General features: G+C 71.2%; 48 protein-coding genes and 1 tRNA gene (2 of these 49 only partly in view). 19 read left to right on the top strand and 30 right to left on the bottom strand.

The window, feature by feature from the left end; genetic code table 11:
- Together C9J87_RS02445 and C9J87_RS02440 are read right to left on the bottom strand one after the other, a co-directional pair.
- A protein-coding gene (locus C9J87_RS02445; protein WP_107704633.1) for a uracil-DNA glycosylase crosses the window boundary here: on the bottom strand, nucleotides 1-517 show its 5' portion. Its footprint begins 314 nt before the window's first position; 517 of the gene's 831 nt are visible here — the first part of the coding sequence; the start codon lies at nucleotides 515-517; the stop codon falls past the left edge of the window.
- Entirely contained in the window at nucleotides 514-1428 is a 915-nt protein-coding gene (locus C9J87_RS02440; RefSeq protein WP_107704632.1) for a Ppx/GppA phosphatase family protein, read from the bottom strand. Before C9J87_RS02440 ends, C9J87_RS02445 begins: the two co-directional genes overlap by 4 nt.
- Nucleotides 1429-1856: 428 nt before the next feature.
- On the opposite strand from C9J87_RS02440, the gene C9J87_RS19580 reads away from it, so the two are divergent.
- On the top strand, nucleotides 1857-2141 hold the full coding sequence (locus C9J87_RS19580; RefSeq protein ID WP_157953097.1) for a hypothetical protein: 285 nt from the start codon (nucleotides 1857-1859) through the stop codon (nucleotides 2139-2141).
- Between the two features lie 52 nt (nucleotides 2142-2193).
- Here C9J87_RS19580 and C9J87_RS02430 read toward each other — a convergent pair whose 3' ends face one another.
- From C9J87_RS02430 to mfd, 6 genes are all read right to left on the bottom strand, one after another.
- Nucleotides 2194-2730 (bottom strand): DUF501 domain-containing protein, encoded by a 537-nt coding sequence (locus C9J87_RS02430; protein WP_107704630.1) that lies wholly within the window; start codon nucleotides 2728-2730, stop codon nucleotides 2194-2196.
- A complete protein-coding gene (locus tag C9J87_RS02425; protein WP_232819807.1) occupies nucleotides 2727-3377 on the bottom strand; it encodes an FtsB family cell division protein in 651 nt (216 codons plus the stop codon). The genes C9J87_RS02430 and C9J87_RS02425 overlap by 4 nt, the downstream gene beginning before the upstream one ends.
- Before the next feature lie 19 nt (nucleotides 3378-3396).
- On the bottom strand, nucleotides 3397-4674 hold the full coding sequence (gene eno / locus C9J87_RS02420) for a phosphopyruvate hydratase (protein ID WP_107704628.1): 1278 nt from the start codon (nucleotides 4672-4674) through the stop codon (nucleotides 3397-3399).
- 111 nt (nucleotides 4675-4785) lie between these two features.
- Nucleotides 4786-5394, bottom strand: coding sequence for a MazG family protein (locus C9J87_RS02415; RefSeq protein ID WP_107704627.1), 609 nt, complete (start codon nucleotides 5392-5394; stop codon nucleotides 4786-4788).
- A gap of 12 nt (nucleotides 5395-5406) precedes the next feature.
- Nucleotides 5407-6054 carry a hypothetical protein gene (locus tag C9J87_RS02410; RefSeq protein WP_107704626.1) on the bottom strand — a complete coding sequence of 216 codons (648 nt, stop codon included), beginning with the start codon at nucleotides 6052-6054 and terminating at the stop codon, nucleotides 5407-5409.
- Between the two features lie 78 nt (nucleotides 6055-6132).
- Nucleotides 6133-9612: a transcription-repair coupling factor gene (gene mfd / locus C9J87_RS02405; RefSeq protein ID WP_232819815.1), complete on the bottom strand. Its 3480-nt coding sequence runs from the start codon at nucleotides 9610-9612 to the stop codon at nucleotides 6133-6135.
- A gap of 278 nt (nucleotides 9613-9890) precedes the next feature.
- On the opposite strand from mfd, the gene C9J87_RS02400 reads away from it, so the two are divergent.
- Nucleotides 9891-10544, top strand: coding sequence for a hypothetical protein (locus C9J87_RS02400; RefSeq protein WP_010834004.1), 654 nt, complete (start codon nucleotides 9891-9893; stop codon nucleotides 10542-10544).
- Nucleotides 10545-10627: 83 nt separating this feature from the next.
- Nucleotides 10628-11563: a lytic transglycosylase domain-containing protein gene (locus C9J87_RS02395; protein WP_107704624.1), complete on the top strand. Its 936-nt coding sequence runs from the start codon at nucleotides 10628-10630 to the stop codon at nucleotides 11561-11563.
- 6 nt (nucleotides 11564-11569) lie between these two features.
- Here C9J87_RS02395 and C9J87_RS02390 read toward each other — a convergent pair whose 3' ends face one another.
- Both C9J87_RS02390 and C9J87_RS02385 read right to left on the bottom strand, forming a co-directional pair.
- Nucleotides 11570-12355, bottom strand: a complete 786-nt coding sequence (locus C9J87_RS02390) for a 3'(2'),5'-bisphosphate nucleotidase CysQ (RefSeq protein WP_198652232.1) — start codon at nucleotides 12353-12355, stop codon at nucleotides 11570-11572.
- Between the two features lie 57 nt (nucleotides 12356-12412).
- Nucleotides 12413-13126, bottom strand: a complete 714-nt coding sequence (locus tag C9J87_RS02385; RefSeq protein WP_157953096.1) for a helix-turn-helix transcriptional regulator — start codon at nucleotides 13124-13126, stop codon at nucleotides 12413-12415.
- A gap of 366 nt (nucleotides 13127-13492) precedes the next feature.
- Here C9J87_RS02385 and C9J87_RS02380 point away from each other — a divergent pair, with 366 nt between their 5' ends.
- The 3 genes from C9J87_RS02380 (at nucleotide 13493) to C9J87_RS02370 (ending at nucleotide 17173) form a co-directional block, all read left to right on the top strand.
- The gene (locus C9J87_RS02380; protein WP_010834008.1) at nucleotides 13493-14941 is read left to right on the top strand and encodes a sensor histidine kinase; all 1449 of its coding nucleotides are present in this window, start codon (nucleotides 13493-13495) and stop codon (nucleotides 14939-14941) included.
- Nucleotides 14925-15614 carry a response regulator transcription factor gene (locus tag C9J87_RS02375; RefSeq protein WP_010834009.1) on the top strand — a complete coding sequence of 230 codons (690 nt, stop codon included), beginning with the start codon at nucleotides 14925-14927 and terminating at the stop codon, nucleotides 15612-15614. Before C9J87_RS02380 ends, C9J87_RS02375 begins: the two co-directional genes overlap by 17 nt.
- Nucleotides 15615-15730: 116 nt before the next feature.
- On the top strand, nucleotides 15731-17173 hold the full coding sequence (locus tag C9J87_RS02370) for an exopolysaccharide biosynthesis polyprenyl glycosylphosphotransferase (protein WP_107704623.1): 1443 nt from the start codon (nucleotides 15731-15733) through the stop codon (nucleotides 17171-17173).
- 4 nt (nucleotides 17174-17177) lie between these two features.
- Here C9J87_RS02370 and C9J87_RS02365 read toward each other — a convergent pair whose 3' ends face one another.
- From C9J87_RS02365 to C9J87_RS02355, 3 genes are read right to left on the bottom strand one after another with little or no spacing between them, the layout of a single operon-like run.
- Complete coding sequence (locus tag C9J87_RS02365) at nucleotides 17178-18473, bottom strand: DUF4910 domain-containing protein (protein WP_198652230.1); 1296 nt, start codon at nucleotides 18471-18473, stop codon at nucleotides 17178-17180.
- A complete protein-coding gene (locus C9J87_RS02360) occupies nucleotides 18470-19489 on the bottom strand; it encodes an NAD-dependent epimerase/dehydratase family protein (RefSeq protein WP_107704622.1) in 1020 nt (339 codons plus the stop codon). The genes C9J87_RS02365 and C9J87_RS02360 overlap by 4 nt, the downstream gene beginning before the upstream one ends.
- Complete coding sequence (locus tag C9J87_RS02355; RefSeq protein WP_107704621.1) at nucleotides 19489-20148, bottom strand: PIG-L deacetylase family protein; 660 nt, start codon at nucleotides 20146-20148, stop codon at nucleotides 19489-19491. The genes C9J87_RS02360 and C9J87_RS02355 overlap by 1 nt, the downstream gene beginning before the upstream one ends.
- 230 nt (nucleotides 20149-20378) lie before the next feature.
- On the opposite strand from C9J87_RS02355, the gene C9J87_RS19880 reads away from it, so the two are divergent.
- Together C9J87_RS19880 and asnB are read left to right on the top strand one after the other, a co-directional pair.
- Complete coding sequence (locus tag C9J87_RS19880) at nucleotides 20379-22397, top strand: glycosyltransferase (RefSeq protein WP_198652228.1); 2019 nt, start codon at nucleotides 20379-20381, stop codon at nucleotides 22395-22397.
- On the top strand, nucleotides 22397-24241 hold the full coding sequence (gene asnB / locus C9J87_RS02345; RefSeq protein ID WP_107704619.1) for an asparagine synthase (glutamine-hydrolyzing): 1845 nt from the start codon (nucleotides 22397-22399) through the stop codon (nucleotides 24239-24241). The genes C9J87_RS19880 and asnB overlap by 1 nt, the downstream gene beginning before the upstream one ends.
- Here the strand turns inward: asnB and C9J87_RS02340 are convergent.
- The 8 genes from C9J87_RS02340 to C9J87_RS02305 form a co-directional block, all read right to left on the bottom strand.
- On the bottom strand, nucleotides 24238-25722 hold the full coding sequence (locus C9J87_RS02340) for an O-antigen ligase family protein (RefSeq protein ID WP_107704618.1): 1485 nt from the start codon (nucleotides 25720-25722) through the stop codon (nucleotides 24238-24240). The genes asnB and C9J87_RS02340 overlap by 4 nt on opposite strands.
- A complete protein-coding gene (locus C9J87_RS02335; protein ID WP_107704617.1) occupies nucleotides 25722-26549 on the bottom strand; it encodes a hypothetical protein in 828 nt (275 codons plus the stop codon). Before C9J87_RS02335 ends, C9J87_RS02340 begins: the two co-directional genes overlap by 1 nt.
- Nucleotides 26550-26637: 88 nt before the next feature.
- Complete coding sequence (locus C9J87_RS02330) at nucleotides 26638-27510, bottom strand: right-handed parallel beta-helix repeat-containing protein (RefSeq protein WP_107704616.1); 873 nt, start codon at nucleotides 27508-27510, stop codon at nucleotides 26638-26640.
- Nucleotides 27511-27594: 84 nt separating this feature from the next.
- Entirely contained in the window at nucleotides 27595-29166 is a 1572-nt protein-coding gene (locus C9J87_RS02325; protein ID WP_107704615.1) for a lipopolysaccharide biosynthesis protein, read from the bottom strand.
- Complete coding sequence (locus tag C9J87_RS02320; protein WP_107704614.1) at nucleotides 29163-30167, bottom strand: glycosyltransferase; 1005 nt, start codon at nucleotides 30165-30167, stop codon at nucleotides 29163-29165. The genes C9J87_RS02325 and C9J87_RS02320 overlap by 4 nt, the downstream gene beginning before the upstream one ends.
- A 3-nt stretch (nucleotides 30168-30170) precedes the next feature.
- Complete coding sequence (locus C9J87_RS02315) at nucleotides 30171-31004, bottom strand: sugar phosphate nucleotidyltransferase (RefSeq protein ID WP_198652226.1); 834 nt, start codon at nucleotides 31002-31004, stop codon at nucleotides 30171-30173.
- A gap of 26 nt (nucleotides 31005-31030) precedes the next feature.
- Nucleotides 31031-32260 (bottom strand): class I SAM-dependent methyltransferase, encoded by a 1230-nt coding sequence (locus C9J87_RS02310; protein ID WP_107704613.1) that lies wholly within the window; start codon nucleotides 32258-32260, stop codon nucleotides 31031-31033.
- Between the two features lie 121 nt (nucleotides 32261-32381).
- Nucleotides 32382-33215, bottom strand: coding sequence for a glycosyltransferase family 2 protein (locus tag C9J87_RS02305; protein ID WP_107704612.1), 834 nt, complete (start codon nucleotides 33213-33215; stop codon nucleotides 32382-32384).
- Between the two features lie 130 nt (nucleotides 33216-33345).
- Between C9J87_RS02305 and C9J87_RS02300 the strand changes: the two genes are divergently transcribed.
- Nucleotides 33346-34365 carry a hypothetical protein gene (locus C9J87_RS02300; RefSeq protein ID WP_157953095.1) on the top strand — a complete coding sequence of 340 codons (1020 nt, stop codon included), beginning with the start codon at nucleotides 33346-33348 and terminating at the stop codon, nucleotides 34363-34365.
- 16 nt (nucleotides 34366-34381) lie between these two features.
- Here C9J87_RS02300 and C9J87_RS02295 read toward each other — a convergent pair whose 3' ends face one another.
- Nucleotides 34382-35098, bottom strand: a complete 717-nt coding sequence (locus C9J87_RS02295) for a class I SAM-dependent DNA methyltransferase (protein ID WP_107704610.1) — start codon at nucleotides 35096-35098, stop codon at nucleotides 34382-34384.
- A 165-nt stretch (nucleotides 35099-35263) separates the two neighbouring features.
- Between C9J87_RS02295 and C9J87_RS02290 the strand changes: the two genes are divergently transcribed.
- The gene (locus C9J87_RS02290; RefSeq protein ID WP_107704609.1) at nucleotides 35264-36388 is read left to right on the top strand and encodes a glycosyltransferase family protein; all 1125 of its coding nucleotides are present in this window, start codon (nucleotides 35264-35266) and stop codon (nucleotides 36386-36388) included.
- 6 nt (nucleotides 36389-36394) lie between these two features.
- Here C9J87_RS02290 and pth read toward each other — a convergent pair whose 3' ends face one another.
- The 4 genes from pth to glmU form a co-directional block, all read right to left on the bottom strand.
- On the bottom strand, nucleotides 36395-36985 hold the full coding sequence (pth, locus tag C9J87_RS02285) for an aminoacyl-tRNA hydrolase (RefSeq protein ID WP_107704608.1): 591 nt from the start codon (nucleotides 36983-36985) through the stop codon (nucleotides 36395-36397).
- Between the two features lie 92 nt (nucleotides 36986-37077).
- Nucleotides 37078-37749 carry a 50S ribosomal protein L25/general stress protein Ctc gene (locus C9J87_RS02280; RefSeq protein ID WP_010834028.1) on the bottom strand — a complete coding sequence of 224 codons (672 nt, stop codon included), beginning with the start codon at nucleotides 37747-37749 and terminating at the stop codon, nucleotides 37078-37080.
- A 232-nt stretch (nucleotides 37750-37981) separates the two neighbouring features.
- On the bottom strand, nucleotides 37982-38998 hold the full coding sequence (locus C9J87_RS02275) for a ribose-phosphate diphosphokinase (RefSeq protein ID WP_010834029.1): 1017 nt from the start codon (nucleotides 38996-38998) through the stop codon (nucleotides 37982-37984).
- Between the two features lie 2 nt (nucleotides 38999-39000).
- Entirely contained in the window at nucleotides 39001-40479 is a 1479-nt protein-coding gene (glmU, locus tag C9J87_RS02270; protein ID WP_010834030.1) for a bifunctional UDP-N-acetylglucosamine diphosphorylase/glucosamine-1-phosphate N-acetyltransferase GlmU, read from the bottom strand.
- A 216-nt stretch (nucleotides 40480-40695) separates the two neighbouring features.
- Here glmU and C9J87_RS02265 point away from each other — a divergent pair, with 216 nt between their 5' ends.
- The 4 genes from C9J87_RS02265 (at nucleotide 40696) to C9J87_RS02250 (ending at nucleotide 45937) form a co-directional block, all read left to right on the top strand.
- On the top strand, nucleotides 40696-41373 hold the full coding sequence (locus C9J87_RS02265) for an esterase/lipase family protein (RefSeq protein ID WP_107704607.1): 678 nt from the start codon (nucleotides 40696-40698) through the stop codon (nucleotides 41371-41373).
- 100 nt (nucleotides 41374-41473) lie between these two features.
- A complete protein-coding gene (locus C9J87_RS02260) occupies nucleotides 41474-42577 on the top strand; it encodes an MBL fold metallo-hydrolase (RefSeq protein ID WP_107704606.1) in 1104 nt (367 codons plus the stop codon).
- A gap of 9 nt (nucleotides 42578-42586) precedes the next feature.
- Nucleotides 42587-43855: a helix-turn-helix domain-containing protein gene (locus C9J87_RS02255; protein ID WP_107704605.1), complete on the top strand. Its 1269-nt coding sequence runs from the start codon at nucleotides 42587-42589 to the stop codon at nucleotides 43853-43855.
- Nucleotides 43856-43933: 78 nt separating this feature from the next.
- Nucleotides 43934-45937, top strand: coding sequence for a fatty acid desaturase (locus C9J87_RS02250; RefSeq protein ID WP_107704604.1), 2004 nt, complete (start codon nucleotides 43934-43936; stop codon nucleotides 45935-45937).
- Nucleotides 45938-46062: 125 nt separating this feature from the next.
- On the opposite strand, the gene C9J87_RS02245 is transcribed toward C9J87_RS02250, so the two are convergent.
- Entirely contained in the window at nucleotides 46063-47466 is a 1404-nt protein-coding gene (locus tag C9J87_RS02245) for a calcium-binding protein (protein ID WP_198652224.1), read from the bottom strand.
- Between the two features lie 348 nt (nucleotides 47467-47814).
- Between C9J87_RS02245 and C9J87_RS02240 the strand changes: the two genes are divergently transcribed.
- Both C9J87_RS02240 and C9J87_RS19570 read left to right on the top strand, forming a co-directional pair.
- Nucleotides 47815-49251, top strand: coding sequence for a glycoside hydrolase family 16 protein (locus C9J87_RS02240; RefSeq protein WP_107704602.1), 1437 nt, complete (start codon nucleotides 47815-47817; stop codon nucleotides 49249-49251).
- Nucleotides 49252-49516: 265 nt separating this feature from the next.
- Nucleotides 49517-50533: a matrixin family metalloprotease gene (locus tag C9J87_RS19570; protein ID WP_157953094.1), complete on the top strand. Its 1017-nt coding sequence runs from the start codon at nucleotides 49517-49519 to the stop codon at nucleotides 50531-50533.
- 223 nt (nucleotides 50534-50756) lie between these two features.
- On the opposite strand, the gene C9J87_RS02230 is transcribed toward C9J87_RS19570, so the two are convergent.
- Nucleotides 50757-50835, bottom strand: a tRNA-Gln gene (locus C9J87_RS02230).
- A gap of 106 nt (nucleotides 50836-50941) precedes the next feature.
- Here C9J87_RS02230 and C9J87_RS02225 point away from each other — a divergent pair.
- The 3 genes from C9J87_RS02225 to C9J87_RS02215 are packed head-to-tail and all read left to right on the top strand — an operon-like array spanning nucleotide 50942 to nucleotide 55249.
- The gene (locus tag C9J87_RS02225; protein ID WP_198652222.1) at nucleotides 50942-52048 is read left to right on the top strand and encodes an ATP-dependent DNA ligase; all 1107 of its coding nucleotides are present in this window, start codon (nucleotides 50942-50944) and stop codon (nucleotides 52046-52048) included.
- Complete coding sequence (locus C9J87_RS02220) at nucleotides 52041-52601, top strand: hypothetical protein (RefSeq protein ID WP_051204233.1); 561 nt, start codon at nucleotides 52041-52043, stop codon at nucleotides 52599-52601. Before C9J87_RS02225 ends, C9J87_RS02220 begins: the two co-directional genes overlap by 8 nt.
- A 17-nt stretch (nucleotides 52602-52618) precedes the next feature.
- Nucleotides 52619-55249, top strand: coding sequence for a stealth conserved region 3 domain-containing protein (locus C9J87_RS02215; protein ID WP_107704600.1), 2631 nt, complete (start codon nucleotides 52619-52621; stop codon nucleotides 55247-55249).
- A 30-nt stretch (nucleotides 55250-55279) separates the two neighbouring features.
- On the opposite strand, the gene C9J87_RS02210 is transcribed toward C9J87_RS02215, so the two are convergent.
- Nucleotides 55280-56788 carry a DUF4082 domain-containing protein gene (locus tag C9J87_RS02210; protein WP_107704599.1) on the bottom strand — a complete coding sequence of 503 codons (1509 nt, stop codon included), beginning with the start codon at nucleotides 56786-56788 and terminating at the stop codon, nucleotides 55280-55282.
- Nucleotides 56789-57146: 358 nt separating this feature from the next.
- Nucleotides 57147-57671 carry the 3' portion of a sulfotransferase family protein gene (locus tag C9J87_RS02205; RefSeq protein ID WP_107704598.1) on the bottom strand. It continues 492 nt past the right edge of the window, so the window shows 525 of its 1017 coding nt (coding positions 493-1017); its start codon lies off the right edge, out of view; it ends in the stop codon at nucleotides 57147-57149.

Raw genomic sequence — 57671 nt, 5'->3', positions numbered from 1 at the left:
TGGTCGGCTTGTTCGCCGGTGGTGCGCACCTGACCGTGGCGACCATCCGGGCGCCGATGAGCTGCTGCCCGTCGCCCGCGTGCTCGCTGGTCGGCTGCGACGCGAGCCCGACGCGGTGCAGCGACGCGAAGAGCCAGTCGCCGCTCGAGTCGCCCGTGAAGACCCGACCTGTGCGGTTGCCGCCGTTGGCGGCCGGGGCCAGCCCGACGATCAGGATCCCCGGCTCCGGGTCGCCCCACCCGGCGATCGGTCGGCCCCAGTAGGGCTGGTCCGCGAAAGAGGCCCGCTTGTCGCGGGCGACGTCCTCACGCCAGCGCACGAGCCTCGGGCACGCCGCGCACACACTCACCCGGGCGTCGAGCTCGGCGAGCGGAGCAGCGCCGGCGAGGCGGCGTACACCTGCAGGCGTGCGCGCGACCGGCGTGTCCGGGGCTGCGGGGTCCTCGGGCCACCCCGTCCCGGGCCGCACGGGAGATCCGAACGGCTGGCCGGTGAGCGGGTGCGGCAGGTCGGTCATGGCCGCAGCGACCAGGCGATTCCCTCGAGGATGTCGGCCTCGCTGATGAGCATCGTGCCCACGCTCGTGCGCCGCAGCACCCTCGACGCGATCAGGGCCCCGGCGTCGATCACGTCGGCGCGGCCGGGGTGCATGTAGCCCAGGGCCAGCCGCTCGGAGACCGTCATCGCGACCAGCCGGTCGACATAGGTGTGGACGTCGTCGACCGGGTGCACCGAGAGATCGACCGCTGCGGGGTCGTACGCCGCCAGGTCGAGCACCCCGGCGCCGACCGTGGTCATGGTGCCCGCGATGCCGACGACCGTCGCAGCCGCCGCGAGGTCGACCCCGCACGCGTCGAGCTGGTCGTCGATGTCGCGGACGACGGCCTCGACCTCCTCGCGAGTCGCGGGATCGTGGCGGATGTGGCGCTCGTGCAGCCGCACCGAGCCGATGTCCATCGACCTGGCGGCCAGCACGCCGGTGTCGTCACCGAGCACCACCTCGGTGGAGCCGCCGCCGATGTCGACGACGAGGATCGGGCGCGCCACCTCGTCGCCCACGTTGCTCATCGCGCCGGCGAAGGCGACAGCCGCCTCCTCGTCACCGGACAGGACCTCAGGCTCCACCCCGATCCGGGCGAGCACGCCGGCGCGGAAGTCGGCGGCGTTGCTGGCGTCGCGGGTCGCGGAGGTCGCACAGAACCTGATCTGCTCGACGCCTTCCTCGGTGATGAGCTCGGCATACGCGTCGATCGCCGCGAAGGCGCGGACCAGCGCCTCCTCCGAGAGCCGGCCCGTCGCGTCGACGCCCTGCCCGAGGCGGACCATCCGGGACTCGCGCACACGCACGTCGAGACCCTCAGCGGTGTGGCTGCCGATCAGGAGCTTGATGGTGTTGGTGCCGCAGTCGATGGCTGCCACGCGCGTCATGTCGCCATTGTGGCCGGTCCCGAGGCTGTGGATGACGCGAGCGCGCTGCGTGGTCGGCGTGATGTGCTCGACCGATGCGCTTCGAGATGTCCCGAGCAGGCCCGTTCATGCGACACCGCAGTGTGCATCGCGGCGACATCGCCACGGACGGTGCGATCAGGCTGATGGCCAGGAACGGCACCGGGGGCGTGACCTTGCGGAGCCTGGCGGACGAGTTCAACTGCACACCCCAAGCTGTCCGCCAGTGGTTCGGCAGCACGGATGGCATGTGGCAGCAGATTGCGATGCGCTTCGGCCAACGGTGGTTCGTCTCTCTCACGGACGTCTTGCGCATCGACCCGGGTCGGTCGAGTCCATGGCCTCGGAGACCGCACCATCTGCTGCCGTTCGACGCCGAGGAGATCGCTGTCACCCGTGCCTGGCTTGCCATGACCCAGCTGGCACGAGACGACGAGTCCATCGGACGGATTCTCGCCGAGTGGGAGGCCAGGGAGGTCGAGGTCGTGACCGACTACGCCGAGCAGCTCGACCTGGCCCTCGATCCCATCAACGTCGACATGCTGGTCGCGGTCGTTCGGGGTCTCCGCCACGCCGTGTGCGCGATCGAGCGGCCGATGGCCCTGGCCCGGGCGCACGCCACCCTCGCCCACGCCCTCGCGCTGATGCCCCGGACTGCTTCTCCGCGGTCGGACGGCGATCTGACCCTCTTCTGAAGTTCATTTACGTAAATGAATTTCAGAGAGGCTCACGATCCAGGTGCCGGCCTCAGTCCGGGGCAGATCGAGGGGAGTCGCCGGGTGTCACGCACGGCCCGGAGGCCCACCAGTCACCGAGGAGGTCGAGGACCTCGTCGCCGAGCGGGTTGACACCGCGCCCCATCGCCAGCGACTGGCCGGCGAGCACGTGCAGGCACTTGACCCGGTCCGGCATGCCGCCGGCGGAGATGCCCTCGATCTCGGGGACGTCGTGCCCGGCCGACTGCGCCACGTCGCCGCGGAAGGCGAGATAGGCCTCGTGGGCGGTGCGGTAGGCGGAGGCCAGCTCGGGATCCTCGCCGAGCCGGTCCTGCATCTCCTTCATCAGCCCCGACCCCTCGAGGGTGCCGATGCGCGACGCCGCGCGCGGGCAGGTGAGGTAGAAGGTCGTCGGGAACGGCGTGCCGTTGGGCAGCCGCGGCTCGGTCGTCACCACGTCCGGGTTGCCGCAGGGGCAGCGGTGGCCGATGTCGTGGATGGCACGGGGTTCGCGGCCGAGCTGGGCGGCGATGGCCGCCTCGTCGGCGGGCTCGATCACGGGGCTCACCGGCCGGCCACGCCGTCGATCTCCGTAGCGGGACCGTCACCGAGCGCCGGCGGGTTGCCGGCCAGCTCGATCGAGGTCCACGCATCCGACCACCACGCCGTGGGGACGGTCTTGATCACGTCGTCGGGATCGCTGAGGGCGGTCTGGCTCTCCAGCGGCTCGCCGTTCTCGTCGAGCACGAGGAAGCCGGTCTCGCCCGGCATGAGGTAGCCGAACCGGGCCCGCGCCTGCGCCTTGACGAAGGCGGGGTCCTCCCACCGCTGCTTCTCCCGCTCGAGGGCGTTGATGCTGGCCTCGCGCTCGGCGATGGCGCCCTTGAGGTCGCCGATGTGGGCCCGCTGCTCGAGGTAGGCGCGCAGCGAGGAGGCATAGGACACGGTGAGTACGGCGAGCACCAGCACCAGCACGGCGGCGCGACCCGTGAACCGGGGTCGACGAGGCGCCGCCTTCGCCGACGCGCCCACCGCCGACATCGTGCCGGAGTCACCCAGGCGCGAGTCCCTGGGTCGCGACGGCGCCGGCCGAGCGCGCGAGGTGCCGCGCTCGGACCGGCTGGTGCGGGTGCCCGGCCGCGTGCTGCCGCCGGGTCCGCCCCGAGGGTTGCGACGCTGGGCAGCGCCGTTTCGAGGAGGGGGCGGGGAAGCCATGTGAAGCAGTCTGCCCCGATCAGCGCTTGAAACGAGGGAACGCGCCGACGCCGGCGTAGCGAGCCGCGTCACCCAGCTCGTCCTCGATGCGGAGGAGCTGGTTGTACTTCGCCACGCGGTCGGAGCGCGCCGGGGCACCGGTCTTGATCTGGCCACAGTTCGTCGCGACGGCGAGGTCGGCGATGGTGGTGTCCTCGGTCTCGCCGGAGCGGTGACTCATCATGTTGCGGAAACCGGCACGGTGGGCCAGGTCGACCGCGTCGAGGGTCTCGGTGAGCGAGCCGATCTGGTTGACCTTGACCAGCATCGCGTTGCCCTGGCCGCCGTCGATGCCGCGCTGGAGGCGCTCGACGTTGGTGACGAAGAGGTCGTCGCCCACGAGCTGGGTCTTGGCGCCGAGCAGGTCGGTCATCGCCTTCCAGCCGTCCCAGTCGTCCTCGTCCAGCGGGTCCTCGATCGACGCGATCGGGTAGGCCGACACGAGCTCGGCGTAGTAGTCGATCAGCTGGCCCGTCGTCTTCTTCGAGCCCTCGAAGGTGTACTTGCCCTTGTCGTGGAACTCGCTCGCCGCGACGTCCATGGCCAGCGCGAAGTCCTTGCCCAGCTTGAAGCCGGCGATCTTGATCGCCTCGGCGATGAGGTCGAGCGCGGCCCGGTTGCTGTCCAGGTTGGGCGCGAAGCCACCCTCGTCGCCCAGGCCCGTGGAGAGGCCCTTCTTCTTCAGCACCGACTTGAGCGCGTGGTAGACCTCGGCGCCCTGGCGCAGCGCCTCGGAGAACGTGGGCGCACCGATCGGCGCGATCATGAACTCCTGCACGTCGACGTTGGAGTCGGCGTGCGAGCCGCCGTTGAGGATGTTCATCATCGGCACCGGCAGCAGGTGGGCGTTGGGGCCACCGACGTAGCGGAACAGCGGCAGGCCGGCCGACTCGGCGGCGGCGCGGGCCGTCGCGAGCGAGGCGCCGAGGATCGCGTTGGCGCCGAGCTTGGCCTTGTTGGGGGTGCCGTCCAGGTCGAGCATCACCTGGTCGACGAGCCGCTGGTCGTCGGCCTCGAGGCCGACGATGGCGCCGGAGATGTCCTCGGCGACGGCCTTGACGGCCTTCTGCACGCCCTTGCCGAGGTAGCGCTTGCCACCGTCACGGAGCTCCACGGCCTCGAAGGCACCGGTGGACGCACCGCTGGGGACCGCAGCGCGACCGAACGCGCCGTCGTCGAGCAGGACCTCGACCTCGACGGTGGGGTTGCCGCGCGAGTCGAGGATTTCGCGGGCGCCGACGGCTGCGATGGATGCCATGGAGGGTGCTCCTGAAGGTCGAGAACGAGTGGGCTCACCCTAGCCCCGCTCGCCCGGGTGACTGTCAGCCCCCGACCTGCATGAGAATCGGCACAGGCGGACGCGACAGGCTCAGTCCTGTGCCGCGGCGATCTCTCGCCGTACGGCGTCGCGCAGCGCCTGCTCGGGATCGATGCCCTCGCTGCGCGCCTCCCGGACCAGGTCGAGCAGCCGCTCCCCCAGCTCGTCGGACTGGCCGCTCGGGCGTGCAAATGGACGCTCGAGCCGCGACAGGCGATCGAGGACCTTGTCGGCGTACAACAACGCCGGCAAGCCGGGCGGCAGCCCGTCGGTGACCGACGAGCGCTGCTTCTCGTCGGCCTTGGCCCGCTGCCACTGGTCGTTGACCTGCTCGGCCGTCAGGTCGGACGCCTCGTCCTCGAAGACGTGCGGGTTGCGACGCCGCATCTTCTCGGTCAGGCCGGCGGCCACGTCGTCGATGGTGAACTCGCCCGCCTCGCTGGCGATCGCCGCGTGGAAGTAGATCTGGAGCAGCAGGTCGCCCAGCTCCTCGCGGAGGTGGTCGGAGTCGCCGGTGTCGATCGCCTCGAGCGTCTCGTGGCTCTCCTCGAGGAGGTAGCGCGCCAAGGAGCGGTGTGTCTGCTCGGCCTTCCACGGGCACTCGGCCCGCAGCCTGCGCATGACCTCGACGAACTCGACGAGGTGCTGGCCCTCGGTCATGGCACGACCGGGTCAGCCGCCGCAGCGCTGGTTGCTGGGCAGCGAGCTGACGTAGGCGGCGTCGGGCTCGGCCGACATGCCCGCCCGCGACCCGTCGCTGAGCGCGAAGGAGAGGTTGGTGTCGGCCGGGGCGAGCTGGCCGTTGGTGAGCTCGACGCCGTACTTCGGGTCCACCTCGATCCCGTTGACGTCGGGCCAGACCTTGAAGACGTCGGCGCCGGCCTGGGTGACCTGGTCGACGGTCGGCTCCGTGAAGCCCTCGGCCGCGAGCTCGGCCCTGCCGACCTGCTCGAGGATGTCGTTGGCGAGGGCCTGGGTGCTCATGACCTCGATGTAGTCGGCGCGTGCCTCCTCGGGCATGACGGAGGCCGCGCGCTCGCGCTCGGCGACGTCGCGCTCGTAGTTGACCGACGGGGCGACGGCGTACTCATCGGCGATCTGCTCCGACTGCGAGCCGAGCGCCAGGAGCTGGACGACGCCCTGGCGGATGACGCCCATCGGCACGATGGTGCCCGAGCTCTTGAACTGAGCCGACAGGGCCGTGCACATGTTGGCGGTCGCCTCGTCCACGCGCGAGGCGCTGATCGTCTCGTCGCCGATCTTGGCCGCGACTCCGGGCGAGGCGCTGCCGGCACAGCCGCTGAGCAAGACGGAGGCCAAGACTCCACTGACAAGCGGGGCGAGGGCAGGCAGCAGACGGGGGTTGCTCACGATTTCACTCCAGGAGACATGACGGATTCACGACGTGGTCGGCGGATCGATGATGTCGTCGATCACATGCCGCGCCCATTCAAGCAGGGCGATCCCATCGATGGGCTTCCCCCCGATCACTGCGGTCTGCGGCCGCGGCACGAGGATCGTCTGCGTGGGTGCCTTGACGATGCTCTTGGGGTAGACCCGGCCGAGCCGGACCACCCGCGAGTCGGGCAGGTCGACCGGTGCGAACCGGACGAACTTGCCCGCGAGGGTGATCTCCTTGACCCCGGCCTGGCGGGCGCGAGCGCGGAAGCGGGCGACGATCAGCAGCGACTCCACCTCGATCGGCGGCTGGCCGTAGCGGTCGACCATCTCCTCACGCAGCTGGTCGACGTCCTCGTCGGCGCGGACCTCGGCGAGCCGCTTGTACATCTCGAGCCGCAGCCGTTCCGAGGAGATGTAGTCGTGGGGCAGGTGGGCATCGACCGGCAGCTCGATGCGGACCTCGCCGAGCTCCTCGGCGCCCTCGCCCTTGAAGTCGTTGACCGCCTCGCCGACGAGCCGGACGTACAGGTCGAAGCCGACGTCGGCGATGTGGCCGGACTGCTCGCCGCCGAGCAGGTTGCCCGCTCCGCGGATCTCGAGGTCCTTCATCGCGATCGCCATCCCGCCGCCGAGGTCGGAGTGCTGGGCCAGCGTCGCCAGGCGCTCGTGGGCGGTCTCGGTGAGCGGCTTCTCGGCCGGGTAGAGGAAGTAGGCGTAGGCGCGCTCGCGCGAGCGGCCGACGCGACCGCGCAGCTGGTGCAGCTGGGAGAGGCCGAGGGTGTCGGCGCGCTCGATGATCATGGTGTTGGCGTTGGAGACGTCGAGGCCGGACTCCACGATCGTCGTGCAGACCAGCACGTCGAAGCGCTTCTCCCAGAAGTCGAGCATCACCTGCTCGAGCTGGTGCTCGCCCATCTGCCCGTGCGCCGTCGCGACGCGCGCCTCGGGCACGAGCTCGCGGATGTGGGCCGCGGCCTTCTCGATCGAGTTGACCCGGTTGTGGATGAAGAAGACCTGTCCCTCGCGCAGCAGCTCGCGGCGTACGGCAGCGATGACCTGGCGGTCCTCGTAGGCCCCGACGTAGGTCAGCACGGGGTGCCGCTCCTCCGGCGGGGTGGTGATCGTGGACATCTCGCGGATGCCGGTGACGGCCATCTCGAGCGTGCGCGGGATCGGCGTGGCGCTCATGGAGAGCACGTCCACCGAGGTCCGCAGCCGCTTCATCTGCTCCTTGTGCTCGACGCCGAAGCGCTGTTCCTCGTCGACGATGATCAGCCCGAGGTCCTTCATCTTGATGTTCGGGCTGAGCAGCCGGTGGGTGCCGACGACGATGTCGATCGAGCCGTCCTCCAACCCGGCGACCACCTCGCGGGCCTCCTTGTCGGTCTGGAAGCGCGAGAGCCCCTTGAGCACGACCGGGAAGCCGCTCATCCGCTCGGTGAAGGTGGAGAGGTGCTGGGTCACGAGCAGCGTCGTCGGCACGAGCACGGCGACCTGCTTGCCGTCCTGCACGGCCTTGAACGCCGCCCGGACCGCGATCTCCGTCTTGCCGTAGCCGACGTCGCCGCACACGAGCCGGTCCATCGGGACGGTCCGGCGCATGTCGGCCTTGACCTCGTCGACGGTCGTCAGCTGGTCGGGGGTCTCGTGGAACGGGAACGCGTCCTCGAGCTCGCGCTGCCACGGGGTGTCGGGACCGAAGGCGTGTCCCTTCGTGGCCTGCCGCGCGGCGTACAGCTTGATCAGCTCGGCCGCGATCTCGCGGACGGCCTTGCGGGCGCGGTTCTTGCGCTTGGTCCAGTCGCCTCCCCCGAGGCGGTCGAGGCTGGGCTGCTCGCCGCCGACGTAGCGGGTGATCTGGTCGAGCGTGTCGGCCGGCACGAACAGCCGGTCGGCGGGGGCGCCGCGCTTGGAGGAGCCGTACTCGAGGACGAGGTATTCACGCGTCGCGCCCTGCATCTCGCGCTGCTGCATGGCCACGAACCGGCCGACCCCGTGCTGCTCGTGCACGACGTAGTCGCCGGCCTTGAGCTCGAGCGGGTCGATCTGCTTCTTGCGGCGCGCGGGCATCTTGCGCATGTCGCGCGTCGAGCCCTTCTGGCCCGAGATGTCCTCACCGGTGAGCACCGCGACCTTGGTCTCGGGGTCGATGAAGCCGCTGACCAGGCAGCCGGTGGTGACGGTGACGACGCTGGCGTCGGGCGACACGGCCCCGTCGATCAGGGCGGCCGGCACGTCGTGCTCCCCCAGCACCTCGACCATCCGCTCCGCAGGGCCGTGGCCCTGGTGCACGACGGTCACGCGATAGCCCTGCGCGAGCCAGCCGCGGATGTCGGCGATCGCCTTCTCGAGGTCTCCGCGGTAGGCCTCGGCACCCTGGACCGAGAGCGCCCGGGAGGGTACGGCGCCGGCGATCACCTCGACGTCGAGCTCCTGCGAGTCGATCCCGAAGGGGCTGACCGTCCACCAGCCGAGGCTGCGCTCGATGACGCCGCCGCGCACGTCGGCGACCTCGCGGTAGGACGCGGCACCGAGGTCGATCGGGGACTGGCCACCGCTCGCGGCCGCGGCCCAGCTCGCGCCCAGGAACTCCTCGCTGGTCGCGACCAGGTCGTGGGCGCGGGTGCGGGCGCGCTCGGGGTCGAGCACCAGCACGGTCGTGGTGTCGGGGAGCAGGTCGACGAGGAGCTCCATCTCGTCGACCAGCACGGGTGCGAGCGACTCCATGCCCTCGACCGCGATGCCTGCGGCGATCTTGTCCGTGAGCTCCAGCAGCTGCGGGTGGGCCTGTCCGAGGGCGGCCGCGCGGCGGCGTACGTCCTCGGTCAGCAGCAGCTCGCGGCACGGCGGCGCCCAGAGCCGGTCGAGGGTCTCGACGGTGCGCTGGTCGGCGACGGAGAAGGAACGGATCTCCTCGACCTCGTCGCCCCAGAACTCCACGCGCAGCGGGTGCTCCTCGGTCGGCGGGAAGACGTCGACGATGCCGCCTCGGACCGCGAACTCGCCGCGCTTCTCGACCATGTCGACCCGGGAGTAGGCCGCGTCGGCGAGGCCGCGGACGACGTCGTCGAGGGCAGCGGTCGAGCCCTTGGTGAGCTCGACCGGCTCGAGGTCGGCGAGGCCCTTGACCTGCGGCTGCAGGATCGAGCGGACGGGCGCGACGATGACGCGCAGCGGTCCGTTGCTGGCGTCGGTGCCGGGGTGCTTGAGGCGACGGAGCACGGCCAGCCGGCGACCGACGGTGTCGCTGCGCGGGCTCAGCCGCTCGTGCGGCAGCGTCTCCCAGGACGGGTAGTAGGCGATGGTCGCGGGGTCGAGCAGGTCGGCCAGCTCGACGACCAGGTCCTCGGCCTCGCGGGCCGTCGCGGTGACCGCGAGCACCGTGCGACCGGCGTCGGCCAGGCCCTTGACCACGAGCGGCCGGACGGCCGCCGGACCGGTGAGGTCGAGCGCGCGGACCTGGCTCGCCTCGGCCATCGCCTCGGCGAGCACCGGGCCCGCGAGCACGGCATCGGCCACCGCGGTCAGCGGAGTCTTGTGGTCCTGCACGACGACCTCCATCACAGCATCGACATCCGCGTGCACACGCGGAGAGACCCCCAGCCGGGTGCGGATGGGGGGTCGTGGCAAGTCTACGGACAACCTGTGGTTTGACCCCCCTGACGGCTGGGTAGCGTGCTCGCCAGCGGGTCGGCTGCCGGCCCCTGACACGACACAGCGGGTGCCACGCACCCATCGAGAGGGGACTCGGAGCTATGCGCTTCACACGAATCATCGCGGGGACGATCACGGCCGGTCTGGTCGGCCTGGTGCCGGTGGCGATCAGCTCGCCGGCCAGTGCGGCCACGACCTACACCACTGCGGTCACCATCACCGCGAGCGCGCCCGGCGTCGAGTACGGCGACGACATCACCATCAACGGCGCCGTGACCGACACCAGTGGCGGCAGCGTCTTCTACGGCACCGCGTCGCTGCAGGTCTACACGACCAAGACGCCGGTGTGGACCACGATCCAGACCGACGACACCGCGGGCAGCTTCTTCTTCTTCGACGTGAAGCCCGAGTCCAACGCGCAGTACAAGGTCGTCTACAGCGGCTTCAACGCCAGCAACGGCGACGTCTACACCCCGAGCGAGTCGGCTCCGGCGACCGTCGGCGTCCAGCGCACCGACACCCTCAAGACGAAGGGCCTGGTCATCCTCGGCAAGATCAAGCCCGACTTCGCCAACAAGAAGGTCGTCATCAAGCGCAAGAAGGGCAAGAAGTACGTCGCCTGGAAGAAGATCAAGACCAACAACAAGGGCGCCTTCCGCTTCAAGGCCCCCAACCAGCGCGGCTTCAAGTTCAGCGTCACGGTGCCGAGCGACACGCACTACTTCGGTTTCACGAAGAAGTACTACGTCTACTGATCACCAGCTGATCACCCGACCGACCCCCGGAGCCCGGCTCCGGGGGTCGTGCTCGTTCGCAAGGCAGTCCGTACGCTGGCCGGGTGACCCGTGCCGCAGGGCTCCTCGCCGTACTCCTCATGCTGGCCGGTGCGCCCGCGTGCGCGCAGGACCGTGCCCCTTCGTCGCCGGCCGATCCATCAGCGCGTACGCCGCTCGCCACCCCGACCACGGACCCGCTGGCCGACGGCCCCCGCCGCCCGACCGGTGCGGCCGACGCCGCCCGGCTGCTCGCGGCCGCCCTCGACGTGATCACCGACCCCGAGGCGACGCCTGACCGGGTCGAGGTCGCCGGGCACGCCGAGCAGCTGGCGGTCCGGGAGGTCAGCACTCACCCGCGCTGGACGGAGCGGGTGCTCGAGCGACTCCCCCGCCGGTTCCGCGCGCAGACCCGCACCAACCTCGAGGCCCGCCTGGCCTTCCGGTCGATGCATCCCACGACCGCCGCCGACCTCGCCGACGAGCTTCCTGCGTGGCGCATCGTGCGACCGGCCGCGGCGGCGGAGCTGAGGCGTCACTACCGCGACGCCGAGCGGCGCTACGGCGTCGAGTGGGAGTACCTCGCCGCGATCAACTTCGTGGAGACGGCGTTCGGCCGGATCCGCGGCACCTCGGTCGCGGGCGCGCAGGGGCCCATGCAGTTCCTGCCGAGCACCTGGGACATCTACGGCGAGGGTGGCGACATCCACGACCCGCGCGACGCGATCATGGCCGCCGCCCGGCTGCTGCAGGCCAACGGCTTCGGTCGTGACAAGGCGGGTGCCCTGCGGCGCTACAACAACTCAGCGGCGTACGTCCGGGGCGTGAGCCTGCACGCCCGCGTCATGCAGCAGAGGCCGCGCGCACTCGACGGCTATCACGCCTGGCAGGTCTACTACCTCACGGAGCGCGGCAGCGTGTGGCTCGAGGAGGGCTATGCCGCCCGTCGGCCGGTCCCGGTCGACGACTACCTGGAGCAGCACCCGGAGGCGCTGCCGTAGGTCAGCTCAGTCCGTGCCGTGGCGTTTGACGAAGTCGATGATCTGCTCGGCGAGCTCGGGCCGGCACACGATCAGGTCGGGCAGCGAGGTGTCGTCCTCGTTGTAGACGAGCGGGGAGCCGTCGACGCGCGAGCAGTGCAGGCCCGCCGCGCGAGCGACCGCCACCGGAGCAGCGTTGTCCCACTGGTACTGCCCGCCGGCGTGGACGTAGGCGTCGGCGAGGTCGCGCACGACGCTCATGACCTTCACGCCCGCCGATCCCATGGGGACGAGCTCGGCGTCGATCTCGGCGGCGAGCGCCTCGACGAAGGCGGGCGGGCGGGTGCGGGAGACGGCGATGCGCGGACGCGTGGACGTGCGGGCGGGTACGGCGCCGGGCGCACCGGTGTTGAAGGTCTCCCCCAGCGCGGGCTGGGCCACGGCGCCGGCGGTGAGGCCGTCGCCGCCGGCAGACGCCTCCCAGAGAGCGACGTGGACGGCCCAGTCGTCGCGCGGCGGCTCGGAGAACTCGCGGGTGCCGTCGAGGGGGTCGATGATCCAGACGCGGTCGGCACTCAGCCGCGCCTTGTCGTCGGTCGCCTCCTCGCTCAGCACGGCGTCGTCCGGGCGGTGCTCGGCGAGCAGCCGTGCCAACAGCTCCTGGGCCGCGGCGTCGCCGGCGTCCTTGAGCTCCTTGCCCTCGAGACCGCTCTCGGCGCGGACCCGGAGCAGGACCTCTCCGGCAGCCTCCGCCGCCCAGACTGCAAAGGCGTGGTCGTCGAGGGTGGTGGGGTCGGGAGTCGCGTCAATCACGGGGCCAGCCTAGGGGTTGACCGCCTCCGGGCTGCGCGCGCGGCCCGCGGTGGTCGGCTACGGTGCCGAGCGCCGGGGCCCGGGCAGGACGGGTCGGGGGCCGTCCATCGTCCGGACGCTGCCGCCCATCCGGTGCACCACCGCGACGGCCGCCAGCTGGGACCCCACGTGGAGCTTGCGGCGGATGGAGCGGATGTGGCTGCGCACCGTCGTCTCCGCGACCCCGAGCTCGACGACGATGTCGCTCACGCGGCGTCCCTCGGCCAGCAGGTCGAGGGTCTCGCGTTCGCGGGGCGAGAGGCTCGCCAGCCGGATGCGCAGGGCGTTGTCCTCGGCCAACCAGCGGAACCACTCACGCATCAGGCGCGTGCGGTGCACGTCGCCCAGGGGCGAGCCGCCGGCGCGCACGGACGCGAGCGCCGCGTTGACGTCGACCAGGGACGACCCGGTGGGCATCACCCCCGCCGCTCCGCTGGCGAGCACGGCTCCCCAGGCCGCACCTTCGGCGCGGTGGGTGAGCACCAGGAACTGGGCGGAGGACTGGCTGATCAGGGCCTGCGCGGCCAGCACCGCATCGCGATCCTCCAGGTCGTCGAACAACAGCACCACGTCGTCCTCGCCCAGCTCGGTCGTGGCGCGCTGGATCCCCTCGGCCCAGGACGCTGCCGCGGCCTCGATGCCGCGCCCCCGCAGCGCCGCACCGACCGCCTGCGAGATGAGCAGCAGCCGGGACAGGACCAGCACGACACCTGCTGGGGCCGTGGAACTCATCGGCTCTGCCTCCACCAGACTTGCGCGCATCTTCGCTCTCCCGCGGCACGAGGACGTGCCGTCACGCCCATGGCTGGCACGATGCACGAGCCGTTGCCCGCGCAAGGCCGGAGGTGCCCGACGTCCACCGATTTGGGGATGCGGGAGCGCTCGCGATCGAGGCGCCACGCCCGTCTAGCCCACCATTGCCCAGAATTGGGTATCAGTTGATCATCGAATGGGTCCTAGCAAGATGAGACCTACATTTCGTTGAGCGGCCCTCGGGGGAACGCACCGTTGACGGTGGTCCGGTGATCACCCGAAGAGGGAGTCTTGGCAAGGCGGGGAAGGCCTTGTCTCGGCACTAGGGGCATGGGGCGTGAATTCGTGCATGACAAGGGACAGACGAACAAGATCATCGAGAGCTGGCAGGAGGGGCTGCTGGCCGCGGGGCTCGCAGGAGCCCCCGTCGTCGTGGTGCTGTCGACCGCACGCGACTCGCAGCGGGTGCACTCAGCGGCACTCATCGCCTCCGTGGTGGCCGGAGTGCTGCTGCTGCTCGCGGCGCTGCTCCTCTACTTCCACTGGCTCACGACGCCGAGTCGGCGACACAGCTGGACGGTGACGGCCGCCGTGGTGATGTCGGTGCAGGTGCTCGTCTCGACGAGCCACGACCTGGCCGAGCCCATCTCGGGTTCGCGCAACCTCGCGATGAGCAGTGCGATCGACCTGCTGGCGGCGGTCCTGGTGCTCGTCCTCCTGCTCCTCGGCTGGCGGGCCGTTCGGAACCCTCAGCCGCTGCTGCTGGGGATCGGGCTGGCGATCGGGCTCATGTTCCTGCACGCACTCGTGCACGTCGAACCGCCGCTGGTCGTGTCGGCGACGCCCGCGTGGGGCCTGGCGGCCGCCATCGTGGCCGGCCACCTGGCCATCGCCGGACTGGTGCTGCACGACCACAACCAGATCGCCTGGGCCCGCCACCGCCTCGCGTCGACGGTGCTCCTGATCGGCATCGCCCACGCGGTCCGCTCCGGCGCCGTCGAGGGCTGGGCCACCGACCTGGCGGCGGCGACCGCCCTGGTCGGCGCGGCCGCGCTGTGGGCCAGCGCCAGCTTCTTCCTGCTCCGCGACGCGCTGGCCACCCAGCACCGACGCGCGATCGTGCTGGAGGGCTCGCTGCTGGAGATCGAGACCAACCTGCGCGGGAGCCGCGAGCAGCTCCACGAGATCCGCAGCACCGTCGCCGGTGCCGCCAGTGCCGCGCGGCTGCTCGACGACCGCGCGATCAGCCCCCTGACCCACGACCGGCTCGAGCGGGCCATCCGCACCGAGCTCGATCGGCTCGAGCGGCTGGTGGTGCCGCAGGCGCCACAGACACCGGGCCCGGTGGACCTCGACTCCACCCTCGACGTGCTCCTCCAGTCGCAGCGCGCCCAGGGCCGCACCGTCGAGTGGGAGCCCAGCGGAGGTACCGCCGTGCACGCGCGGCCCGACGACGTCGCCGAGGCCCTCGGCATCCTGCTCGACAACGCGGCCACGCACGGCGGCACCGCGAGCAGGGTCTCCGTGACCGCCGAGCAGGACCTCGTGGAGATCGCCGTCATCGACGCCGGCCCCGGCGTCCCGCTCGAGGCCCGCGACGGCATCTTCGACTGGGGGGTCCACCGCAGCGACTCCCCCGGTCAGGGCATCGGCCTCAGCGTGGCCCGCCGCCTGGTGAGCGAGCACGGCGGCACGTTGACCCTGGCCGAGCCCGATGAAGCGCCCGGGTCGTCCTTCATCATCCGCCTGCCCGCGGCCCGCCGTTCCGAGGAAGCCGATGTCCGCGGCGCTTGACACCAGGCCCAGCACGCGGGTCCTGATCATCGAGGACCACATGCTGTTCGCCGAGTCCCTGGAGCTTGCGCTCTCCCTGGAGGGATATGACGTACGTCGACTGGCCCTGCCCGAGGTCGGTGGCTCGATGGCCACGCTGCGATCGACGGCGCTGCGCAGCAACGCGCGGATCGTGCTGCTCGACCTCGACCTCGGCCGCTTCGGGGACGGGATGGGGCTGATCTCACCCTTGGCCCGGTCCGGTGCCAACGTCGTCGTGGTGACGGCGTCGACCGACCGGGGCCGCTGGGGAGCCTGCGTCCGCCAGGGTGCGCGCAAGATCCTCTCCAAGGGCCGCCCGCTGCAGGAGACCCTCGGCACCGTCCGTCGCCTCCACCAGGGCCTGCCGGTGATGACCTCCGACGAGCTCGAGCGACTGCTCGACGCCTGGCGCAGCGAGCGCATGGTCACCGAGGACATGCGGCGCCGGCTCGAGCTGCTGACGCCGCGCGAGAAGCAGGTCCTGGCCGCGCTGATCGCGGGGCACAACGTGCGCGAGATCGCCCGCGAGAGCGTGGTGTCGGAGGCGACCGTGCGCACGCAGGTGAAGTCGATCCTCGGCAAGCTCGAGGTCTCCTCGCAGCTCGCGGCGGTCGGGCTCGCCCACCACGTCGGCTGGCAGCACAGCGACTGAATCCGACGTGTCGCGGCCGATCCGGCAGGCCTATGCCGCATTTGCGGCATGCCGGACCTGACCGCGATACCTAGGCTCGACCCACTGCTCACGCGTGGTCAGGAAAGGGGGGACAGATGGCGCAAGTCACTGTGCCCCCAGTCGGCGATCTGGTCAGCGGCCTGCCGTTGCCCCCCACTCAGCGGGTCGCGCTCCACGACCAGGTCGTCGACGCCACCAGCTCACGCAGCCGCAGCAATCGGTGGCTCCGTCCGACCGCGGACCTCGCCGCCAGCCTCCTGGCCGTGGTCATCGCGACGCGGGGCGGAGCCACTGTCCAACGTGAGGTCCTGGCCGCCGTCGCGCTGTCCTGGCCGCTGTTCCTCGCCGTCAACGGCTGGTTCACCCGGCGCCCGCTCGGCGAGCCCGCCGGCAGCCACGCGGGTCGCGTCCTGCGGTCGGGAGCCGGTCTCGGCGTCGCCTGCTGGCTGGCGAGCGCGGTGGTCGGTGAGGCTGCGGCTCCCCAGGCGCTGGTCCCGGTCGTCGCGGCACTGACCCTCGCCGTACTCGTCAGCGGCTTGGTGCGGCTGCCCGGCAGCACGACGCGGGTCGTCCTCGCCGGCCACCCCGACGACGTGCGTGCCGCCGTCGCCGAGCTCGCGCACTCACCTCGGTTCGTCGTCTCCGCGGCCTGCCTCTCCGCCGCACCGGACGAGCCGCTGGCCGAGCTCCCGGTGCGGGTCGGGGTGTCCTACGCCGCCGACGTCACCGTCCAGACCGGCAGCGACGCCCTGCTGGTGCTGCCCGGGCCGGGCATCACGCACGCCACGATGCGCCGCCTGCAGTGGCACGCCCACGGCGCCGCCGTGCCCTTCTACATCGGCACCGGACTGCTCGACGTCGCACCGACGCGGGTCTCGGTCGTGCAGGGCGCCGGCCTCGACGTGATGCAGATCCGCCCCGCCGCCAGCCATGGCCCGCGCCGGCTCGCGAAGGAGGTCGTCGAGCGGCTGCTCGCCGCCGTGGCGCTCCTCGTGCTCGCGCCGGTCCTGGCGCTGGTCTGGTTGCTCGTACGCCGCGAGACCCCCGGTCCCGGCCTCTTCCGGCAGCAGCGGGTCGGTCGCGACGGGGCGGAGTTCACGATGCTGAAGTTCCGCACCATGTCCTGCACCGCGACCGAGGAGCGGGCCGGTCTCAGCGACCTCAACCAGGTCGACGGCGGCGTGCTGTTCAAGCTGCGCAGCGATCCCCGGGTCACCCGGCTCGGCACGATCCTGCGCCGCTACTCGATCGACGAGCTGCCACAGCTGTGGAACGTCGTGACCGGCGAGATGTCCCTCGTCGGGCCGCGTCCGGCGCTGCCCAGCGAGGTCGAGCTCTATGACCTCGATCCGCGCCGGCGGCTCGCCGTGAAGCCCGGCCTGACCGGGCTGTGGCAGGTGTCGGGTCGCTCGGACCTGAGCTGGGCGGAGTCGGTCCGCCTCGACGTGAAGTACGTCGACAACTGGTCGCTCGCACTCGACCTCTCGATCCTGCTCAGGACCGCCAGGGCCGTCCTCGACCACCGTGGGGCGTACTGAGCGCTCAGCCGGGGACGCGGGCCAGCAGCTCGACGTGCTCGAGGTCAGCGGCAGCCTGCGCCACGACGGCGAAGTCGAGCCCAGCGCGCTGCGCGACGTCCAGCAGGGACGTCTGGCCGTCGGAGCAGGCCAGCGCCCACAGGATCGCCATCATGGCGTCGGTGGCCGCCTGGCCGCCCGTGTCGGGGTAGAGGCCCCGCTTGCCGAGCTGCGGCTCGCCGTACGGGCTGAGGTTGAGGTAGGTGGCGTCGCGCTCGAGCACGTCGATGATCTCGGTGAGCGCGGCGTAGGCCCCGAGGAGCTCGTCGTCCTTGACGTAGCCCAGGTCGTCGGCCGACGTGTGGTACTCCGGGTACTCGCCGTGCGGGGTGCGCGTCAGCCGACCGACCGGGAGGTCGAAACCGAGCGCGTTGTACTGCCGCTCGTCATAGCCGTACGGCGAGTAGTCGCGCACCTCCCCGCCGCGCCGGGCGACGACGTGGGCCGCGGCCCGGTCGATGTCGCGGTCCGCGTGCCGGGTGCGCTTGTAGACCAGGGGCCCGGGGCCACCGAGCCCGGCCAGGACCAGGCCGTGCCGGATCCGCGGCAGCGTCTGCTCGTGCAGGCTCAGCCAGGTGATGGACCCGATGACGCCCGGTGCGAACACGAAGCGATAGCTCCACCGCCGGCTCGGCAGGGCCGCGAGCGCGGCCGCGAGCTCGGTCGCGACGACGATGCCCGACAGGTTGTCGTTGGCCAGCGACGGATGGCACGTGTGCGCACTGATCAGCACCTCGTCCTCGGAGTCCCCGGGCACGAGCACCTCGCCGTAGGTCAGGGCTCCCGGCTCGACCGTGGAGTCGATGACGACGTCGTAGGGCCCCTCGTCCATCGCGTCCAGCTGCCGCTGGGTGAGGCAGAAGCCCCAGGTGCGGCGGTAGTAGGAGGTCCGGTAGGGGATCCAGTCGGGGTGCTCGGGCAGCGTGAACAGGTGGGGGCGCAGCTCCTCGAGCGTCATCCGCCGGCGCACCGGCACGCTGTAGCCGACGAGGTGCAGAGTGTGCTCGCGGAAGTCGACGACCCGGCGACCGCCGAGGTCGGCGATGTAGGCGTCGCGGACGTTCCACTCGTCGTTGACGGTCCAGTCGTGGCAGGTCGTGCCGGTCGGGATCTCGACGCTGTGCAGCGAGACGGCCTCCCCGATGGCCGCGAGCGTCTCGCGCACGCCGTCGCCGGTCATGCTCCGGCAGAGCGGGTAGAGCCGCTCGAGCCGCGCCCGCATCCGCTGCGCGCGCAGCGGGTCCGGGGAGAGCAGGCTCATCGCAGCACGAGGCGGTCGTCGAGGCGCCCGGCGCCCATCAGCTCCTGGATCCTCTTGAGCCGGACGTAGCGGGGACCCTCGAAGGCGTCGGCGGTCAGGCCCTGGCGAGCCATGTCCTCGGCCAGCTCGTCGATGCCGGTCGCCACCGTCCACTCGGGCCGGAAGCCCGGCAGGTCGCGGGCCAGCTTGGCGAAGTCGACGCGGTAGTCGCGCAGGTCTGCGGTCGCGCCTTCGGCGAAGGTGACCGGGGCCCCGAAGCGCTCGGCGACGGCCAGCGCGATCTCGCGCACCTGGACGACGTCCTCGTCGCGGCCCACGTTGAAGGCCTGGTCGTGCACGATCTCGCGGGGCGCCTCCAGGACGGCGAGGAAGGCGCGGGCGATGTCCTCGGCGTGGACGAGCGGGCGCCACGGCGTGCCGTCGCTCTGCAGCCGCACCTCGCCGCGTGTGAAGGCCGCCCCGCACAGGTTGTTGACCACGATGTCGGCGCGCAGCCTGGGTGAGGAGCCGTAGGCGGTGGCGTTGCGCAGGTAGGTCGGGCTGAAGTCGTCGTCAGCGAGGCGGGAGATGGCGCGCTCTGCGCGGATCTTGCTCTCGCCGTACGGCGTCACCGGGTTCATCTCGCCGTCCTCGGCCACCCGGGTGTCGCCCGCCGCGCCGTAGAGCGAGCACGAGGAGGAGAAGAGGAAGCGCTGGACACCAGCGGCCTTGGCCACCTCGGCCATGTGGAACGCGCCGTCGGAGTTCACCGAGAAGGTCGCCTCGGGGTTGAGGTGGCCGATCGGGTCGTTGGAGATCGCCGCGAGGTGGATCACGGCGTCGAAGCCGGCGAGGTCGTCAGGTGACTGGTCGCGGATGTCGCCGGTCCTGGACTCGTAACCGGACGGCGCAGGTCCGAAGTCGCAGCCGTCGTACCAGCCCGCATCGAGGCCGGTCACCTCGTGTCCCGCCTCCTGCAGCAGGGGCACCATCACCGCACCGAGGTAGCCCCGGTCACCATCCACCAGCAAACGCATCAGTCGTCTCCTCCTCGTCGGGTCGCGCCGAGGTCCAGCAGGACCTTGCGGCTGTGGAAGCCTTCGGCGTACGGCGCCCGGCACTCGACGCCGCGCAGGCGCAGCAGCCCCCGGAAGACCTCGTGGTCCCACCAGTCCCGCCCGACCTGCGAGGGGAAGCCCTCGTCGAGCAGCCGCAGCTTCGCCGCCACGACGTCCGCGGCGAGGGCGACGTAGTGGCTGGGGGTGGTCAGGTCGCCGTCCCACTTCGGGATCTCGTAGTGCAGCACGAGGGCGTCTCGCCACACCGTCGCAGCGAGCCGGCCCACGACGCGGTGGTCCTGGTGGGCGTCGTCGACGCGGGGGGCGAGGACGAGGTCGGGCGCGTGCCTGCGGGCCGCCTCCTCCAGCACGTCCTTGGCCGCGTCCCAGTCGGCAGGCAGCCGTCCGTCACGCAGGCCGCCGGTCTCCACGACCGCACCGGGCGCGAACCGAGCCAGGGAGGCGCGCGCCTCGTCCTGCCGCTCCTCCGTGCCGGTGAGCACCAGGCCGACGACCGTGACGTCGTCTCGTCCTGCCAGCGACAGCAGCGTGCCCCCGCAGCCGATCTCGATGTCGTCGGGATGGGCGCCCAGGCACAGGACGGACAACGGCCCGTGCGGCGCGATCAACGACAGCATGGACCCACCCCTCAGCGCTCCTTGCCCTCCCCCCGAGGACGTGCCCGCACGCTAGTCCGGGGCCAGGAGTGCTGATGGTTGTGCGCACGGAAGTACCCCGTTCTCGGGACACGCCCACGGCCTCGCGTCAGTAGCCTCGTCAGGGACACGGGGCCAGCTCTCGCAGCGCCGATCGGCGACTGCCGGTGCCCCACCGAGTCGGAGGGGGAAGCGTCATCCTGACTGTCGTCGTGGTCACGCATGACAGCCGTGCGCACCTGCCACGGCTGGCCGGTTCACTCGCGGGCGGGCTGGCGGGCGTCGCGCAGTGGCGGGTCCACGTCGTCGACAACGAGTCGCGCGACGGGACCCCGGAGCTGGCGCAGCGGCTGCTGCCGGACGCGCGGGTGACGCGGGCCGGTGCCAACCTCGGCTACGCCGCTGCCATCAACCTGGCGGCGGCCGACGCCGGCGACGACGACCTCCTCGTGCTCAACCCCGACGTGCGCCTGCACGACGGCTGTGTCGCCCGTCTGCTCGGCGCGCTCGCCACTCCCGGGGTGGGCATCGCCGTACCCCGTCATCTCGACGACGACGGCCACCTCGCACCGTCACTGCGCCGGGAGCCGACGGTCGTGTCCGCCTGGGCCGAGGCCGTGATCGGCGGGCGTCGCGCCGCGCGGCTGGGGCTGTCCGAGACGATCACGGACGCGGGTCGTTATGCCGAGCCGGGCGACGTCGACTGGGCGACGGGGGCCGTGCTGGCCATCTCGGCCTCCTGTCGGCGCGCCGTGGGCGCGTGGGACGAGTCGTTCTTCCTCTACTCCGAGGAGGTCGACTACTGCCGCCGGGCACGCCGTGCGGGCTTCTCCGTGCGCTACGAACCGAGCGCGGTCGCCTCCCACACCAGCGGCGCCTACGGCACCGATGCCGCCCTGTGGAGCCGGCTCGTCCACAACCGGGTCCTGGACCACTCGCGCCACCACGGTCGGGTCCGGTCGGCCCTCTTCCGCGGCGGCGTGGTCACCGGCGAGGTGCTCCGGTCCCGCTCCCCCGCCCACCGGGCGGGCCTGCGCACGGCGCTCGGGGCGGCGCCCGGGCCGCGAGCCGAGCAGGCGGGCGTCATCTGGTTCGCGGCGCAGGACTGGTGGTACCACAACCAGGCCCACTCGGACTTCCAGCTGATGCGCGAGGTGGCCCGGCACCGCCCGGTGCTGGTCGTGAACAGCCTGGGGCTCCGCCTCCCCCGCAAGGGGACGAGCACCGGCTCCGGCAAGCGCATCCTGCGCAAGCTGCGCAGCATGACCAAGCTGGTACGGCGCCCGCTGCCGGCCGTCCCCGGGTTCCACGTGCTCACGCCCCTCATGCTCCCGCTCTACGGCGACACCCGGGGTGCGCGGGTCAACGCCTGGTTGATCCGCCAGCAGGTGCGTGTGGTGGCGCGGGCGATCGGCGTCGGGGACCGTCCGGCGGTCGGCGTCACGATCCCGACGGCCTGGCCCGTGGTGCGCCCGATGAGGAGGTCGGCGCTCGTGTTCAACCGCTCCGACCTCCACTCGGCCTTCCCCGAGGCCGACGGCGCGTGGGTCGCCTCGCTGGAGCGGGCGCTGCTCGTGGAGGCGGACCGCGTGCTCTACGTCAGCCACGAGCTGATGCGCCGCGACGCGGCCGTCGTGGGCGGGCGCGCCCACTTCCTCGACCACGGCGTCGACGTCGAGCACTTCAGCAGCGATCCGCGAACCATCGACCCGGAGGTCGCCCGCCTCCCCCGGCCACGCGTGGGCTTCTTCGGTGGCCTGGACGACTACGTCGTCGACGTGGACCTGCTGCGGCGGACCGCGCAGGCCAACCCGGACCACAGCCTGGTGCTGATCGGCGACGCGACCTTCCCGATGGACGACCTGGTCTCCTTGCCCAACGTCCACTGGCTCGGGTTCCGGCCCTACGCCGACATCCCCGCGCTGGGGCGCGGCTTCGACGTGGCGCTGATGCCCTGGCTCGACAACGACTGGATCCGCTACGCCAACCCGATCAAGCTCAAGGAGTACCTCGCCCTGGGGCTGCCCGTCGTGACGACGGACTATCCCGAGGTCGAGGACTACCGGGACCGGGTGCTGGTCGCCGGGCGCGACGACTTCCCTGCCGCCGTGCGCCGCCTCCTCGCCGACCCGCCCGACGGAGAACGGCTCCGCGCATCGGTCCTGCACTGCGCCTGGGCGGCGCGGGGCGCCGACCTGATGGGGCTGTTCGACGAGGTCCGGGCCGGCTGATGTGCGGCATCGCCGGGATCCGCCGCTTCGACGACAACGCCGTCAGCGAGGACACACTGCGGGCGATGGCGACCGTGCTGCACCACCGCGGCCCCGACGAGTCGGCGACCTGGCGCGGCGACGGGGTCGGGCTGGCCCACACCCGGCTGTCCATCATCGACCTGGCCGGCTCCCACCAGCCCATGACGTCGCCCGACGGGCGCTGGGTCCTGGTCTTCAACGGCGAGATCTTCAACTACCAGGAGCTCCGGCTCACCCTGGACTACCCGTTCACCACCCACGGGGACACAGAGGTGGTGCTCGCGGGGTTGACGGTCGTCGGACCCGCGTTCGTCGAACGCCTGCGCGGCCAGTTCGCCTACGCGGCCTTCGACACCCGCACCGGGGAGACACACCTGGCGCGCGACCGCCTCGGTGTCCTGCCCTTGCACTACTCCCTCGACCACCGGGCCCTGGTGTTCGGCTCCGAGATCAAGGCGCTGCACGCGGCCGGGGTTCCCCGGCGCGTGGACGAGGACAGCCTCGACGCCTACCTCACGGCGCGCGCCGTCCCGGCGCCGTACACGCTCTTCGCTGGGGTGCGGAAGCTGCCGCCGGGCCACCGCGCGCGCGTCAGCAGGACCGGGGAGCTGCAGGTGGAGCGCTACTGGGCACCGCCGCCCTCGGACCCAGGTCACCTGTGGACCCCGCAGTCGGCGGTGGACGCCGTCGACGTGGCAGTCACCGATGCCGTCGCGGCCGCGCAGGTGGCCGACGTCCCGATCGGGTGCTACCTCAGCGGCGGCGTCGACAGCAGCCTCATCGCCGCGGTCATGCAGCGGCTCCGGGGCGGCGCCCCGGTCACGACGTTCGCCGCGGGCTTCGGCGATCCCCGGCTGGACGAGCTGCCGTGGGCTCGGCGCGTCAGCGAGCACGTCGGCACCGACCACCACGAGGTGCACCTGCGCGCCGACGACTTCGAGGACCTCTGGCCCCGGCTGAGCTGGCACCGTGACGCCCCCATCTCCGAGCCGGCCGACATCGCCGTGTTCGGGCTGGCCCGCGCGGCCCGTGAGCAGGTCCGGGTGGTGCTGTCGGGCGAGGGCGGCGACGAGCTCTTCGGCGGCTATCCCAAGCACCGCTTCGCGCGGCCGCTCGCCGTGGCCACGGTGGCCCCGGCCTCCTTGCGCCGGGTCGCCGTGGATGCGCTCGAGCCGCGGCTCGGGCCCCGGTTCGCGCGGGCCCGCATCGCTGTACGCGCCGCTGGTGCGGGTGACGAGCGCGAGCAGCTCTCGACGTGGTTCGCCCCCTTCACCACCGCCGAGCGACGTCAGCTGCTGGGTGGTCGACCGGTGGCCCGCTGCCGGCCCGACGTGCTCGGCGGCGACGCCCTCGACCGGATGCTGCGCCACGACCTGGGCGGCTGGCTTCCCGACAACCTGCTCGAGCGCGGGGACCGGATGTCGATGGCCGCCTCGCTCGAGCTCCGCCCGCCGCTGCTGGACCACCACCTGGTCGAGCTGGCATTCCGCCTGCCCTCGTCCGTCAAGGTCCGCAGGGGCGTCGGCAAGTGGGTGCTCAAGGAGGTTGCGCGCCGCTACCTGCCGGCGGAGGTGGTCGACCGGCGCAAGGTGGGCTTCAAGGTCCCCCTGGACCAGTGGTTCCGCACCGATCTGCGCGACTCGATGTGGGAGCGGCTCACCGGCACCGACTCGTTCGTGGGCCAGACCCTCGACCGCCGGGCCGTGCACCGGCTGCTGGAGCGGCACGACCGGGGCGTGGCGAGCGAGGAGAGCCGCATCTGGACGCTGATGTGCCTGGAGGTCTGGCACGAGAGCTTCTTCCGGTCGACGACGGACGCCTAGGTCCGGGCCGGGACCGGGTCGCCGGGCGGCACCTCCGCGGGCGCGGCCGGGCGCTTCGGCCGGTCCCGGACCAGGCTCCAGTGCGCACCGGCGCACCCGATGACGAGGAAGAGCAGGAACGCGCTCTGGCGGAAGCTGAGGGCGTCATAGGTGAGGGCCGCGAAGGAGAGGGCGGCGAGGGTGGCGGCCATGGCCTGGCCCTCGCTGCGCAGCGCGGGATCGACGCTGCGATGGCGGACACCGCGGGCCACTCCCATCCCCACGACACCGAGCGCGATGAATGCCGCGAGGCCCACGACCCCTCCCTGGAGGAGGGACGCGAGGTACTGGTTGTCGAGGAAGAAGTAGACGTCCGGCACGAACGTCCCGAGCCCGCGCCCGAACCACCAGTGGCCCTGCATCAGGGTGGGGATCGCCTGGTAGTCGTCGGTCCGGCCGGCGATGCTCGGGTCGGTGCCGACGTCGAGGAACAGGCTGCGCACCGTGCCGAGCAACCCGGGGACGGCTGCCCGGAAGAGGCCCAGGCCGATCAGCCCGAGCACGAGCGCGTTGATGCGTCCGCGACGGGAGAGGGCCACCGCGTAGACCGCGAGCCCCACGGCCAGCGTCAGGAACCCCGACCGGGACACGCTCATCGGCACCGCCACCAGCAGCGCGATCAGCGCGACGACGAAGCGCCATCGCCGTCCACCCGCCGGGTGCAGGCAGAAGTGCAGGGCCAGCGGCACGAGCGCAGCGGTCACGACCGAGAACTCGATGGGGTGGGAGGCGCCCGCGGTGACCCGGTCGAAGCCGGACCTGGTGTCGGACACGAGGTCGACGTTGGCCGTCAGCCCCGGCAGGCGCATCAGCTCTCGGAAGTCGAAGCCGGAGAACGCGAACTCGAGGATCCCGACGAACGCGGCCACCCCGCCCACCAGGACGAGGCGCTGCAGGAGCCGGGTGATGCGCTCGCGGCCTCCGAGCGCGTCGACGGCGAGCAGGGCCACGCCGAGCATCCCGAGGAGCGGGAAGACGACCCGGTCCGCGCTCGCCTGCTCGGCGGGCGTCAGGTCCCGGGCCATCGCCGCGGCGTAGGACATCAGGGCCGCGATCGTGAAGGCGAGCAGCACCCACCGCACCGGGTGCAGCTCGGCCACCTCGCTGAGGTTGAGGATGCGCGACGCGGCCCAGATGGCCAGCGCCGCCATCGCGACCAGGACCGCCGGGCTGCCCACCGACTTCAGCGGTCCGACCAGCACGTAGTCCTGCGGCAGGAGCAGGAGCAGCACGACCAGCAAGGTCAGCACCGAGCACCCGTCGCGGGCCGAGAGCGCGAGCATCCCGATGATCGCTCCGAGGATCAGCAGCGCTGCGACCGCGGCACCACCCAGCGGTCCGGTGAGCGGGACGATCGCGACGACCAGCAGGAGGGCGGCGCCGGCCACGGCGCCCGCGCCGAGGAGCACCCGGCGCAGTGGCAGGCCGCGGCCCGGGAGCACTACCGACCGCCGGTACGGCGACGCTGGCGCGTTCCTCGGTCGGGCTGCCCTGCCAGCGGCCGCTGGGCACGGGCCTGCCCGTTCGAGGCGTTGACCGCCGGTGGCGACTCCGTCGCCGGGAGCGCCTCGAGGGGGCTCATCGAGTGCGTCGTGCCGCGGCCGGCCTGCGGTTCGGCGACCGCGCGCTGGCGGCGCAGCTGGCGCAGGACGCGGTCGGCGACGACGGACCACGCAGCCCCCATCAGCAGCCCGATGCCCATCACGGCCACCACCAGCTTCATGCCCGAGGTGGAGGGCAGTGCGTCCACCTGCGTCGGGGCGAGGATGAACGGCTCGTAACGGCCCGCCCGGGGTGCACCCGCCCGGGTCTGGAGCGTGTCGGCGATGCCAGGAGCGGCCTCGATGACCCGGTCCACGACGGCTCGGACCGCCTGCTCGTCCTCTCCCCAGGCCCGGACCTCGTAGGTCGTCTCGAACTGGGGGATCTTCACCGAGTAGGACGAACCGTTCTCGACCTCCCCGGCACCCCAGCCACGGGTGCCCTCGCCGCCGAGCTCCTCCTGGGTGGTGCGCGAGTTGAGCTGGGCCTCGAGCGCCGCTCCGATCAGGGCACCGCCGTTGGCGCCGAGCGGGTTGGGCGCCGCCTCGGTCCCGCTGGCGTCGCTGGGCGGAGGATCGGTCTGGACGAGCCCGTAGGAGGCGGCTGCCGTGAAGGTGGTCTCCTGCGCCTGGACCAGCTGGAAGCTGACGCCCGCGGCTCCGAGCAGGATCGGGAGCATGATGTACCAGCGGCGCAGACAGACCTTCAGGATGTCGACGGCATCCATGTGACCACCCCCCGCGTGCGCTCGGACGTGGTGTCGATCCTAGGTGAGCCGGACCACTCTTTTCGGGCGAATGACGCAGTCCACGGCGTCACCCCTGCTTGCAGAGGTCGACCGGTCGCCCGGTCTCGGCCCAGGTGTTGCCCGAGCTCGTGAACCCTGCGTTCCCGGAGGCGCCGAGGAGCAGGCAGGGCCCCCACTTGATGTCCCCGCCGATCTTGTTGCCCGTGAAGGTCGCGTTGGTGGCGTCGACCATGACCGAGAAGGCGAAGCCGAACAGCCAGTTGTCGCGCACCTCGACGTTCGAGGTGCCGCCGTTGGCGTGCTCGAGGAAGACGGCGGCGTTGAAGTTCTCGTGGTAGCGACCGGCCCGGTAGGTGGAGCAGGTGATCGACAGGCCGTCCACGCCGCGGACCTGAGTGCCGTCGTAGTGGTTCTCGGAGGGGGTCTGCGGCTGGTGGACGAGGTTGTGTCGCAGGGTGATGTTGCGGACCAGTGCCTCGCGGTCGGAGGTGATGTGGATGCCGTCGTCGGGGCTGGCCGCGATCCGGGACCGCACGACCGACACGTCGGAGGCGCTCGAGATGCCGATGCCCTGCGCCGTCACCCGCCGGATCCTCACCCGGTCGCCCAGCACCATGATCGAGCCGGCGACGCTCACGTTGCGGATCGTCACGTCGGACCCGACGACCTCGAGGCTCTGGACGCTCGCGTCCTCCAGCCTCTGGCCCGAGTCGAGCGTCGTCACGGCCGACGACGTGAGGTCGCCCCGGGCGCCGGTGGTGGACCTCGACGGCCGGAACTTGCACGGCGACGAGGGCGCGGAGGAGTCGCGGGCGCCGTACGCCGATGGCGAGGCGCCCTGCGGGGGCGGGGCGGCTGCGCCCGTGAAGGCGAACGAGGCGACGGCGAGGACCAGCAGCCGGGCGAGCGAACGACGATGAGCGAGGTGATGACGGAGCACGGAGACCTTTCTCAGGCTGACTGACGCGGGACCCCCCTGTGCGTCCTCCCAGTGTCACTCCGTCGCCGGGACGGGTCAATCGGTTCATCGGCTCGACCTGACGGCCCAGCGGCCCGCTACCCGTCGGGCGTCGTCCATCGCCGGCAGCCGGGCCCGCCACATCAAGGCGACGTGGACCGCGCCCCCGGTCGCGACGCCGGCCAGCAGCTGGAGCGCCGACCCGGTGCCGAGGTGGTCGGCCAGCGCGGCAGCGAGCCACGCCGCGATCGCCATCACCGCCGAGATCACCGCGTGCGGGAGCAGCGGGCGGAGGTAGGTGCTGAGCCGCATCTCGATGAGACCGAGCGCCATCATCATCTCGAACGGGGTCAGCACGACCACGACGACGGCCAGGCCCAGGCTGACGCCGACCAGGCCCCACTGCGACGACACCACCATGACGGCCGCTCCGGCCAGGCAGTAGGCCAGCGCCCACCGGTAGAGCCAGTCGCTGCGCCCCATCGCCAGCATGACCGACGCGGTGACCCGCGAGATCGCCTGCAGCGCCGCCAGCGGGGCGAGCACCTGGATGACCGGGATCGCTGCCTCCCAGCCGGGGCCGTAGACGACGGCCACCGCGTCCTCGGCCAGGACGGCCAGGCCGAACATCGACGGCAGCACGATCAGGGCGACCACGCCCGCGGCCCGGCTTGCGCCGGACCGCAGCGCCTCGACGTTGTTCTGGTCACGCGCGAAGGCGGAGAAGCTGACGGTCGAGACCGCCTCGCTCACCGTGTTGATCGGCGACGTCACCGTGCGCTGGGCGACGGTGTAGGTGCCCAGTGCCGTGCCGCCGAGCAGCCGGCTGATGATCACCTTGTCCAGCTGGGCGAAGCCGACCGCGAGGGCGCTGGAGTAGAAGAAGTGGATGCTGAAGCGCGCGACCGCGCGGAGCCGTCGCGGGCTGAAGGTGGCCGAGGGGCGCCACGGCTGGTAGGCCCAGGCGGCGACCGTCGACACCGCCACGCCGGCGACCGTGCCGGCGACCAGCGCCCAGATGCCCGCGCCCGCCACCGCGAGCGAGATCCCGACGAGTCCGGTGACGAGGGCGTTCGCGATGTTGATGGTGGCCAGGCGGCCGAACTGCATGGTCCGCCGCAGCAGTGCGTGGTGCATGTTGCCCAGGGCTCCGAGGAGGCCGACGCTGGCCAGCACCTGGATGGCCGGCGCCGCCGCCGGCTGTCCCAGCAGGTCCGCGAGGGGCCCTGCGCCGGTGATCATGGCCGCGCACAGACCGGCGCCGAGCAGGACGTTGGCGTAGAACAGCGAGCTCACCAGCACGTCGTCGATGTCGTCGCGCTGGATGATCACCGCCGACGTCCCGAGGTCCGTGAGCTGCCACACGACGACCATGACCACCATCGCCGCGGCGACGACGCCGAAGTCGCTCGGAGTGAGCAGCCTCGCCAGGATGACGTTGACCGCGAGTCGCGAGGTCTGCGTGGCGAGCTGGGCCAGCACGGTGTGGCGCGAGGCCCGAGCCACTCCGTCGCTGTCGACGACCGCGTCGAAGGACACGCTCCCCGCACCGCCCGACCCGGCTGCCTCTCCCCCCTGCCGAGGTCCGTCCAGGACGTCGGGTCCGCGGCGCCGTACGTCGGGGCCCGAGCGACTCACGGCCCCGAGGCCCCGGTCCGGTGCCGGCCGACCGCCGTTCCCGCGAGGGCAGGCCTGACGGGGTCGTGGGCGATCAGCAGGCGTGGGAGATCCGCCTTGCGCACCACGCTCCGGGCGGCAGCGAGCAGCAGGTCCTCGTGCGTGAGGTGCGCGACCTCGCGCACGATGGCCAGGTCCCGCAGCGCGAAGTCGAGCGCGATCTGGAGCTGGTGGTCGTCGACGTGCTCCTGGCGCATCGACCGGCGCGGCACGAGCACCGGGCACCGCCCCGCCTCGAGGGCCGCGAGCGCGGCACCGGTGCCGGCGTGCGCGATGACGACGTCGGCGCGTTCGATCGCCGCCCGGAGCTCGGCCGCGGCCACCTTCGCGCGCGCCTCGATCCCGAGTCCGGACACGTCGGTGACGCCGGTCTGCCAGAGCACGTGGGCGGTCGGCGGGATGATGCTGATCAGGTGCTCGACCAGCAGCCGGAAGTCGTACGGAGAGGTCCCGAGGCTCACCACCACCGAGCGCAGCTGGGGCACCTCGCGGTCCTTCCGGGTCTCGTAGACGTCCCACGGGGAGGCCAGGAAGCGCCACCCGCGCGAGGTCAGGGCGGTGGACTGGCTGAAGGTCCGGATGCCCGGGAACCGCGACAGCAGTGCACCCGAGAGCGACGGGCCGCTCACCCGGGTCGCGCTCTCGATGTAGACGCAGCGGACGCCGTGCAACCGCGCCTGCGGCAGCACGGCCAGAGCCAGCGCGGCACCGGTGCTCACGACGAGGCTGAGCTCGTGGCGGGAGAACACGTCGCGCGCCTCCCACGTGTTGCGCACCAGCGCACCGAGGTCCCTGGTCGGGCAGGGCCGCGTCCACCGCACGCGCTCACCCGCCAGCAACGACTCCGTCTGCGGTGTCCGTGGAGTCATCCACAGCAGGTCGTCACCGATGTCCAGGCGACGGCGCAGCGTGTGCAGCTGCATGATGTGGCCGCCGTCGTTGGCCACCAGGAGAGTGGTCATCGATCAACCGCAGACAGGCGTGGTGTCGTGGACCGGGGTCGCTGCCCGGGCGACGTCGTGGGTCCCGCGCCACAACGTCCAGGGACTGAGGCCGCGGGCATACATTCCCTCGAGGCGGGCCCGCTCCTTGAGGGTGTCCATCGGAGCCCAGAAGCCGGGATACCGGACGGCCCGGAGCTTCCCGTCCCGAGCCGCGCGGACGCAGCCGTCCATGACCAGGTCGTCGCCCTCATCGAGGTAGTCGAAGATGCCCTGGCGCAGCACGAAGTAGCCCCCGTTGATGCACATCGACATGTCGGCGACCGGGGTGAGCCCGGAGACCCGGCCGCCCTCGTCGAAGTCGACGACGTGGAACGAGTCCTGCGGCTTCACGGCAAGGAACTGGGCGACACAGGCGGAGTCGGCGAACTCCTCCACCAGCAGGTCCATGGGGGCGTCGGTCAGCACGTCTCCGTAGTTGGCGAGGAAGAACTCGTCCCCCTCCAGGTAGGGACGCACGCGGCGCAGCCGCTCGCCGATGGCGGTGTCCATCCCGGTGTCGATGAAGCTGATGGTCCAGTCGCTGATGTCGGTGCCCAGCACCTCGACGTGCTGGCCGCCCTTGGTCAGCACGAAGTCGTTCGAGGCCGTCTCGCGGTAGTTGAGGAAGTAGTCCTTGACCGCCTCGGCGCCGTGGCCCAGGCACAGGATGAACTCGGTGTGTCCGAAGTGCGCGTAGTAGCGCATGACGTGCCACAGCACGGGCCGGCTCCCGATCGGCATCATCGGCTTCGGCAGCGACTGGTTGTCCGCACGCATCCGCATGCCGAGCCCGCCGCAGAACAGCACCACCTTCATGACTGTCTCCCTTCTCCGTCCGGTGCTCAGAACGTCTCGAGGTGCGGCAGCGCCACCACCAGCTCGGCGCCCCACGCACGCGTGTGCGCGAGCTGTGCGGTGATCTCGGCCCGCAGGTTCCACGGCATGATCACGATCGTGTCCGGCCGTTCCTCGACCAGCCGCTCCACGGGGCTGATCGGGATGTGGGTCCCCGGCAGGAACCGGCCGTGCTTGTGGGGACTGCGGTCGACCGCGAAGGAGATGAGGTCCGAGCGGATGCCGCAGTGGTTGAGCAGGGTGTTGCCCTTCCCGGGGGCGCCGTAGGCCGCGACCTTCTTGCCCGCGCGCCGGCACTCGACGAGGAACTCGACGAAGTCGTCGCGCACCCGGCTCACCTGCTCCGCGAACCCCGCATGCCCCTCGACGGTGTCCAGGCCGGCCGCGGCCTCGTCCGCGAGCACCCGCGCGACGCTCGCGCTCGGCGTCCCCGCGCGCTCGGTCGGGGTCGACCAGGTCCGCAGCGATCCGCCGTGGCTGGCGAGCTCCTGCACGTCGACCACGGTCAGTCCGGCCGTGGCCAGCACGCGCTGCGTCGTCAGCAGGGACAGGTACGAGTAGTGCTCGTGGTAGATCGTGTCGTACTCGTTGCCCTCGATCAGCCGCAGCAGGTGCGGGATCTCGATGCTCACGTGCCCGTCGCCGGCGACGAGCTCGCGCAGGCCCTTGCTGAAGTCGACGATGTCGGGGACGTGCGCGAACACGTTGTTGGCGACGACCAGGTCCGCCCGGCCGTGGATGTCCGCGACCTTGCGTCCGGTCTCCTCGCCCAGGAACATCACCTCCGTCGGCACGCCCCGCGCGATCGCGGCGTCCGCGACGTTCGCGGCCGGCTCGATGCCCAGCGAGCGGATGCCCTTGGCGATGCTGTGCTGCAAGAGGTAGCCGTCGTTGCTCGCCACCTCGACGACGAAGGACTCCGCTCCGAGTCCGAGCCTGCTCGCCGCCAGGTCGACGAAGTCGCGTGCGTGCCGGACCCACGAGTCGGAGTAGGACGAGAAGTAGGCGTAGTCGCTGAAGATGTCCTCCGCCGCGATGTAGGCCGGCAGCTGGACCAGCAGGCACCCCGCGCAGATCCGGACGTGCAACGGGTAGAAGGTCTCGCCCCGGTCGAGCTGGTCGGCCGCCAGGTAGCTCTCGCACGGCGGTGACATGCCGAGATCGACAAACGTGTGGTCCAGCTCCGCTGAGCAGAGACGGCACTGCGGTGCGCTCACGAACTTCCCCCTCGTGTGGGCAGATCCTGCCGGTGATGGCGCCACCGTGCCTGCCGAGGAAGGCCCGCCGCCGAGGGTCGGCCCTAGAGTCGCCAGAAGTGGGTACGGCGATCTGCGGCGCCTACCGAGGGTGCGGTGGCTCCGGCTCCTCGGTCCCCCACCGGGTGTAGTAGCTGTCCGGATTGACGACGTAGCGCACCGTCGTCTCCGGCACGTGCACCGTCCGCAGCCGCCGGCTCAGGCGCCAGGCGAGCTCCCAGTCCTCCTTGGGCAGGGTCGCCGACGACCGGGCCAGACGGCTGAACCGCACACCCCTCCCCCGACGTACGACGATGCTGTTGGTGTCGACGAAGGACTCCTCGGCGAGCGCCCTGCGGTCGAAGGGCCGAGACAGCACGTCGAGCCGGCTGCCGTCGGGGCGCACGCGCTCGACGCCCGTGTAGACGAGGTCGGCACCTCGTTCCAGGGCATCGACACACACGGCGAGGTGGTGGGGCTGCCACTCGTTGTCGTCGTCGAGGAAGGCGAGGAAGGTCGAGCCGGACAGCGCGATGCCGACGTTGCGCACGACACCGGCCACACCGGTGTTGTGGGTGAGCGAGACCGCCACGAGGCGCTCGTCGGCGGGCAGCGGCGGGAGTCCGGCACCGTCGTCGACCACGACCACGACGTGGTCGCGCACCGTCTGGGCCAGGGCGCTGTGCACGGCGCGGACGAGCGACTCCGGCCTGTTGCAGGTCGCGATCACGGTGGTGACCAGAGCCGGCGGCACGACCACCGTCGTGCCCAGCCGCTGCGCCTCGCGGCGCTCAGTGCGCATCGCCCGCACCGCACCCGGCCACCCCACCGCCTTGTTCCGGGCCTCGAACAACGGCCAGATCCCGAACGTACGGCGCAGCCCGGCGCGCACGGCGAGCACCGCTCGACCTCGCGACCTGGGCTGCCCGGGCTCCATGTGCGGCACGCTACCGCCGACCCGGCCGTCCCTGGGGCGATCGGTCGTCGCCGTACGACCCATCCCCAAAATGGAACGCATTTGCTTCATGGGGCACCGGGCTCCGCGGAGCGCGGCTCATCATGCGTCCATGACGACAGCCTTGACCCACACCAGCGGCCCGGTCGTGCCCGGGACACTCCGCGCAGGTGACCGGGTGCGACTGCGACCGCTGGCCGACATCCTGGCGACGCTCGACGAGACGGGGTCGTTCGAGGGTGTGCCGTTCATGCGGGAGATGACGGCCTACGCCGGTCGCACCATGACGGTCTACCGGCGGCTCGAGAAGATCTGCGACTACCTGGGCGAGGAGTCCCGGAGCCGGCGGATGAACGACGCCGTGCTGCTAAAGGAGACGCGCTGCGACGGATCCGGCCACGGCGGCTGCCAGGCGGAGTGCCGCATCTTCTGGAAGGAGGTCTGGCTCGAGCGCGCGACCGGGCCCGATCCGGTTCCCGAGGAGCTGCGGGCGGTGCCGGGCGCGCTCCTGCCGCTCCTCGAAGTCGGCTCGCACCGCACGGATCCCGACCTCGGTGAGGTGTTCCGCTGCCAGGCGACGGAGGCGACGCGCGCGACGACGCCGCTGCCGGAGAAGGCGATCGGGCAGTACGTCCGCGAGGTCCGCGTCGGCAACATCGGAGTCCCGGAGCTGGTGCGGGTGGGCTCGAGCGCCCTGGTGACCAAGCTGGCCAGGAAGGCGGGGCTGCGCCCCTACCTGCCCCTCGAGGTCGCGGGCGACCAGCGCGTCGACGGCGAGAAGCTCGGCCTCCAGCCCGGTGAATGGGTGCGGGTGCGCACGAAGGAGGAGATCGGCAGGACCCTCAACGCGGGTGCCGCCCACCGGGGGCTGATGTTCACCCACGAGATGGCGCAGTACTGCGGCCAGTCCTTCCGGGTCCGCAGCCGGGTCGAGCGACTGCTCAACGAGACCACGGGCGAGATGCTGCACATGAAGCAGGAGTGCATCGCGCTCGAGGACGTGATCTGCAAGGGGCACTTCACGTCAGGGGCCTGGTTCTGCGCCCGCGAGCACCTGCCGCTGTGGCGTGAGGACTGGCTCGAGCGGGCGGAGGCCCCTGCGGGCACGGTCTGCCCGGGCTCACCCCTCTGACGCGGTTCCGGACGGCTCAGGCCTTCTCGAAGCGGTCGACCCGATAGGTCCGTCCCGCCCCGAACTCCGTCCGCTCGGCGAGTACGTGCGTGAGCGTGGTGTGGGCGACGACGACGTCGTGGGCCTCGTCGCCGTTGAGGACGCTGCCCATGCGCGGGACGTAGTGGACCGCGACGAACGCGCCGCCGGCGGCGAGGCAGGCCTCGATGCGGGTGACGCAGCGCTTCAGCTCCTCGACCGACAGGTAGTACAGGACGTCGGAGGCGACGACGAGGTCGAACGTCTCGTCGGGGAACTCGGCCGGGATCGTCATCGCCGCGGCACGGACGTTCGGCTGGTCCTGCAGCCGCCGGGCGACCTGGTCGACGGCCGCCTGCGACACATCGAGGGCGAGCACCTCGCTCGCGCGCGTTGCCAGGATCTCGGTGAAGGACCCCACCGCGCAGCCGAGCTCGAGGACGCGTCCCAGCGGGCCGTCGCCGCAGAGCGCGAGCGTCCTGTCGAACTTCAGCCGCTCCTCCGGGTTGCGGTCGAAGCCGAAGGGATCGCCCTCGTCGAAGAAGTGGTCGAAGAAGCCTGGCCGCATCTCGGGCGGCACCAGTCGTGCCGGCAGGGCGGACGCCACCCGGTCGCGCCATCTGTCGGGTACGGCGAAGATCATCGCCTCACGCCCGCGGATCAGCGCCTGTCGTGACCGGCGGGCAGCAGCCCGGGTCGGGGGGAAACTGTCCATCTCGAGTCCTCTGCTCCTTCGCACCCTCGTCCGCGATGTTCCCGAGCCCCGTCATGATCGATCGTCGCGACGATGAGGTCGCGCTGCTCACGCCGCTTTCACCAGTCTTGGGAATGCCTGGCGCATCCGGCTCCCCCGGTCGCGGGCCGGTCCTAGGCTGCGCGGATGGACGCATCTGCGCGTGTCGTCGTCGCTTCCCGGCGCTCTGTCGAGCAGCAGGTCTGGCACGCGTCCACCTATGAGCTCGAGGACGTCATCGCCGACGTCGACGACGTCGACTGGTGCCTGCCGCGTCCGGGACGAGGGGGTCCGGCGGGCCGGCTCACCCGCGGCGCCCTCAACCGCGCGGGGCGCGTGGTCGGGCGCGACCGCCGGGCAGTGATGTCGGGCCCGGCCGGTCCGCCCCGCGAGGCCGAGCTGTTCTTCACCGTCTTCGCCGACGCCAACGAGATCGGGATGCTGCCGCACCTCGCGCCGCAGGTGCAGGCTGCCTCGAAGCGGGTGGCATGGATCGTCGAGCTCTGGAGCGCCCAGGTGCCGGGCGTCGCCGACTACCTCCGCCAGCTGCGCGGCTTCGACCACGTGATCGTGTCCAACCAGGGCGTCGTGGACGCCGTCGCCGACCTCACGGGCGTTCCGTGCTCCTACCTCCCGACTGCCGTCGACATGCTGCGCTACGCGCCGCCCGGGCCCGCCGAGCCGAGCCGCAGCGTCGACGTCGTCAGCTACGGCAGGCGCCTGACCGGCACCCACGCCCCGCTCCTGGCGGCCCTGCGCGAGGGCTCGCTGTTCTACCACTACGACACCGTCCGCGGCCCCTGGGAGGTCACCGGCCACGCGGAGCACCGGACGGCCCAGGCGGCGCTGCTGCAGCGGGCCCGGTTCTCGGTCGTCTACAAGATCAACGACGAGCCGGGCCGGCTGGCCCGGACCGGCGGCGAGGAGTCCCTCACCACCCGCTACTTCGAGGCACAGGGCGCGGGCGCCCTCATCCTCGGCACCGCGCCCGACAGCCCGGAGTGGGCCGACGCCTTCCCCTGGACCGACGCGATCTTCCCCGTCCCGGCCCCGGCCCCACACGTCGTGGACGTGATCGAGGAGCTCGACCGCGACCCCGAGCGGCTGGCGCGGGCGCGGCACGCCGCCGTCACCACGTCCCTGCGTCGACACGACTGGGCCCACCGGTGGCGGGACGTCCTCGACGCGGTCGGACTGGCTCCGGGTCCTCGCCTCGCCGAGCGGATCGCACAGCTCGAGGCGCGCGCCCGGGCCTGGGACGCCCTGGCCTGAGCCGGGTCAGGAGTTGAAGCGCTGCTGCGTCTTCTCCAGGCCGTCGGTCATCAGCGACTCGACGGCGTCGGCCGCATCCATGACCTGGAAGGGCAGCTCCTTCTTCTCGACCGTGCTGTAGTTGGACAGCACGAAGTCGGCGACGTCCTGGCGACCGGGCGGGCGGCCGATGCCGGCCCGCACCCGGTAGAAGTCACCGGTGCCGAGGCTGCCGCGCATCGAGCGCAGCCCGTTGTGGCCGTTGTCGCCGCCCCCGAGCTTGACCCGGAGCGTGTTGAACGCGATGTCGAGCTCGTCGTGGATGGCGATGATGCGCTCCGGCGGCACCTTGTAGAACGTCGCGAGCGCCTTCACCGGGCCGCCGGACTCGTTCATGTAGCCGCGCGGGCGCGCCAGCACGACCCGCGGACCGGGCGTGCCGGGCGGGGCCAGGCGTCCCTCCACGACATCGGCGCGACCCGTCTTGTGGGCGCGCCACCCGCTGCCCATCCGGGAGGCCAGCTCGTCGGTCACGAGGTAGCCCACGTTGTGGCGGTGTCCGGCATAGGCCGGCCCGGGGTTGCCCAGGCCGACGACCAGCCACACGTCATCACTCATGTGCTCATCCTTCCAGCCCGGAACGCTCCGGCTGAAATGCGACCGCGCCGCACCGGGAGACCCGATGCGGCGCAGCCAGTTGAACAGGTGGATCACTCCGAAGCGTCGCCCTCGGCGGCAGCCTCGCCGGCGTCCTCGCCGGTCTCGGACTCGGGAGCGTCGTGCTCGATGCCGGCCTCGGCCTCGGCCTCGGCGAGCTCGGCCTCGAGGGCCTCGGCGGAGATCTGTCCGGTGACGTTGACGAGAAGGAGGTCCTCGTCGGCGGCCAGCGTCGTGCCCGCGGGCAGGACGAGGTCCTTCGCGTGGATCTGCGTGCCGGCCGGGGCCTTGTGGATCGAGACCTCGAAGAACTCGGGGATGTGCGTGGCCTCGGCCTCGACCTGGATCGTGTTGTTCTCGGTGACGACCAGGGTGTCGGGGGCGGGGTCGCCGACGACGTGGATGGCGACGTCGACCACGACGCGCTCGCCACGGATGACGGTGACGAAGTCGATGTGCTCGATGAGGCGGCGCAGCGGGTCGACCTGGACCTGCTTGGTCAGGGCGAGGTGCTCGGTGCCGTCGAAGTCGAGGGCGAGCAGCGCGTTGGCGCCACCGTTCTTGAGCGCCATCATCGTCTGGTGACCCGGCAGGGTGACGTGGAGGGGCTCGGCGCCGTGGCCGTAGATGACCCCGGGGATCTTGTTGTCGCGACGGATGCGGCGGGCAGCGCCCTTGCCGAACTCGGTGCGGGTCTCCGCGGTGATCTTCTCGGTCTCAGACATGTGGGTCTCCTTGATTTCGTACGACGTGTGGTGGGCCTGCGCCGGAAACGTCAAACGCCACGCTCCGGATCGTGAGCGCGGCGTTGTTCAAGGGCCGGCCCTGTCGATCACGGAGTCCCTGGGTCTGACGGGCTCCCTCGCCGAGGCAACCTGAGAAGACTACCTGCGTTCTCGGGCGTGGCGCGAATCCGCGGAGGACGACGCAGCCAGGGCGCGTCCGTGGCTTCGATGGTCAGGCGTGACCGTCGAACATGCTCGTGACCGAACCGTCCTCGAACACCTCGCGGATGGCCCGGGCGATCAGCGGCGCGATGGAGAGCGTGGTGAGCTTGTCGAACTGCTTGTCCTCGGGCACCGGCAGTGTGTTGGTGATGACCACTTCCACGGCCGAGGAGTTCTTGAGGCGATCGACGGCCGGATCGCTGAGGATCGGGTGGGTCGCGGCAATGACCACGCCGGCGGCACCGGCGGCGACGCACGCGTCGGCCGCCTTCACGATCGTGCCACCGGTGTCGATCATGTCGTCGGTGAGGACGCAGATCTTGCCGTTCACGTCACCGACGACGCGGTTGGCCACGACCTCGTTGGCGACGTCGGTCCGGCGGGTCTTGTGGATGAAGGCCAGCGGCACGCCACCGAGGCGGGCCGACCAGCGCTCGGCGACCTTGATCCGGCCGGCGTCCGGCGAGACGACGGCGAGCTCCTGGTCGCCGTACTTCTCGCGCACGTAGTCAGCCAGGATCGGCAGCGCCATCAGGTGGTCGACGGGGCCGTCGAAGAAGCCCTGGATCTGGTCGGCGTGCAGGTCGACCGTGATCAGCCGGTCGGCACCGGCGGTCTTGAAGAGGTCGGCGACGAGACGGGCCGAGATCGGCTCGCGGCCGCGGTGCTTCTTGTCCTGGCGGGCATAGCCGTAGAACGGCATGACGACGGTGATCCGCTTGGCCGAGGCCCGCTTCAGCGCGTCGACCATGAGCAGGTGCTCCATGATCCACTCGTTGATCGGCGACGTGTGGCTCTGGATGACGAAGGCGTCACACCCGCGGACGGACTCCTCGTAGCGGACGTAGATCTCGCCGTTGGCGAACTCGTAGGCCGACTGCGGCACCAGCGGTTGGCCGAGCAGGACGGAGACCTCGTCGGCGAGCTGGGGGTGAGCCCGGCCGCTGAAGATCATGAGGTTCTTCTCGGTGGTCTTCTTCAAACCGCTCACGCGCTGCGACTCCTCGATCGGGGGGTGGAGTGCCATCGTCAGGATTCTGGACTACCGGAGCCCTCGATCCCAACCGAGGACCCGGTGACGTGAGACACCTGCTGTTCACGTGCGCGTTCGGCCGCGTCTGCCTGGGCCGTGCCGGGCCGCCTGGCCTGCGCCCAGTCCTCCAGGTTGCGCTGCGGACCGCTGCTGACGGCGAGCGCCCCGGGGGGTACGTCGCGGCGGACCGTCGTGCCGCCCGCGGTGCCCGCGCCGTCGCCGATCGTGACCGGCGCGACGAAGGTGTTGTTCGACCCCGTACGCGCGTGCTTGCCCACGACCGTGCGGTGCTTGGCGACACCGTCGTAGTTGGCGAAGATCGTGCCGGCACCGATGTTGGTGCCCTCGCCGATCTCGGCGTCGCCGACGTAGGACAGGTGCGGCACCTTCGCGCCGTCGCCGATGTGGGAGTTCTTCGTCTCGACGAAGGCGCCGATCTTGCCCTTCACCCCCAGTTGGGAGCCGGGGCGGAGGTAGGAGAACGGCCCGACGACCGCCTGGTCGCCGATGACCGAGAGCTCGGCGTGGGTGCGCACGACCCGGGCGCCGGCGCCGATCTCGCAGTCCTTCAGCGTCGTGTCCGGCCCGATCACCGCGTCCTCGGCCACGACCGTCGCGCCCAGCAGCTGGGTGCCGGGCAGGATCGTGACGTCCTGGGCGAGCTGCACGTCGGCGTCGATCCACGTCGTTGCCGGGTCCATCACCGTCACGCCGTCGCGCATCCACTGCGTGACGATCCGATCGTTGAGCAGGCGGCCGAGCTCGGCGAGCTGGACGCGGTCGTTGGCGCCCTCGGTCTGCATGACGTCGTCGATGGGGTGGGCGCCGACGGTGAGGCCGGCGTCGCGGGCGAGCTGGACGGTGTCGGTGAGGTAGTACTCGCCCTTGTTGTTGTCGTTCTTGATCCGCGGCAGCGCGTCCAGCAGGAACTCCGCGTCGAAGGCCAGGATCCCCGAGTTGATCTCCGCGATCCGGCGCTGCTCGTCCGTGGCGTCCTTCTCCTCGACGATCGCCTCGACGTCACCTTCGGCGTTGCGGATGATCCGGCCGTAGCCGAACGGGTTGGCGACGATGCCGGACAGGATGCTGACCGCTCGCTGGGCCGCCTCGTGTTCCGCGGCGAACTCCCGCAGCGACTCCCCCCGCAGCAGCGGGGTGTCGCCGGCGGCGACGATCACGGTGCCACTCGTCGTACCGCAGGCCTCGATCGCGACCCGCACCGCGTGACCGGTGCCGTCCTGCGTCTCCTGCACGGCGAGCACGGCCCCCGGCACGAGCGACTGGATGTGCGGCCCGACCTGGTCGCGCTGGTGACCGACCACGGCCACGATGCGCTGCGGCTCCATCGCCTGCACGGCACTCAGCACGTGCCCGATCATCGAGCGCCCACCGATCGGGTGCAGCACCTTCATCGTCTTGGACTTCATGCGGGTGCCGCCGCCGGCGGCGAGCACGATCACGGTGAGGTTGTCCATGAGCGCAGTCTGCCAGCGTCCCGCGACCCGGCGTCGGCGCGGGCGTCGCCCGATGGCTACGGAACCGTAGGAACCCATTGACGGGCCCCTCCCCCGCCGATACGTTTCCGCAGCACAGAGGTGCGGTGGTCGGCGTCGGGGGACTGGGCAGGTTCGTCGGTGTCGCGCCCGCCTGCGGCGGAATCGCCGCCGCGGGAGTTCTGGGAGGAACAACCCGTGCGCACCAAGCGTCCACTCATCACCACCGTGCTGCTCGCAGCACTGACCACCCTCGCCACCGTGCTCGTGCCGACGCAGTCGGTCCAGGCAGCAGAGCGTCAGCCCATCGTGTTCGTGCACGGCTACATGGGCAGCGCCAGCAACTGGGACACCATGGTCAGCCGCTTCAAGGCTGACGGCTATGCCAGCTCCGAGCTGTTCGCGTGGCAGTACAACACCAGCCAGTCCAACGTCACGACCGCCAAGCAGCTGGCGACCTACATCGACTCGGTCCGCCAGCAGACCGGCTCCGCGACGGTCGACGTCGTCACCCACTCGATGGGCGGCCTGTCCTCGCGCTACTACCTGAAGAACCTCGGCGGCCAGCCGGAGGTCGACGACTGGGTGAGCCTCGGCGGCCCCAACCACGGCACCAGCAGCGCCAACTGGTGCTTCACCACCTCGTGCGGCGAGATGCGCGTCGGCTCGAGCTTCCTGACGTCGCTCAACTCCGGCGACGAGACGCCCGGCCCGGTCGCCTACGGCACCTTCTGGTCGTCGTGCGACGAGACGATCAACCCCGACAGCTCCGTCACGCTCTCGGGCGCGACCAACAAGCACGTCGGCTGCGTCGGCCACCTCGCGCTGCTCTCGGACCTGGCGACCTACCAGGGAGTGCGCGCCTTCGTCGCGTGAGCCTCGCGGGCCCGACTCCGACCGATCGCGGTCGGGGTCGGGCCCGTTCCACGTCACCGCGTTGACCCCTTGTCGTTGACAGCGGGAGAGGAGGACCACCTTGGTCACCATTGCTCGCCGTACGGCGCTGGCCGCGGCCGCAGCCCTGGCGCTGACGCCGCGATCCGCAGCGTTCGCACTCGACGGTCCGCGCCGGCATCCGCACGAGACGATCGCCGCTCGACGGCGGTTCTTCGGTCCCGCCAACGTCGATGCCCGCGGCCACCTGCGTCGCGACCGGGTGGTGCTGTCCTGGTTCGGCGTCAGCAACTTCGCGATGGCGATCGGTGGACGCGTCGTGCTGCTCGACGCCTGGGTCCCGCAGGGCACCTACTCCGGCTACGTCCCCGCCGACGTCGACGACCTGGTCGCGCTGCGGCCGTCACACGTGTTCATCGGCCACGGCCACTTCGACCACGCTGCAGATGCTCCGGCCATCGGCGCGGCCACCGGCGCGCTGGTCGTCGGCACCGCCGAGCACTGCGCGCAGGTCCACGCCCAGAGCGGCGGCGTGGCCCGGACCGCACCGGTGCTGCCGGTCGCCGCACCGGAGGGTGCGACGTCCTCCCTCACCTTCGGACCGGTGCGGGTCAACGTGGTCAAGCACGTCCACTCGGCCCCGGAGGCGCCCGCGAGCGGCGCCGACCCGCTGCTCCCCGCCCCCGACCTCATGGCGTGCCTCGAGCACCCGCCGACCGTGACCGACGTGCTCGACACGGTGCTCCACCAGGGCGACCAGGAGGGCGGGGCGCTGGCCTACCGGTTCCGGATCGGGGACTTCTCGCTCGTGTGGCACGACTCCAGCGGTCCCCTGCACTCCAAGGCGCCGACCGCGCGGCGCGTGCTGGGTCGGTGGCGCCGCCCGGACGTGCACCTCGGTTCCATCCAGGGCTTCGGGCAGTACACCAACGGTCTCCGCGATCCGATGTGGTACGTCGAGACGCTCCGTCCGCGCCTGTTCGTGCCCGGTCACCACGACAACTGGCTGCCACCCGCCTCGTCCCCGGCGAGCACCTACGAGTCCCGGCTGCGCGAGGCCCTCGCGGCCCTGCCTTCCGGGGCGCCGGAGCTGCGGATGCTGCGCGACCCCGACGACTACGTGAACCCCGACCGGCTCACCTTCGACCTCGGTCGGGCGGACCGTCGCCCGCGAGGGCCTCGCTAGTCTCCGGCCATGGATGCACGAGCGGCTGAGTCGGCAGGCCTGCCCGAGCCCGTGCTGAGCGAGCTGCGCCGCACGGCCGCCGGACTGCTGGCGGACGTGTCGTCGTACGCCGACGACATGCTCGAGCACATCCTCGACCGGATCCCCGAGGCCGGCGCCGACGACGACCTGCGAGGCCTGACGCTCGGGTCGTGCTCGTCCAACCTCGAGGCAGCGCTGTCGATGATCCGCCACGGCATCGACGCGAGCGCCGCGACGGCGCCGGTCACCGCCCTCGAGCACGCGCGCGCCATGGCGGCCCGCGGCTACAGCGTCGACGTCATGCTGCGCTTCTACCGGATCGGCCACGCCTACTTCACCGAGCGCATCCTGACCGGGGTCACCAGCTTCGTGCCCGACCCGGCGGTCGCCCTGGCCGTGGTGGCCGACCTGCAGCGCTTCGCCTTCGCCTACACCGACCGCATCTCCAGCGAGGTCGCCTCCGAGTACGTCGCCGAGCTGGACCGCATCCAGAACCGGGCCCGCGCCGCCCGCACCGACGCGGTCCGCGCCCTGATCGCCGGTGACCGGACGGACCTCGGCCAGGCCGAGCGCGTCCTGTCCCACCGGCTCACCGGCTGGCAGACCGGCTTCGTCTGCTGGACCGAGCGCGACGACACCGACCTCGCGCGCGTCGGAGCAACGGTCGGGGCCCACTTCGGAGCGCCGCACCCACTGCTCGTCCCCGACGGTGTCCAGGCGCTGTGGGGCTGGGTGTCGACCACGCAGGCTCCCGACCTGTCGCGGGAAGGCGTCGCGCGGCTGGCCGACCGACTCCCCCCGACGGTGCGGGTCTGCATCGGCACGCCGGCGCAGGGTCCCGGCGGGTTCCGCGACTCCCACGCGCAGGCGCTGCGCGGCCAGCGCATCGCCGAGCTCGCCGACCTCGCAGCCCCGGTCACGCCGTACGCCGAGATCGCCCTCGTGGACACGATGAGCGGCGACCTCGACCTCGCTCGCGGCTTCGTCGCGTCCGAGCTCGGTGCGCTCGCGGCCCAGGGGCGACGGGAGGAGGAGGAACGGCGGGCCGTACTGGCGGTGCTGGACGCCCAGGGTGGGCTGGCCGCCGCGGCCGAGGCGCTCGGCGTGCACCGCAACACCGTCCTGCAGCGCCTGCGCCGGGCCGAGGAACGCCGGGGTCGGCCCGCGACCGAGCGCGTCGCCGAGCTCCATGCCGCGCTGGCGATGGTTGAGATGCTCGGCCCTGTGGTGCTCGGTCCGGCACCCGCCCACCCCTGACCGGCATGTGCGGCCCGCACATGCAGGTGGGCCCGGCACCACTGGCGGGAGCCGTCCGCAGTTCCTAGGTTGCGGAGCATGTCAGCAACCACAGCCCGACCCACGGCCCCGCGGCACGCGCTTCCCGATCCCGGCGAGCGGGTCCCGTCGATCTCCTTGCCCATCGTCGCCATCTTCACCGGTGCCCTCACGGTCTTCACGCTGTCCACGTGGGCGGCACTGACCGACCGGCTCCCCACCCTGGCGACGGTCCTGCTCAGCGCAACCGCGATCTTCGTGCTGTTCACCGTGCTGCACGACGCCGCGCACTACTCCGTGAGCACCCGCCGCTGGGTCAACGTGGCCTTCGGCCGGGTCGCGATGTTCTTCGTGTCACCGCTGATCTCGTTCAAGTCGTTCGCGTTCATCCACATCGAGCACCACCGCAACACCAACGACGAGGACAACGACCCCGACCACTTCGTCAGCGGTGCGCCGCTCTGGCAGGTGCCCGTCCGCTTCGCCCTGATGGACGTGCCCTACCTCGCCTTCCTGGTGCGCAACGTGCGCCGTCGGCCACGGGCCGAGGTGCTGGAGACCGCGGCCCTGCTCGTGCTCAGCGGTGCCGTGATCGTCGCCTGCGCGGTGACCGGACACCTGTGGACGCTGGCCGTGGTCTACCTGATCCCCGAACGGGTCGCCATGTTCGTCCTGGCGTGGTGGTTCGACTGGCTGCCGCACCACGACCTCGAGGACACCCAGCAGGAGAACCGCTACCGCGCCACCCGCAACCGGGTCGGGTCCGAGTGGATCCTCACGCCCCTGCTCCTCTCCCAGAACTACCACCTCGTCCACCACCTGCACCCCTCGATCCCGTTCCACCGCTACGTCGCGGCCTGGCGGCGCAACGAGGAGGCCTACCTCGAGCGGGACGCCGCGATCGGCACCGTGTTCGGCCAGCAGCTCGACGCGGACGAGTACCGCGACTGGAAGCAACTCAACGGCAAGCTGGCCCGGCTCCTCCCGGTCCGCATGCCGAAGCGCTCGTCGGCCCACGCCGCGAAGCTGCACCCGGTCCGGGTCGCCGGCGTCGACCGGCTGACCGACGACAGCGTGCTGATCCGCTTCGACGTGCCCGACGAGCTGAGCGAGCAGTTCTCCTTCGAGCCCGGCCAGCACATCAGCGTCCGCACCGATCTCGGTGGCGAGGACGTCCGCCGCAACTACTCCATCTGCTCATCGGCCACCTCCGGCACGCTGGCGATCGCCGTCAAGCACATCCCCGGCGGCGCCTTCTCCACCTTCGCGATGGAGCAGCTCCGGGCCGGCGACAGCCTCGACCTGATGACGCCCACCGGTTCGTTCGGTACGGCGCTCGACCCCCTCGCCACGAAGAATTACGTCGCCGTCGTCGCGGGCAGCGGCATCACCCCGGTGCTGTCGATCCTGCAGACGACCCTCGCCGTCGAGACCGAGAGCCGCTTCACGCTGGTCTACGGCAACCGGGATGCCGACAGCACGATGTTCCGCGCGGAGCTGGACGACCTGGAGGCGCGCTATGCCGACCGGTTGCGGATCATCCACGTGCGCTCGCGCGACCCGCGGCACCCGGCAGACCTCCGTGGCCGGATCGACCGCCCGAGGCTGGAGGCGTGGCTCGCCTCCGACCTCGCCATGGCCGACGTCGATGAGTGGTTCCTGTGCGGCCCCGTCGAGATGGTGGGCGACCTGCACGGACTCCTCCTCGAGCACGGCGCCGAGCCGGACCGCGTGCACGTCGAGCTCTTCCACGGCTACCAGACGGCGTCGGTGACCGACGGCTTCGAGCCGGCCACGGTCTCCATCAGCCTGCGCGGAGGCCAGCACGAGGTCGAGCTGGACGCCGGGGACACCGTGCTCGAGTCGGCCCTGAAGGCCGGGTTGGATGCGCCGTACGCCTGCCTGGGCGGAGCCTGCGGCACCTGCCGCGCGAAGGTCGTGCTGGGCTCGGTCGCGATGGAGCAGAACTTCGCGCTGTCACCCGCCGTCGTGGAGGAGGGCTACGTGCTGACCTGCCAGTCCCGCCCGACCACACCGTCGGTCAGCGTCGACTACGACGCCTGAGACCTTGCTCCCCGGATCACCAGGCTGAACCAGGGTTCCTGCGTTGGTGGACGAGGCTAGGGCACCCGCTGCGACACCTGCGGTCGCGTCAGCCTGGTGGGCAGTCGTTGCCGCGCGCGACCTGCCTAGCGCCGTACCTCGCAGCCAGTGGTCTTCTCACCGTTCACGCATCGGTCGCGCCCACGACTGCCGTCGAGAGTGTCCCGCCCGCTGCCGCCGTCGAGGAGGTCCTTGCCGTAGCCGCCGGACAGGTTGTCGTTCCCGCCCCGGCCGTAGGCCCGCACCGAGAACGCGACGCGCCAAGCAGCGAAGGTGTCGACCCGGTTGCTTCCGATGAAGGTGAGGCCGGACGTCTTGCGTCCCTGACCGAGCACAGCCAGCGACTCCACTCCGGAGAGTCGCACGGAGGGCTTGTGCCCGGCGACGCTGATGCGACGCCTGGGCAGGTCGATGGTGATCCGTCCGGCAGGAACGCCCGGTGCAATACGGACGTACATGTTGTCCCGCCCGCTGCCGCCGTCGAGGACGTAGCGGCCCTGACGCGTGTAGGTGGCGTTGATACGGTCCTTCCCGGCACCTCCACGCACTGCCATGGACCCGGTCCCAGTCACGTAGATCTCGTCGCGGCCGTTCCCGCCATGCACTGACCCGCGCGCGTTGCTCTCGCCGTGCACCACGTCGTTCCCGGCCCCGGCGTTGATGACGTCCCCACCAGCAAAGCTGATGTGGTCGAGTCCGTCGCCTGCGTCGAGGATGTCTCCCGAGTCCACGGGTGGAGTGCCGTCGAGAGCGGTGCCGTTGAGCTCGCGCCTGGTGGGGGGTGCATCGACGTAGACCCAGTTGTCCCCGCCACCCGCGTCCACCCTGTCTGCCCCGGCTCCGGCCTCGATGTCGTTGGGCCCATCGGTGCCGATGAGATGGTCGTCGAACGCTGACCCGATCACACCGAAGTGCCCGTCTCCGACGATGGTGTCGTGTCCTTCACCAGCCGCCAGGCCGGTGGCGAGGTTGACCTTCACTCCGGTCGCCGAGTCCGCGTAGGACACCCGGTCCGGGGTCATGTAGGTGTAGCAGTCGCACAACCTGAGCGAGTCCAGGTCGACGCCGAGGTCGACGTGGTCGTTGCCCGGACCGGGGACGAGCAGGTCCCCCACGTAGGGAGAGTCGTCGTACTCGTAGTTCCGGTCGAGGCCGCCGAACAGTCGGTCGTCGCCCGCCCCGCCGATGAGATGGTCCTCGCCCCCGAACCCGCAGATGATGTCGTTGCCGCCCGCCCCGTCGATGGTGTCGAAGAACTCCGTCCCCACGATCACGTCGTCTCCGGGGGTGCCGACCACGGGGTCGGTCCGGTAGGACCCGGGGTTGGCCGTGACGACGATCGTGGCCGCGCGACCGTCACACGTCTCGCCTGCTGCCTGCGCGGGTGCCATCACGCTCAGCGCTCCGACGGCCGCGACGGGCAGGAGGAGGCCGGTCAGTCCGGTGAGAGCGGTCGTGGTCTTGCGCATCAGGCCTCCGTGGGCGGTCATTTCCGGGTGGTGACCCTCGTAGGACGCGGCAGGGTGATCAGTTGTTGCGACCGATGACCGGCCGCGCTGAGCTGCAACACCTTGCTCCCCGGGTAGGCGGGCGGCGCCTACACCAGTTTTGCCGACTCGTGGATGAATTGGCACGCACCACCCGATGTGGTGGCCCCGGGTTCCGATGGAGCCACTTTCCAGCGTGCGAAATGGCCCGACTGGCACGCACCGGGGGTCGGATCGGGCCATTACCCCACGGTACGAGCGATGGTCTGGTCCAGGGCGGCTTTACTCAGCCTGCCTGACTCGGGCGGCCATCGCGGGTCGTCCGAACTTCTCGGATGAGGTAACTGAATCGTGACCCGGCTGCGCGCCCTGCTTGCCTACTCGCTCGTCCTGGCGGCGGTAACACCGCTCGCCACCGCGTTGACAGTCACCACGACGGCACCTGCGGGAGCTGCCTACGGCCGGTTGCGTCCGCCGATGGTCGTCCCCGTCGCGGGGTCCGGCTTCGAGCTCACCGGGCACCTGGCTTCCAAGGTACGGCGCACCGTGAAGCTCCAGGAGCTCCGTGGCGGGCGCTACGTCACCATCGCAACCAAGAAGTCCACGCGGGTCGGAGACTTCGCCTTCAAGAACGTCGTCCTCGATGGGCCCACCAGCCTGCGCGTGCGCGCTCCTCGACACAAGGTCAACCCCAGGTCCCGGGGCCTGAAGTCCATCGTCACCAAGCCGGTGGACGTCGATGTCCACGGGCAGTCCTCCCAGCTGACGGCGCTCCCGCCGATTGCCCAGCAAGGGCCGACGCCCGCCGACCCCGTCGACGCCGCCCAGGTTGTGGCTCGCTTCAGCCCCGCGCGCCCCGGCCGTGTGGTCCACCTTGAGCGCCTCACCGGCGACCGGTGGGTCACCGTGCAGGCCGGCGCCCAGGACCCCGCGGGCACCGCAGTCTTCTCCGTCCCGGACACGGCCACCTACCGGGCGACCGCCATCTCCTCGGTCGAAGGCCTGGCACCCGAGACCACCAGCACCGTCGCGCCGCGCATCTGGAAGCCAATCTTCGAGGAGACGTTCTCGGGCACCGCGCTCAACACCGCCGTGTGGAGCGATCAGCCCCGCGAGAACAATCCCGACGGCCAACGCACCTGCGCTCGCGACGACTCCGCGACCCGCCACGTCTCCGGCGGCGTTCTGCATCTCGGTGTCGGCTACGACCAGACGCGGCCCGGCCAGTCGTGCGGGTACACCTCCGCCTACGGTTCCGGCTCGACTCCCTACCTGACCAACTCCCAGGTCGCCACCGAGACGTCGTTCGCGTTCAAGTACGGGTTCGCAGCCGCCCGGATGAAGCTTCAAAGGGGCAAGGGCATGCACTCGGGCTTCTGGATGCTGCCCGATTTCCTGCTCCTCCCGCCCTGTGACATCGAGGTCGACGTCATGGAGTTCTTCGGTGAGTCTCCCCGAGCGGCGAACGCGGTCGGTTCCTTCCTCCACGAGTGCACACCGGGCGGGCAGTTCACCAAGTACGGCGACGTGTTCAAGGAGACCGCGGCGATGAAGCCGGCCGGCGACACATGGTGGGACTCATTCCATGTGTTCTCGGTGGAGTGGACGCCGAGCGAGTACGTCTTCCGCGTCGACGGTGCCGAGTTCTACCGGGAGACCAGGGCGATCAGCCATGAGCCGGCCTTCCTCATCCTCTCGATGCTGACCTCGGACTACGAACTGCGACACCTGACACCTGACCGGATGAGCCAGACCGCCCAGGTCGACTGGGTCCGCGTCTACCAATAACGCCGACCGAACGAGCGGCCACGGCCGCATCTTCCCGGTGCCACGGCCGATGAGCGCCCGATGACCTCCCCCGTCCCGAGCTGGCCCCTGCCCCGGCCGGACCCCGAAAGAGACCCACACCATGAAGCTGTCCCCACTCGCCCGGCAATCCCTGAGTACGCTCGCGATCATCGCCCTTGTGTTGTCCCTGGGCACGATCGGCGCCGGCGTCGACCCCAAGGCCACGGCAACCGACTTGCGCGCGGACCCTGCACCATTCCGCACTGTGGAGTATCGGGACTCGATCCTGTCCACCGGGGCACGAGCAGCCCTCCCTGGCCGGGCGCGCGCGATCACCGCTTCTGCCCCCGACGTTGTGCACAGCGACGCCAGGATCCAGATCATCGGTGTCGTCAAGGCCCGGTCCCGAAGCATCGCCCGAGCGCGCCCGGTCCGTCTCCTCGAGGCCACGCCCCAAGGCTGGAGGCGGCTGGCCAAGCGCGCCAGCCTCCGCTCGGGATCCTTCCGCTTCACGATCTCGGCGGGCTCTACTCCCAGCGTGCGGACCTTCCAGGTGCGCGCTCCCCGCGCTCAGGGCCTGGCCGCGGCCAAGACAGGCAGGTTTCGTATCGAGGTAGCCGCCCCCGAGGTAGCCGCCCCCGAGGCAGTCGTGCCTGCACCCGAGCCGCCCCCAGACGACGAAGCCGACGTACCCCGCGGCAGTCCGGATGACTGGTCGTACCTCTTCGCGAACCGTGGCGGTGCACGGTGGAACCCTTGTGCGGCTATCCGCTGGGCCTACAACCCGAGCGGCGGCTACCCGGACGCGCAGGCGCACGTGCAGGAAGCGTTCGCGCGCATCGCGCAGCACACCGGCCTCACGTTCAGCTACGTGGGTGAGACGGAGCACGTGGAGAAGACGGGCACGGCATACCCGACCGATGTCGACATCGCGGTCGGTTGGGCCAACGAAGCCCAGGTCCCGGACCTCGCCGGCGGAGTCGTCGGCCTCGGAGGCGGGTCCGTCAAGGAGACCGCGCCCGGGAGCGACGTCGGCTACAGGTTCGTGCGCGGCTACGTCGTCCTGGACAACGGCCACAGCCTGAGGCAGGGCTACGACACCTCCGGCTCCACCACCTGGGGCCAAGTGATGCTGCACGAGCAGCTGCACGCTCTGGGACTCGGCCACGCGAAGGGGGCCGAGCAGGTCATGTTCGGCAGTTCGTCGTTCCTCAACCACAACTTCGGTGCCGGTGACCTCACCGGCATGGCGCGGGTGGGCGCGGATCAGGGCTGCCTCTGATCTGGACCTACTGGTGTAGGGAGAGCACCGCATACGGGATCACGTTCGTTTGGTAACAGCCCCGCAGCGGCGCCGAGCAAGCAAGCTCCTCACTGCGGACGCGCTTGCCAGTGGGTGAAAACTGATCACCGCTGGACATCACTCTGCCGACGTGCTCAGGAGCCAGCGGGCTGGCTCGGCTCGGTCCGGGTCGGCGCACACCGCGCTGACCTGCAACTACTTGCTCCCCGGGATGGAGTCGAACCATCGTCGCTAATCCTGATTCAAAGTCAGGCGGGCCCTGCCGGCAGACCAACCGGGGAATGTGGCGCCAAGCCTAAGGCCGCAGGATCCGTCATACGAACCTGCATCCATCGGTGCGGGTTCGTATGACGGATCGCGAGGCTCGACGGGACTAGGGTCGAGCACGTGGACCTGCCCGTGATGCCACCCGTCCAGCCGATGCTCGCCAAGTCCGTCAAGGGCGTGCCCACCTCCGGCGACTACTCCTTCGAGCCGAAGTGGGACGGCTTCCGCTGCCTGGTCTTCCGCGACGGCGACGAGGTCGAGCTCACCAGCCGCAACACCAAGCCGCTGACGCGCTACTTCCCCGAGGTCGTGGCCGCGATCAAGGAGCAGCTCCCCGAGCGGATCGTGCTCGACGGCGAGCTCTTCGTCGCGATCGGTGACCGCCTCGAGTTCGAGGTGCTGCAGGAGCGCATCCACCCGGCCAAGAGCCGCGTCGACATGCTCGCGGAGAAGACTCCCGCGGGCTTCGTCGCCTTCGACCTGCTCGCACTCGGCGACCAGTCCTTCCTCGACCGGCCCTTCGAGGGGCGGCGACAGGCGATGACCGAGGCGCTGCACGGACTGACCGGCCCGTGCTTCCTGACCCGGACGACCCGCGATCCGCAGGAGGCCGAGCAGTGGTTCGAGGACTTCGAGGGCGCCGGGCTCGACGGCGTCATGGCGAAGCCCCTGCGGGCGCCGTACGAACCGAATGCCCGCACGATGTTGAAGATCAAGCACGAGCGCACCGCCGACGTCGTCGTCGCGGGCTACCGCGAGCACAAGACCTCCACGCCCGAGAAGCCCTTGCTCGGCAGCCTCCTCCTCGGGTTGTACGCCGATGGCGAGCTGCAGCACATCGGCGTCAGCGCGAGCTTCACGGCGGCCAGGCGGGCCGAGCTGATCGAGGAGCTGCAGCCGCTGGTGTGCCCGATCGAGGAGCACCCGTGGGGCAGGTGGAGCGAGTTCCTCACCGCCAATCCCGACCGCGTCCCGGGCACCCAGAGCCGCTGGAGCGCGGGCAAGGACCTCGGCTTCACGCCGCTGCGTCCCGAGCGTGTGCTGGAGGTGAAGTACGACCACATGGAGGGCCGGCGCTTCCGCCACACCGCCCAGTTCAAGCGCTGGCGCGACGACCGCGACCCGGAGTCGTGCGGCTACGAACAGCTCGAGGAGCCGGTGAGCTATGACCTCGCTAGAGTCTTGAGTGGGGCCGACAATGGAGCAAGGGGCGATGACAATGAGTGACAACATCAACGATGGCGTCGGCACCTACGACGTGGTCCTGCTGGTCGAGGCAGCCATGTCCGCGGGTGACGCGACGCAGGTGCGTTCGCTGCACAGCGACATCGAGGACCAGGTCGTCTACCACGTCCTCCTCCCCCTCGAGGACGCGTCGGCGCGGATCGAGGCCTCGCTCGGCACGCTCGGCGCGGGCGACGTGATGGCCGCGCCGGCGATGGTGATGAGCGACGTCGATCTCGAGGCGGTGCGCGAGGAGTGTCGCGACCGCTCCGCGAAGGACCTCGCCACCACCCTGAAGTCGATCGAGACCGCCGGGGGCCGGGCCACCGGCGCCGTGACCTCCGAGCCGCCGGTCGACGCGCTGGTCGCCAAGGTGAGCGAGGTCGACGCCCGTGAGGTCATCGTGCTGACGAGACCCCACCTCGTCGCCGAGTTCTTCCACGTCGACTGGACCTCCCGCGCGCGCCGCAAGCTCGGCGTCCCGGTGCTGCACCTGCTCGAGCAGGAGAACTTCGACGAGCAGGCCGGCGGCGGCGAGGGCGTCTCCGGATTCTGACGCCCTAGGGTTGCGGCGTGAAGTTCGCCCTGCGCCGCTCCAGCCTCCTGTCGGTGGCGTTCCTCGTGTTCAACCTGGACGGCATGGGCGGTACGTCGAGGTCGGCCATCACGCAGGCCAACGCGCTCGCGCGACGGGGGAACGTCGACGTACGCCTCGTCTCCGTCACCCGCAGCGCCGACTCCCCGCACTACCCGATCGACCCCGCGGTCGGGGTCGACCACCTGGTCGACGCCCGGGGTGACGACCCCCGCGCCAAGCGCCCCTCGCGCCTGGTGCCGAAGCGGTGGGACGGCCAGTTCTCCGAGCTGACCGACGAGGGGATGTCCGCGCTGGCCGACCTGGACGTGGACCTCGTCGTCACCGTCACGCCGGCCCTGATGGCCGCGGCCGTGCAGCTCCTGCCGGCCGGCACGAAGGTGCTCCACCAGGAGCACCGCTCCTCGGCCGACCGCGTCGGCGGCATGGAGCCGCTGCTCGCCTTCGCGCCGCGTGTCGCCGCGGTCGCGCTGCTCACCCGCTCGACCGCCGACTGGCTGCGCGCCGAGCTCGGCACCGTCGCGCCCGAGATCGTCGTCATGCCCAACCCGCTGCCCGTCGCCCCGCAGCCCCGCTCCGACCTGACGTCGCGGACGATCGTCACGGCCGGCCGGATCGTGCCGGAGAAGCAGTTCATCCACCTGCTGCGTGCCTTCGAGCAGGTCGCGGGCGACCTCCCCGGCTGGCGGCTGCGCATCCTGGGCGACGGCCCGCTGCGACCGGAGCTCATCGCGCACGCCGCCAAGGCTGGCCTCGCCGACCGGGTCGAGCTCCCCGGCGCCGTCGCGGACATGGCACCCGAATGGGCGCAGGCCGCGATCTGCGCGATGTCGTCGAAGACCGAGGGCTTCCCGCTCGTCGCCCAGGAGGCGATGTCGGCGGGCGTCCCCGTCGTCACCTACGACTGTCCCTCGGGCCCGCGCGAGCTCGTCGAGCACGACGTCAGCGGGCTCCTCGTCGGAGCCGGCGCCAAGGCCGGGCTCGCTGCCGCGCTGCACTCGCTGGCCAGCGACCCCGACCTCCTGGCACGCCTCGGCGAGGGCGCGCTCGCGGCCTCGCGGCGCTACGACGCCGACGCGATCGCCGCGGAGTGGGAGGCGCTCTTCACCCGGGTCGTCGGGTCCGACGTCGCCGCACCCACCACCGCAGCCCCGTTCACCCGCGAGGGGGTGCCGATCAAGGTCCCGGCGATCACCCCGATCGAGGCCCGCGCGGAGGCGCTCCGCCTGGCGATCGGCGCCGCGGACCGCGCCGGCGAGGGCTGGTTCGTCATCCCGACCCACGACCGCCCCGCACCGACCGTCGTCGTGCCGGCGCCACACCGGTCCGCGGTCCTGGCCGCGCTCGCCGAGGTGCCCGACCACTTCTCGCTGCTCGATCCCGGCGATCGCGGCTGGCCCGTGCGCCGCCTGCCTGCTCGTGACCTCGTCGCCGTACTCCACAACGCGGCGCCCAACCGGGTCGTGCTCGAGCCCTGGCCGCGCAGCGAGGGCCGGCGCTCCTACCTCGGCGAGGACGCCGGGGTCGAGATCGAGTTCTGGGACCGGCTCCCCGACGGCACCCTCGTCGCCCCGCGACCCAACCGCTGGACGCAGCAGGTCCCGCCGGGCACGCCCACCACGCAGGTCGCCGTCGCGGGTGTCACCGTGCCGACGCTGCAGCTGATGGCGGCGCCGACTCCCTTCGACGTGGCCTTCCCGATCGACGCGGTCTACACCTGGGTCGACGGCGACGACCCCGAGTGGAACGCCGCTCGCGTCGCCCGCGAGGGCGCCGATGCCCGCAAGGAGTCGGCCGGGCAGGCGAGGTTCCGCAGTCGTGACGAGCTGCGCTACTCGCTGCGCAGCCTCCACCTCTTCGCACCGTGGGTGCGCCAGGTCTTCGTGGTCACCGCCGGCCAGCGCCCGGGTTGGTTGAAGGACGACCCGCGCATCACGCTGGTCGACCACCGCGACATTCTCCCGGCCGACGCGTTGCCGACCTTCAACTCGCAGGCGATCGAGACCTCGCTGCACAAGATCGCCGGCCTGGCCGAGCACTTCGTCTACGTCAACGACGACGTCTTCCTCGGGCGACCGACGCGACCCGAGCAGTTCTTCTCCCCCGGCGGCGCCGCTGCGGCCTTCGTCGGAACCACCACGATCGGGCTCCCGGGAGCCGCCGACAAGCCGTTCCTGACCGCCGCCGCCAACAACCGGGCTCTCCTCGAGGAGGCGTTCGGCGTCGAGATCACCCAGGTGATGGCGCACTCGCCCCACCCGCAGCGGGTCTCGGTGCTCACCGAGATCGAGGAGCGCTTCCCCGAGGCGTTGGCGCGTACGGCGCGCGCCCCCTTCCGCAGTAGCAGCGACGTCTCACTGCTGTCCAGCCTGGCGCAGCACTACGGCCTGCTCACCGGCCGCGCCTTCGCAGCCACCGCCGAGCACGCGTTCGTCGACCTCAGCAACGCGCGCGTCGAGCGGCAGCTCAAGCAGCTGAGGGCCCGCGACCACGACTTCTTCTGCGTCGGCGACCACCACGACTTCGCGGTCGATGCCGAGGCCGTCGACGCGATGCTCGCGGACTTCCTCGAGGACTACTTCCCGCTCGCCGCCCCCTGGGAGCACTGACCCGCGGGCCAGTGCTCCCAGGTCAGGCCGTCACGGGCACGGGACGACCGGGTCGCCGTTGAGGTAGGTGTTGCCGGTCTGCACCGCGGGCTTCGCGGCCGCACTGTCAGCGCGGCAGATGTCCCAGTGGTAGTCGCCGCCGACGCGGTTGCCCGTGAGCACGGCGCCGCCGCCGGACGCGTGACCCAGCATCAGGTTGAACGCGCCGCCGAGGATCCAGTTGTCGATGACGCGGGCGCCGGAGTAGCCGCCGTTGTCGTTCTCGAAGTAGATCGCGGCGTTGTACTCGAACTGCCAGGCACCGAGGTCGAAGTCGTTGCACTGGACGAGCACGTTCTTCGCACCGCGCACCTGGAGCCCGTCGTAGTGGGCCCCTTCGGCCATCACCAGGCCGTTGATCCAGTTGTTGCGGATCGTGACCCCGTCGATGAAGACCCCGTCGTCGGAGGTGACGTGCAGGCTGTCGTCACCGTTCGCATTGCCGAGTTCTGTGTACTCGACGACTGCACGATGGGCTGACGAGACCGCCACCCCGCCTTCGGCGGAGACATGGCTGATCAGGGCATCGGTACCGCTGCGGGTGACCAGGATCAGGTCCGTGACGCGGCTGTTGCGGATCGTCACGTTGGGCGCAGCGATGGTCAAGGTGCCGGTGATGGTCTTGCCGTCGATCACGGTGCCCGGCGTGGTCACGAACGTGCTGCCGGTGTAGCCGGTCGGTGTCCCGGTGTGCCCGGTGTTGCTCGCGTCCGGCCGGACGCAGCCGCCAGCGGGCTGGGTCGCCGTGGGTGACGTCGTCGCGGTCGGCGACGTCATCGCGGTCGGCGACGTCGTCGCGGTCGGCGAGGTGGTCGGGGTGGGCGTCGAGGTCGCCGTGGGCGACGTCGTGGCGGTGGGCGCGGGGGTCGGCGTCGAGGTCTTCGTGGTCGCCTTGCGCGGCCTGAAGACGACGTCCACGAAGTAGTTCGAGTCGTTCACCGTGCGGGTGGGACGACCGGTGCCGGCGAGGTAGGTGCCGCGGAAGGCCGTGAGGTCCCTGGTGGAGACGGTCCTGCCGCCGCCCAGGCTGTCCCGGTCGATCGCGTGGCGACCGTTCGGGGCCCGGTAGGAGGCGATGTAGCGGACGCCGGGGCGGATCTTCACGGGCTTCGTGAACCGCGCGGTCCGCCAGCCACGGGTCGTGGTGTTGGTGAACTTCACCGAGGCGAGCAGGCCGCCGCGGGGTCCCCAGAGCTGACCGACGTGCTGGCCGGTGTTGGCGGACGTGCCGTAGTACTGGATCGCCTTGACCACACCGCCGGTGTCGCTGGCGAACTCGACACCGAGCGTCACGCTCGAGGGGTCATCGACAGCGGGCACAGGGGGCTCGACGGAGTCGGACCAGATGCCATAGCTGCTCGTGGCCGACACGGGCGCCAGCGAGCCGGCGCCTCCCAGGACGAGCGGCAGGCCGGCGACGACGCTGAAGGCGAGGGCGCCGACGAGGACCTTGAGCAGGTGGGGGCGCAGGACTTTTCGATGGGTTGCGAGGGGTGACATGGAAACTCCAGATTCCCGAGGTGTACGTGCGGGAGGCTTGTCGCACACAGGCCCCCCGGCCGTTCACTCTCGCGCCACTCGGGCGCTCGACCCACGTCCTCGCCGACCACGGTTCCCATCGAGATCCCTGGCCGGACGCCGCCAACCTCCCAGTCCGACGGCACCGCAGAACGAGTGCAGTCCGGGGAGGCTAACAAGCCCACACGGGAGTCCTCAATCCGTGCTACGCCGGGGACACCACGAGGCGGCCCGACTGTCTCGGATCCGAGCCTCAACGACCACAGTCGTCGACAGCGACACCACGGGTCACGCCTGCCACCGAAAAATCGTGACCGGAGTCACGCACATCTGGGGGACGTCAGCGACGCCAGAACGGTTTGCGCTCGCTGGTCTCGGCCCTCGCTGACGCCAGCTCGAGTCGCAGCTCGTCGAGCTGCGCATCCTTCTTGCGGCGTACGTCGCGGCGCCCCGCGGCCACGCGCGCGGTGGTCGCGTCCATCGCGATCGCCTCGGCGAAGTCGAACAGCTCGACGTACTCCTCCTGCAGCCCGGCCAGGTCGGCGATCGCCGCCTCGTCGTGGGGTGAATCGACCAGGGTGTTCATCGCCTGCCACGTGCGCTCGGCGAGGTCACGCAGCTGGGCGGGCACCGCGATGTCGTCCCAGGAGATGGCCGACCGGTTGAGCTTGGCATCGATGAAGTCGTCGACCTCGTGCGGGGCCTCGGTGCGCAGGTCGGCGTTGTAGGTCAGCCCCGCCTGCGTCCCGGCGCGGTGCAGGGCCGTGCGCCAGTCGGCCAGCAGGTCGGCGTACCGCACGAAGGCGCGGTCGAGCGAGCGCGTCGAGCGCTCGGTCTCGAAGGCGGCGTTGACCCAGGCGGCGAT

The sequence above is a fragment of the Nocardioides allogilvus genome (assembly GCF_003047285.1).
Classification (GTDB): domain Bacteria; phylum Actinomycetota; class Actinomycetes; order Propionibacteriales; family Nocardioidaceae; genus Nocardioides; species Nocardioides allogilvus.
Note: the sequence above shows the minus strand (reverse complement) of the source record. Positions and strands in the feature narration are given on the sequence as shown.

Bases quoted from the DNA above. Each gene is read 5' to 3' on its own strand.
- C9J87_RS02400 (WP_010834004.1), top strand. From the start codon at position 9,891: ATGCGCTTCACACGAATCATCGCGGGGACGATCACGGCCGGTCTGGTC.
- C9J87_RS02355 (WP_107704621.1), bottom strand. From the start codon at position 20,148: ATGCTGTCGTTGATCGCGCCGCACGGGCCGTTGTCCGTCCTGTGCCTG.
- C9J87_RS02365 (WP_198652230.1), bottom strand. From the start codon at position 18,473: ATGAGCCTGCTCTCCCCGGACCCGCTGCGCGCGCAGCGGATGCGGGCG.
- C9J87_RS02385 (WP_157953096.1), bottom strand. From the start codon at position 13,126: ATGAGTTCCACGGCCCCAGCAGGTGTCGTGCTGGTCCTGTCCCGGCTG.
- C9J87_RS02335 (WP_107704617.1), bottom strand. From the start codon at position 26,549: ATGGATGCCGTCGACATCCTGAAGGTCTGTCTGCGCCGCTGGTACATC.
- C9J87_RS02370 (WP_107704623.1), top strand. From the start codon at position 15,731: ATGGCGCAAGTCACTGTGCCCCCAGTCGGCGATCTGGTCAGCGGCCTG.
- C9J87_RS02280 (WP_010834028.1), bottom strand. From the start codon at position 37,749: ATGTCTGAGACCGAGAAGATCACCGCGGAGACCCGCACCGAGTTCGGC.
- C9J87_RS02425 (WP_232819807.1), bottom strand. From the start codon at position 3,377: ATGGCTTCCCCGCCCCCTCCTCGAAACGGCGCTGCCCAGCGTCGCAAC.
- C9J87_RS02360 (WP_107704622.1), bottom strand. From the start codon at position 19,489: ATGCGTTTGCTGGTGGATGGTGACCGGGGCTACCTCGGTGCGGTGATG.
- C9J87_RS19580 (WP_157953097.1), top strand. From the start codon at position 1,857: ATGACCCAGCTGGCACGAGACGACGAGTCCATCGGACGGATTCTCGCC.
- C9J87_RS02300 (WP_157953095.1), top strand. From the start codon at position 33,346: ATGACGACAGCCTTGACCCACACCAGCGGCCCGGTCGTGCCCGGGACA.
- C9J87_RS02220 (WP_051204233.1), top strand. From the start codon at position 52,041: ATGAGTGACAACATCAACGATGGCGTCGGCACCTACGACGTGGTCCTG.
- C9J87_RS02375 (WP_010834009.1), top strand. From the start codon at position 14,925: ATGTCCGCGGCGCTTGACACCAGGCCCAGCACGCGGGTCCTGATCATC.
- C9J87_RS02245 (WP_198652224.1), bottom strand. From the start codon at position 47,466: ATGACCGCCCACGGAGGCCTGATGCGCAAGACCACGACCGCTCTCACC.
- asnB (WP_107704619.1), top strand. From the start codon at position 22,397: ATGTGCGGCATCGCCGGGATCCGCCGCTTCGACGACAACGCCGTCAGC.
- C9J87_RS02250 (WP_107704604.1), top strand. From the start codon at position 43,934: ATGTCAGCAACCACAGCCCGACCCACGGCCCCGCGGCACGCGCTTCCC.
- mfd (WP_232819815.1), bottom strand. From the start codon at position 9,612: ATGGCCGAGGCGAGCCAGGTCCGCGCGCTCGACCTCACCGGTCCGGCG.
- C9J87_RS02290 (WP_107704609.1), top strand. From the start codon at position 35,264: ATGGACGCATCTGCGCGTGTCGTCGTCGCTTCCCGGCGCTCTGTCGAG.
- C9J87_RS02320 (WP_107704614.1), bottom strand. From the start codon at position 30,167: ATGACCACTCTCCTGGTGGCCAACGACGGCGGCCACATCATGCAGCTG.
- C9J87_RS02440 (WP_107704632.1), bottom strand. From the start codon at position 1,428: ATGACGCGCGTGGCAGCCATCGACTGCGGCACCAACACCATCAAGCTC.
- C9J87_RS02210 (WP_107704599.1), bottom strand. From the start codon at position 56,788: ATGTCACCCCTCGCAACCCATCGAAAAGTCCTGCGCCCCCACCTGCTC.
- glmU (WP_010834030.1), bottom strand. From the start codon at position 40,479: ATGGACAACCTCACCGTGATCGTGCTCGCCGCCGGCGGCGGCACCCGC.
- C9J87_RS02305 (WP_107704612.1), bottom strand. From the start codon at position 33,215: ATGGAGCCCGGGCAGCCCAGGTCGCGAGGTCGAGCGGTGCTCGCCGTG.
- eno (WP_107704628.1), bottom strand. From the start codon at position 4,674: ATGGCATCCATCGCAGCCGTCGGCGCCCGCGAAATCCTCGACTCGCGC.
- C9J87_RS02315 (WP_198652226.1), bottom strand. From the start codon at position 31,004: ATGAAGGTGGTGCTGTTCTGCGGCGGGCTCGGCATGCGGATGCGTGCG.
- C9J87_RS02295 (WP_107704610.1), bottom strand. From the start codon at position 35,098: ATGGACAGTTTCCCCCCGACCCGGGCTGCTGCCCGCCGGTCACGACAG.
- C9J87_RS02415 (WP_107704627.1), bottom strand. From the start codon at position 5,394: ATGACCGAGGGCCAGCACCTCGTCGAGTTCGTCGAGGTCATGCGCAGG.
- pth (WP_107704608.1), bottom strand. From the start codon at position 36,985: ATGAGTGATGACGTGTGGCTGGTCGTCGGCCTGGGCAACCCCGGGCCG.
- C9J87_RS02275 (WP_010834029.1), bottom strand. From the start codon at position 38,998: ATGGCACTCCACCCCCCGATCGAGGAGTCGCAGCGCGTGAGCGGTTTG.
- C9J87_RS02255 (WP_107704605.1), top strand. From the start codon at position 42,587: ATGGATGCACGAGCGGCTGAGTCGGCAGGCCTGCCCGAGCCCGTGCTG.